Origin of the sequence: Haloarcula pelagica, assembly GCF_030127105.1 — an archaeon.
In the GTDB taxonomy this organism is placed as follows: Archaea; Halobacteriota; Halobacteria; order Halobacteriales; family Haloarculaceae; genus Haloarcula; species Haloarcula pelagica.
Genome location: NZ_CP126162.1, coordinates 399,490 through 454,063, shown reverse-complemented (window position 1 = coordinate 454,063; position 54,574 = coordinate 399,490). Strand labels below are relative to the sequence as shown.

The window sequence follows — 54,574 nt, the reverse complement described above, 5'->3', positions numbered from 1 at the left end:
ACCATCGTCGAGCGGCGGGTGGCCGGAGGAGCGCAGACGACTGCGACGGTCACAATCGATACGGAGTACACGGCGACCGAAGCCGGTCCGATGCCACTGTGCATCGACGGTCACGTGACGACCACACGGGAGCTCTCGGTTACCGGCGCGTCGACGCCGACCTGAGGGCGGCGACTTGAATCCCCCACACCGGTGGCGCAGGAAGCTGGTGAGGTGTGGCGTCGTACACTGGAGTATGGTAGTTCCGAACGCGACTCCGTACGAACCGAAGGCAGGAATGGGCGTCATCGGGATGGTGATGCTAGTCCCGATACTGCTGCTGTTGCTGCCGCTGGCGCCGCTGTATCCGGTTCTTGCCTACCGGTGGCGACAGTCGGACCGGCCGGCCTGACCGGCGCTCAACTCGCGAGAAACGCCACGGTCAACAACACCGCGTTGTAGCCGCCGTGGGCACCGATCGGAACGAGCAAGTTCCCCGTCCGCTCGTAGATCGTCCCGAAGATGGCACCGCCGACAGTAACGATGACGACGCCGCTGAGCGCACCGACGATCGACCCGGTGTAGTTGAGCAAGTGAATCGACCCGAAGATGACACTCGCACCCCCGACAGCACCGACCGGGCCGAACGATTTGCGGAGTCGGCCCTGGATGGCACCCCGAAAGAGCAGTTCCTCCGCAGGCGCGACGAGGACGATAGAGAGGCCCGCCAGTGCGAGCGCGACCCACGGCGCCGTGGTGATCGGGTCGTCGAAGACACTCCCGGACGGGCCGATCCCGAGGACGGTGACAACGACGCTCAGGCCCGTGGCGGCGATCAGCGCGGCAACGAGACCACCGACGAGATAACCGGTGTCGCGTCTGCTCGGGCGCCGAACGGTCACCCCACCGTACCGCCCGACATACGAGAGCCCGACGACGAGAAAGGCGAGTTGGCCCACCGCGGCGAGCAAGAGAAACACCGTGGGGCTCTGTACGTCGGCCCCGAACAGGAGCAACGGGACGGTGAACACGATACCGACCACGATGCTCGCGCCCAGCCCCACCACCAGCAGTCCGAGCGCGACCAGAACCGCCCTCAGCCGACCGCTCCCCGCATCGCTGTCGGCCCGCGGACCGGACAGCGTATCTGTCGTTTCGCACACAGACCGAGCTACGCGCACCGCCGTAAAAACAGTACTGTCCGGACGACTTCCACCGTGACTATCCAGTAAACGATCGGAACGTTATTGTTCTGAATATGGTAATTTTCACGAAGGTAACGAATGGCTCCCCAAGATCGTTCAGAGAGGTACAGAGCTCCTCTAAACGCTATTTTCTCAGTCTCGACCGGCTGAGAATACGTGTCAGTGAATATTTATATTGGTTGGTTGAGAACAGAGGGGCATGTCAACCGATCCGTCGTGGTCCCGTCGTATCGCTATCGTTCTCGTCGGTGCACTCCTCTTGCTCTCCGTCGGTTCGGGAGTCGTCGCCGGGCAGTCCTTCGAGGGCGCGTCCGACACGATCGTCGTCGGGGAGGGCGAGACCTACGACAGCGTCTCCGGCTTCGCGGGGACGATCATCGTCCGCGGAACCGTCACCGGCGATATCTCCGGTGCGGCGGGAACGATCCTCGTGACCGACGGCGGCACCGTCGGCGGCGACATCAGTGCCGCCGCTGGAACCGTCCGGATCGACGGGACGGTCGGCGGGAACGTCAACGTCGCCAGCGGGACGGTGGAGATCGGCGAGTCCGCACAGATCGGGGGCAACGTCGAGGCCGGTGCGAACTATCTCATCGTCGACGGGCAGATCGACGGCGACGTTCGCGCGGGCGCGGAGACGATAACAGTCGGCCCGTCGGCGGTAGTCGGTGGTGAGTTCCGCTACGACGCGGAGACGTTCAACCGCGACCCGGACGCGACGATCCAGGGGGCGGTCGTCAGGGACCGCTCGATCGGCCAGTCCGCCGGACCGGAGTTCGGGACGCTCGATATCCCGTCCTGGCTCGGCGTCGTCTACGGTCTCGTGGCGAACCTCCTGCTCGGTGTGGTGTTGCTCGCCGTCTTCCCGCAGTTCTCCGCCGGTGTGGCAGACCGAGTCTCGAACCGGCCGGTCTGGACCGGCGGGGTCGGGTTCCTCGTCCTCGTCGCCGTCCCCATCGCCTTGCTCGTCCTGGCGATAACGATCGTCGGGCTTCCGCTATCGGTCGTCGGCGCGATCGCCTTCGGGATCGCGGTCTGGGTCAGCGTCGTCTACGGCCAGTTCGCCGTCGGTTGGTGGGCGCTCGGGTTAGCAGACACCGAGAACCGGTGGCTCGCGCTGGTCGTCGGGCTGGTCGGGTTCGCCGTCCTCGGTGCCGTCCCCGTGATCGGCGGCCTCTTCGAGTTGCTTGCCTTCCTGCTCGGGATGGGGGCGCTGGTGCTGGGACTCCGGGACGCCTACGCCGCGCGCGGTCAGGAGGAGTCCCCTGGGGGCCGACAGACGACACTCGACGAATCGACCGGCGAGGGCTCACCCGCCTGAGTGTGTGAACGATCACTCGTCGGCCGGTGGCGTCGTGCCGAGTCGCCCCTCGACGAACGCCGCGACATCGGCCGCGAACTGCTCGACCTCGTCCCAGTCCGTGTACTCGTAATCCTGTGCGGTGTCGGTGTCGCCTGTCGCGTCCGCCGCGATGCGTTTCATCAGTAACCGCTTCAGGAAGCCGTACTCCGAATAGCGGAGGGCACCGCCGAACAGCCCCACTCGGTCGGGATGCCAGCCGGTCCCGTCGGTGAACTCCGTGACGTACCGTGCGGCCTCGGCCCGGTGCTGTTCGTCGTCGACCGCCGAGGTGAGCGACACCTGGAAGAACGCCGTGGGGAGCGACCGAAGCCTGTCGCGGTTGGCTTCGACGAACGACCTGATCGCCCCGGCGTGCTTGCCGACGTGGATCGAGGACCCGACCAGCGCCGCGTCGACGCCGTCGAGCACTGTGGCCGGGTCGGCGTCGGTGATGTCGGTGACCACCGCCTCGTGGCCCCGGTCCCTGAGCGCGGTCCCGATCCGCGTCGCGACTTTCGCTGTCTGTCCTTCGCCGGTCCCGTAGACGATCGCGAACGTTACCATGCCGTTTTCAGTTGTCGCGCCGACACGATAACGCTTGGCCGAACACATCGATAGGGGTGTGTGGTCCGCGCCGGCGCCGGTCAGGAGATACGAACAGGTTCCGGACCGAGAGCCGGGCGCTGACCGGCCCGCAACGGCGTCCCGTCACGCTAATCTTTATATCTGATAGGTGAGAAGTACAGTCAGGATGAACCGGACAAAACTCATCGCTATCGTCGCAATCGTCGCGATCGTCGTCATCGGTCTCCGCCGCCGTGGCGGGGACGACGAACAGCCGACTGACTGAGCCGCCGTCGCGGTCTCGCGGGGTTTTCTGGGGTCGCCGAACCGTGAGCGTCGCCGCTGACTCGCCTGGCATAGCAATAAGTATCCTCCGAGTGTCATTTCAGTCATGCAGCTTCCCGAACGCCAAACGCTCCGCAACGGCGCGGTCGGCGCAGTCGTCGGTGTCCTTCTGGGCTTCGTCCCCATCGTCTTGCTCGTCGCGCCGCTGATCGGCGGCGGCGTCGCCGGCTACCTGGAACGAGCGGGGCCGCGTCGGGGCGCCGTCACCGGCGCTATCGCGGGCGCGATCATGGCTGCCCTCAGCACCGTTATCACCGGAACGATCCTGTTTCTCCGGTTCGGGTCCCTCCCTTTCGACGGCCTCGGTGTCCCGCTGGGTGGGCTACTCGTCGGTGCTGTCCTCTCGCTGTTCGCCACGGTCGCACAGGTCGCGGTCGCCGCGATCGGCGGAGGGCTGGCCGGTCTCCTCGAAGCCGACCGGCACAAGGTAACCGACACCGGCGCCGCGGAGTCGATCGACGACCTCGGCGGCGGCCGTCGGCTCGCTCCGATCGGACTGAGTCTGCTCGCCGGCCTCGTCGTGTTTCTCGCCGTCGGGATCGCCCTGACCGTGGTGCTAGAGCCGGTGATCTGGCTCTCGATCCTCGTCGGCCTCCCGGCGGGATTCGTCGCCGGCACGGCGGTCGCGGTCCTGCTCCATCACATGCTCACCAGACCGCCGGGCGACCGTGTCGGCTGGCGCACCGTCGGCATCGGCGCAGTGGTCGTCGTCCTGGTGTTCGGACTCGTCCTGGCCGGGCTCTCGGTGCTCGGGGAGCAACGGATCGGCGAGAGCACGACCAGCACCTACGAGTACCGCGTCGGCATCTCCGCCGACGGGACGCTGGAAGACGCCACGTTCTACGTCCCGGTGCCGGTCGAGGGCAACAGCTCACGGCTGGGCGAAGAGTTCGTCCGGACCGTCGAGTACTCCCGATACACGCCGCCGGTCCGCGGGTACGACGGCGATCCGGCCCCGGTGAACTTCACCTACGCGGTCGTCAGCACGGCGGAGGGGCCGATGCTTTCGATCACGGCCGACCGGATCGCGGTCGAGACGGTCTACTACCGGAACGTCGAACAGGGCGACACCGGCTACTACGAGCGGATCAGTCCCGAGGAGTACGATCCCGGCAACCCCGAGATGGGTGTCCAGAACGACGGGAGCTTCGAGTTCACGGTGACGCTCGGGGCCAACGAGACGATCGATACGGCGACGCCGATCGGCGACGAACCGCTGTTCCCGACCCGGTACAACCGGACCGAAGTCGACTGTTTCGGCCGGTCCACCGAGACGAACCACTGTTACGAGTACGACGGGCGGGTGTACGCCGACTACGACACCGACGACGACACCGTGGTGTCCGTCTCCGCCGAGGTCAGCGGCCGCAACGAGTGGTTCGCCGGCGGCTGGCGTGGCAACGAGTACCGCGAGTGGTCGCGGGTCCAGTTCGCCGGCCCACAGTCGGGCTGGCAGGTCACCGACGGCGAGTTGGAGGTCGGCCGCGGGGTCTACCGGGACTGAGATCGACCGGGGAGATCGCTGCCGGGCTCAGTCGTCGTTGAGGACGCCGTCCGCGACGGCGACATCGTCGACGCTCGGGTCGTCGGCCGACTGCCTGAGGACGAACCGCTTGCGGACGAGGTCGGCGGCGTAGATGACCGTCCCCAGGATGATCAGCGTGTCACCTGGGAGCCGCGCCCAGAACAGCGTCTGGATGATCGGTTGGTTGTAGAACGCGAGGCTCCGCGCGGCGTCGTAGCTCTGGGTGAACACCACCTCCAGTTGGAGGAACCCGACCGGCAGCACCGAGACGAACACCATCAGCGCCAGGCCGACGTTCCAGCACCAGAACGCGGCCCGGAGCCAGGAGCCGTCCCACCGACTGGGCTGGATCGACAACTGGAGCATGTAGCTGACCATCCCCAGCGCGAGGAAGCCGAAGGCGCCGAACATCGCGGCGTGGGCGTGCCCGACCGTGAGGTAAGTGCCGTGCTCGTAGTAGTTGATCAGCGGGAGATTGATGAAAAAGCCCAGCACGCCGGCGCCGACGAAGTTCCAGACGCCGCTGGCGATGATGAACATGAACGGGAGCTTGTAGGGGAACCCGCCGCTCTCGGACATCGCCCGGTACTGACCCAGCGCCTCGTAGAGGATGAACACGAGCGGGATCAGTTCCAGCGTGGAGAAGGCGCTCCCGATGGGGATCCACATGTCGGGCATCCCGACCCACCAGTAGTGGTGCGAGACGCCGATGACGCCGGTACTCATCACGAGCAGGGCCTGGAGCATGACCGCCTTCTCGGCGCTGCGCCGCGAGAGGAGGTTCATCGACACCAGCGTCAGTCCGACGATGGCGACGATGAAGAACTCGAAGGCGCCCTCGACCCACATGTGGACGACCCACCAGCGCCAGAACTCCGTGACGGCGATGTTGGTGTCCGGCGTGAAGAGGAAGCCGGCGGTAAACAGCAGGGCGATGGAGCCGCCGGCGTAGAGGATCATGTGCCCGAGGCCGAAGACGGGCTCCTCGTCGAGCAGCGGCTTGAGCCCGCGGATCGACAGCAGCGCCCAGGTACCGAAGCCGGCCAGCAGGCCGACCTGCCAGAGCTTCCCGACTTCGAGATATTCGAGCCCTTCGTTGCCGACGAGCCACCACAGTTGGCCGTCGAGGTACCCTTTCGAACCGAGCCAGATGCCGGCCAGGCCGCCGACGGTCACGACGACGATGGCGCCCAGTAGGCCGTCGATGTACGTCGACTGCCGCTTGGGCTCGTGGCCGGTCAGCAGCGGTGGGAGGAAGAGGCCTGCCCCCAGCCACGTCGCGGCGATCCAGAGGATCCCCAGGTCGATGTGCCAGGTCTTCGCGATGGCGAAGGGGAGCAGTTGGAGGATGTGAACGCCGAAGAGCTCCTCGATCCCGAAGAAGCCGGCCCGCTCGATGTAGAAGTGCGCGAGCAGGCCGCCGAGCAACACCTGCGAGAGGAACAGGCCGGCCGCGACGGGGATGAACCGCAACGCTGCTCGCTGGCTCGGGAATATCTCCACGTCCGCGGGTTCGGGCACGGAAAGGCCGTCGGCCGAGGGCTCCGGGAGTTCGATCGACCGGTAGAGCCAGATGCCGAAGCCGGCCGCGCCGACGAGCAGGATCATCGCGATGACGCTCCAAGTCATCGCGGCGGCGGTGGCGTCGTTGCCGGCGCCCGGCGCGTAGGGCCACTCGTTCGTGTAGGAGTGGTCACCGTCGGGCCGGTCGGTGTGGGAGAACCAGGCCGTCCAGAGCGCGAAGTCGGCGAACTTCCGGGCGTCGGCCTCGGAGTCGATCATCTCCACGGGGACGCCCCGCTCGTGGCTCCCCTCGTGGTACCGCTCGACGTACTCCTCGCGGACCTGCTCGTGTGCGTACAGCTCCGCGGCGGTGTACTGGATGTCACCGCCGTCGTACTGGTCGTCCAAGTCCTGCTTAACGACCTCGTCGATCGCCGCACGCTCGCCGCTCCCGAGCGCGCCGTAGTCGGCGTCGTACCGCTCCCGCGCGTAGTATTGGCGCATGTGCTCGGTCTTCAGATCGAGCGTATCGGCCGTGTAGTCGGGGCCGTAGTAGGCGCCGTTGCCCAGGATCGACCCGTGGTTCATCAGGCCGTCCCGCTGGAAAGCCTTCTTCCCGTCCCTGATCTGTTCGTCCGTGACGACGGTCTGTCCCTCCGGTCCGGTGATCTCGTCGGGGATCGGCGGGGCCTCCTGGTAGGCGAACCAGGCGCCCGCACCCATGACGACGAGGTTGATCACGAAGGCCGCAGCGATGAACTTCGCGATCGTCTTGCGTTGTACTTCCATACAGTCGGGGCTTGACGGCCCGACCATCAAAAGGGGAAAGCGGGTTCCCAGTGGCCGGATGGGGGTGCGAACATGTTCGTCCCCGTGTGCACCGTGACGCCCGGAAATGTCGTCTCAAGAACTGTTATATGGTATCGTCCCAACAGTACAGCCACGTGCTCTATGGGTGATATTTCCGTGCTGTCGGGGGAGCGAAGCGTCTCGTCGTTGCTCGGCGTCGTACTGATGGTCGCAGTGGTCGTTATCGTCGGATCGACACTGACGGTGTTCGCGTTCTCCTTTGGCGACAGCGTCTCGTCGGTCGCCCCGACGGCCGACATCGAGTTCGAGTCCCGGTACTTCGGCGACGGCGTCGCGAAGAACGACTCGGTCGTCGTCACACACGACGGCGGGGACCGCTTGCGCCGAACGCAACTGGAGGTGGTCGTCGGTGGCACGACGGTGTTCAACGAGACCGACGACAGCGAGAGCAACAACGCCTCGCCGTCGACGGACGTGAAGGGGCTCGTCGTCGAGATAGACGGCGATCAGTTCAACGACCTCAACAAGCCACCGGCTCTCTCGCCTGCCGGGACCCGGGACGGACCACCGGGTGACAGCGACGGCTCTGACCCCGGTGTCGTCAACGAGTGGGAGGAGAACGTCACCGCCGGCCAGCGGCTCGTCGTCCAGGAGCGCAACGCCGGACAGTCCGTCGACGTGCTCCAGCCGTGTGACCGGATCAGAGTCATCTGGCGCGGCGACGAAGAGACGGCGATCATCGACGAGGGGGTCGTCGGGCCGAGCACCGGCTGTGCGGGCTGAGTGGGGTGTGTCGCGTTGTCTAGCCGGCGTCGACGGCCGCGTCGACCAGCGCCGCCTCCGCTTTCCGGAGGAGTTCGCCCGCGGTGCTGTGGGCACAGTCGAGTTCGGCCGCCACGTCGGCGACGCTGCCCGTCCGGGGCACGTCGTAGTAGCCGACCGCGGACGCCGCTTCGACGGCCGCCCGCTGGCGGTCGGTCAGCGCTCCGCTCTCCCCACCCCGCCGGAAGGGGCGGACCCGCTTGATGGTCGTGGGGACGCGCTCGCGCAGCGCCTCGTAGCACGCCCCCAAGGCCTCCCTGCTCCCGACGGCTTCGACCGTCGCGTTGCCCGACTCCTCGAAGACGACCGGTGGGAGGAAGACGACGTGTGCGTCGGCCACGACGCCCAGCACCGCGGCGTCAAGTTCGTACGTCTCCTGTTCGAGGAAGGCGTAGGTGCCGCCGTCCTCGCCGATCAACTCCGTCGTCCTGGCCTCGACCGCTCCGAGTAGCCTGCGGGCGGTGTCGACCGGACAGTCGAACCAGAGCAGCGACGTGACCCGGCCGGTCGGCCCCCAGATCAGCAACTCGGCGCGCGAGACGCCCGCTGTCGTCTGGACCGCTCCGTGGATCGGGTGGGCTCGGTCCTCGGGGTAGGTGACGGCGAACTCGACGCGTTGCACACCCGTGCGTACACCGAGAATAGTTAAAAAACCGGACCAATCCGGCATCGACCCTTCCCGTCCGGATACCGACTATTCGGTCGATGAACGCGACCACTGTGGCGCCGGACCCCGACGGCGAGGGTGGCGAGGGGACACGTAGATCCAGCGTTCCCGTCGGCGACGACCGGCACGTGACCTACGCCGAGTACGGCGACCCGGGAGGCACGCCGCTGCTCGTGTTCCACGGGACGCCGGGATCGCGGCGGGTCGGCGCGCTGTTCGACGAACTGGGGCGGAGCCACTCGGTTCGGGTCGTCGCCATCGACCGGCCCGGATACGGTCGGTCGAGCGCGTGGCCCGGTCGCCGCCTCCGGGACACCGCGGCGTTCGCCGTTCCGGTGCTCGACGAAGCCGGGATCGATTCGACATCCGTCCTGGGCTTCTCCGGCGGCGGCCCGCACGCGCTCGCGCTTGCAGCGACGCGCCCCGATCGGATCGAGGGCGTCGCAGTCGTCTCGGGCGCAGTGCCGCCGCAGTTCGAGGACCGGACACCGCCGGTGCAGCGCCTCTTCGGGAGCCTCGGGACCCACGCCGGCTGGCTCCTGGGCGGGCTGTTCGCCGCGACCGGTGCGCTGGCCCGCCGGCTCCCCCGTCGTTCGTCGTCTCGCAGTACACGACCGCGGACGGGCGGGCGGCGATGGACGACGCCGACGCACGGATCGTCCGCGAGGAGTTCCTCACGGCCGTCGAGCGGACCCGAAGCGGCGTCGTGACCGAAGCGCGACTGCTGGCCGACCCGTGGGGGTTCGACGTGGCGGCCGTCGATACGCCGGTCAGGCTCTGGCACGGAAGCCGGGACACGAACGTCCCGCTGGCCGGGGCCAGGGAACTGGCCGACCGACTGCCCGACGCCGAACTCCACGTCACGGACACCGACCACCTCACGACGCTGACTCGGTCGCGGGAGCGCGTGCTCGCCGCGTGGTGCCGATAACCGGGGGCGCAAAGACGGTCGGACGACCCCCGTCGGAGCTTGCATTTTTATACATCGATGGACGATACCAAGACAGATCGCAGTGTCAGGTATTCAAGTACTCCACGTCGACGACGACAGCTCCATGACCGAGCTCGCCGAGCTGATGCTCGGGCGTGCGGACGACCTCCAGGTGACGACGCGGACCGACCCCGAGGATATCCTGGCGGTGTTCGACCCCACGGAGTTCGACTGTGTCGTCAGTGACTACGATATGCCCCGGCTGGACGGACTAGAGCTGTACGAGGAACTCACAGAGCAGTTCCCTCATCCGGACTTCCCCTATATTCTGTTCACCGGTCGCGGCGGCGAGGAGGTCGCGAGCACGGCGCTCAACGCCGGCCTGACCGGCTACCTCCAGAAGGGCGGCACCGAACAGTGGGACCGACTACAAAACCGCATTCGGGAGGGCGTCCAGCGCTACCGTGCCACCCGCCGCGCCGACCGTTACGACACCGTGCTGAAAGCGCTCGGGTATCCGATCTACGTCGTCGACGAGACGGGACGGTTCAGGTGGGTCAACGACGAGCTCGCGGAGACGCTGGATCGCGACCGCGAGGACATCGTCGGGGAACCGACCGACTACATCAAGCCGCCGGAGGTCGTTGAGCGGGCCGAAGACGAGCTCGGTGACCTGCTCTCCTCGGCGGGACCGGACACGTCGCGGTTCCCGGCGACGCTGGTGACTGCCGACGGCGAGGAGATCGAGTTCCGCGACCACATGGCCGTCCTCCCGTACGAGGGCGAGGAGTTCAGGGGATCGGTCGGTATCCTGCGGCCGCTCGACGAGGATCGGTTACCCTGACCGAGTGGGACACACCGCGGGGTTGCACCGCCGACCGGTCAGACCCCTTCCGGCCGCCTGCGTTCGGTGAGGGCCGTGCGGGCGTGGACAGCGCCGGTGTACGTGACGTGGAGCAAGACGAGCAGGCCGACGGCGATCACCAGGAGACCGATCGGGGAGGTCGTGACGCCAAAGAGGAGGGCACCGACGGCGAGATCGACCGCAGCGAGGCCGACGGCACGGAGGGCGTGGAGGACGGTTGTCATCGTAGTTCGGCCTACTCACACCACACACCTAAAGGCGGCTGTCGCTCAAACCGTGACTGAGCGACCCTGTGAGCCACTCTCGGGAGAGGGCGTCACATACTCTTCGCTGCCCGCCGTAGCAGGCGTATGGAACACGTCTCCGCCGGCGACGCCACGGTTCCGGCGCTCGGGTTGGGAACGTTTCAGATGGACGAGCGGGAATGCCGTGAGGCCGTTCGGACGGCACTGGACCTGGGGTATCGCCACGTCGACACGGCCGAGTACTACGAGAACGAGGCAGCCGTCGGGGACGCCATCGCGGCGTCGCCGGTCGACAGGGACGACGTGTTCGTGACGACCAAGGTGTGGCGGTCGAACCTCCGCGCCGACGATGTCCGGCGCGCGGCCCGGGCGGGTCTGGACCGCCTGGGGTTCGACACCGTCGACCTGTTGCTGATCCACTGGCCCCACCCACGAGTCCCGGTCGAGGAGACGCTCGGTGCGATGGCCGACCTCCGTGCCGACGGCCTGGTCAGGCACCTCGGTGTCAGCAACTTCACCCGCAGACAGCTCGCCGACGCACGCACCGCCGTCGACGTACCGATCGTCACCGATCAGGTGGAGTACCACCCCTACAAGGACCAGCGCGAACTCCAGCAGTATTGTACGGAAAACGGGTTGGCGCTGACGGCGTACAGCCCGCTGGCACAGGGCGACGTGCTCGACGACGAGGTGCTCGCGTCGATCGGCGACCGGTACGACAAGCACCCGGCGCAGGTCGCACTCAGGTGGCTCGTCCAGCAGGAACAGGTCGTCGCGATTCCGAAAGCCCGGGGCCGCGACCACCTCGAAACGAACCTCGCCGTCTTCGACTTCGAACTGTCCCCCGCGGAGATGGATCGAATCCACGAACTGACCGGCAGCCTGGGCCGTCGCCTCCGGAACCGCCTCACGGGCATCGTTCGGTCGTTCCCGCTGTAGTGGCGGTCGCCGGACGGCGAGAGGTTTTATCACTGGTCACCCCTCCTTGTGTACGTATGGCAGATTCCGTCGATGTCGAGCGAGTCCCGTCGGGGACATCCGGCCTCGATACCGTGTTGCAGGGTGGCTTCCTCCGCGGACAGACAGCGATCGTCAACGGTGGCCCGGGGACCGGCAAGACGATTCTCGCGTTGCAGTTTCTGGCCGCCGGCGAGACGGGCCTGTACGTCGGATTCGAAGAGCGGGCGGACGACCTCCGCAGGAACGCCGCCGCGCTCGGGATCGATCTCTCGGGCGTCGTCATCCTGGATCTCAGCGAGCAGGGATCGCGGTTTTTCAGCGATCAGAGTTACTCCGTCCTGTCGCCCGGCCAGGCGGAGGGCGACGAACTCATCGGGCAGATCGCGGACGCGATCGACCAGGAGTCGCCCGACCGACTGGTGATCGACCCGCTGACCGAACTGCGCGCGCTGTTGCCCGACGACTATCAGTTCCGCCGGCACATCTCCTCGCTCGCCAACGCGCTCAAAGAGCGGTCGATCACCACGGTCTGTACCGCACAGGTGACCAGCGAGGCCGAAGAGCGGGACGTGCAGTTTCTCGGCGACGCGGCGATCGAGATTCGCCGGACCACGGACCACCGGAGCCTGGAAGTGACGAAGTTCCGTGGCTCGGGCTACGCCGGGGGCAGGCACACGTACCGGATCCGGTCGGAGACGGGCGGTCGGGTGTACCCGAAACTGGTCCCCGGCGATCACCAGCGGGAGGTCCCCCGCGAGCAGATCGGGTCGGGGATCGACGCGCTCGACAGCCTGCTCGGTGGCGGGGTACAGCGCGGTTCGGTGACGTTGATCTCCGGCCCGTCTGGGGTCGGGAAGACGACGCTGGCGACGGTGTTCCTGCGGGCGGCCGCCCAGCGGGGAGAGACACCACACGGGTTCCTGTTCGAGGAACTCGCGTCGGACTTTCGCTATCGGACCGAGCAACTGGGCATCGGGATCGATGAACTGGTCGAGTCGGGCGAGTTGCTGCTGACAGAGGTCGAGTCGCTGACCCGGAGCCCGGACGAGTTCGCCGACACGGTCAGGACAGCCGTCGAGGAGGACGGCGCGAGGATGGTAGTGATCGACGGCATCTCCGGCTACCGACTGGGGCTCCGCGGCGGCGATTCACAGGACCAACTCACCAGGGAACTCCACGCACTCTGTCGGTATCTCAAGCGGATGGGCGTGACGACGTTCCTGCTCGACGAGATCGGAACCGTCACGGGCGACCTGATGGCATCGGACGAGGCGATCAGTTACCTCGCGGACAACATCGTGTTTCTCCGGTACGTGGAACTGGACGGCGAGGTCCGGAAGGTCGTCGGGGTCCTGAAAAAGCGCTACGGGGCGTTCGAGCAGACGATCAGGGCGTTCGATCTCGGCCCCGACGGCATCGACGTTGGACCGCCGCTGGAGGGGTATCGCGGCGTGCTGACCGGCGTGCCCGAACGAGTCGACGAGGGAGACTGATGTCCGGTGACCGCTCGCCAAACTGGATCACGAGCGGTGATAGCGCGGGCGGCGCAGTCCCCCTTCCGGAGACGGCGGCGACAACGGTCACCCTCGCCGCTCCGGCGGGACGAGACCGGGACCTTTTGACCACGACGCTGTCGGCGTACGAGGTCCGACATCTGAGGGTGCCGTTCCGGACGCGACCGACATCTGCGTGGTCAGCGCCGAGGCGTTCCCGGAGTGTCGCGACCGCCTCCGCGAGTGGAAACGCGAGCAGCGGCCGACGATGGCGCCGGTCTTGCTGTTGGTCCCCGAGAGCGTCCCCGATCCCTGGTCCCGATACGGTGACTCGCTGGGGCGGGCGCTGGACGGGATCCTGACGATTCCGTCGTCGAAACGCGCCATCCGGGCCCGCGTCGACGGCCTCGTCGCGATCCGTCAGTACTCGCTCATCGCGTCACAGCGCTGGAAGCGCCTCGAACTGTACGGCCGGGCGATGGACAACGCCGACATCGGTATCAGCATCGCCGACGCACAGGCCGAGGACGAACACCTGATATACGTCAACCAGGGGTTCGTCGACATAACCGGCTACTCGCTGCCCGACGCCCTGGGTCGGAACTGTCGGTTCCTCCAGGGGGAGGGGACCGACGAATCGACGGTGGCCGAGATCCGGACGGCAATCGACGCCAGGGAATCGGTGTCGGTCGTCATCCGCAACTACCGGCGCGACGGCGAGGCGTTCTGGAACCAACTGGATATCGTGCCCGTCTACGACGACGCAGGGACGGTGACGCACTTCCTGGGGTTCCAGCAGGACGTGACCGAGCAGATCGAGCGGAAACGCCTGCTCGAACAGTACGAACACGTCTTCGAGTCGGTCAGCGACCCGGTCGTCGTGCTCCGTGCCGACACGACCGTGGTCCACGCGAACGCCGCGGCGACAGACGTGTTCGAGGTGGACTTTCGTGCGACGCCGACGACCGCGTTGACCGATATCCTCCCGTCGGAGCAGGCGTCGGTCGTCCGGCGTGCCTGCCGGGTCGTCGTCGAGACGGGGCGGACACAGGAACGGGAACTCACGCTCACGCTCCCGACCGGACAGTCCCGGACCTTCCAGGTGAAGTTCGAACACGAGTCGGTCTCGGACTCGGCGGGCGACCGGGTGATCGCGATCGCTCGCGACATCTCCGCGATCCGCGCACAGCAGGGACGCCTGACGGTGCTGGATCGAGTGCTCCGGCACAACTTCCGGAACAAGCTGACCGTGGTCTCCGGCCGTGCCGAACACGTCGCGGCCAACGCCGAGGAGATGGACCCGGCGTCGATCAGCGAGGCCGCGGAAGCGATCCAGACCGCCTCCGACGAACTGCTCGACACCGCCGACGCGGTGAGACAGTTCCATCTGGGCAGTGATCCGGACCAGTCGAGTGTCCCACTCGACGTGCCGACCCTCGTTCGGTCGGCAGTCGGGGACCTCCGGGCGGTGTACCCTGGCGTCGAGTTCACCGTGGCGGGCGCGCCCGCCGCGAGCGCGATCTGTCCCGCACAACTGGAACTGTGTCTCGAACAACTCGTCGAACACGCCGTCGGGAAGTGGGGTGCCCCGGCCGGGCAGGTCTCGTTGCAGGTCACCGACGAGCCGCCGAGCCCCTCCGTCGAACTGGCCGTGCGGTTCCCTGGGATGGCGTTCTCGGAGATCGAGCGCTCGGCACTGGACGCCGGCAGCGAGTCCCCCCTGGAACACACGCAGGGCATCCGGCTCTGGCTCGTCAAGTGGGCCGTCGAGAACGCCGGCGGCGGGCTCTCTGTCGAGAACACCGACGACGGTGGGGTCGTGACGTTGTACCTCCGGCGCAGTGTCGAAACGGATGGCTGACAGACACATTGACGGTGCTGCAGTGCTGGATTCCGAACGGACCATGGACGCGCGTCAGGCGGTCGTTCTGAGTCGTGACGAGCACTACGTCGACCGGACCCGTTCTCACCTCGGAGAAACCGAACTCGGGCGGGTCGAGACGGTCGACGCCGTCGGCGCCGCCGTGGATGTCGTCGCGCTGGACCTCGCGACGCTCGACCTCGAACCGTCGGTCGGCGTCGATGCGCTCGACGGTATCGGGGCGGTATTGCTGATCGCTGCTACCGAGACGGCACCCGAGACCGTCGTCGACGGCCTCGAAGCCGGTGCCACCGACTACGTGGAACGCGCGCCGCCACAGGGCGGACCGCCGCGTGTCGCGTCGGCGATCGAGCACACGGCCGGCGCGACCGAGACTCAACCGCCGTCGTTTGCCGACCGCTTCCGGGACGCACTGAGTGCCCGCCGACACGCGGACGCGCGGCTGTCTGCGGTCCTCGACTGTGTTCCGATCCCCGCGTTTCTCAAAGACGAGACGGGTCGGTACGTCGCCTGTAACGACGCGTTCGCGTCCTTCGTCGACCGGGACCGGGACGCGATCATCGGCAGTCGGACCGCGGAGTTCCAGCCGGAACTCGCCGAGGTCTGTGACGCGGCGGAGGCAGAACTGCTCGACGGCGGGGGCAGCGAACGACTGGAACTGACCGTCGAACTCGGCGGCGAACAGCGCGACGTTGTCGTGGAACGACACGGCTACAGCCGGGACGGCAACAGCGGGATCGTCGGCGCGATCCAGGACGTGACGGTCCAGCAGCGCCGCGAGGCCGAACTCCGCGAACAGACCCGGAACCTGGAGATCCTGAACCAGGTCACCCGCCACGACATCCGAAACGACATGCAGGTCATCCTCGGCATGGCCGACGTGTTGCACGGGTACGTCGACGACGAGGGGATGCAGTATCTGGACCGACTCGCAGAGAGCGGCCAGCACGTCGTCGACCTCACCCGGCAGGCACGGGACCTGACAGAGACGATGCTGTCGGGCCACGAGGAACTGACGACGGTCTCACTGCGGCCCGTGCTGGAAGCGCAGGTCGACGAGGTCGGGTCGGCCTACGACAGAGCGGTCGTCACCGTCGAGGAGACGCTCCCGGATACCGCGGTGGTCGCGGACGAACTCCTCTCCTCTGTCTTCCGGAACATCATCGCCAACGGGATCCAGCACAACGACTCCGAGGTCCCCAGAGTGACCGTCTCCGCGTCGACGGGCGAAGAGGTCGCCGAGGTGCGGATCGCCGACAACGGCCCTGGCGTCCCCGACGAGCGCAAGCAGGAAATCTTCGGTCGCGGCGAGAAGGGGCTGGAGAGTTCCGGCACTGGCCTGGGGCTGTATCTGGTCGACAACCTGGTCGAGAAGTACGGCGGCGAGGTCCGGGTCGTCGACGGCGACGAGGGTGCGGAGTTCGTCGTCGAACTCCCGCTGGCGACGGACATCACAGCCGACGAGCAGTGAGTCGCCGGCGCTACTCGCGGGCGGTGTGTCCAGGCGCCCCGCGAAGGGCGTCTGCACCCCACCGCAGGGCGCTTCCGAGGACGAACGGACCGACCCCGACGAGCAGTGCCATCGCAGCGTACCACCCGAGTGCGTCGGGACGGAAGAGGAAAGCCACGCGCTCGCCCAGTGAGTCCACGGAGACAGCACGGGAGACGTGATGACCGACGAGCGCCGCGGCGGTGACGGCCCAGCCGGCGAGGGCGCCGCCCCGACAGTAGCCGACGACGGCGGCCCCGAGCGCGCCGATCCACGCGGCGAACGCCGGGAGCCAGACGACGCCGCCCGAGACGGTCACGAGGCCGGAGGCGTAGCCGACAGCCGAGACAGCGAGCGCGGTGAGACCGACCAGCGGCCACAACAGCCTGGGCGTGACTGGCTGTGGAGTCCCGAGAAGGACCCGCCGGAGGGGAGTGGACATGTAGACGTGTCGCGACAGGAGAAACTTAGATGCTCTGGTGAGTCAAACGGCCGTTCCATCCACGGCAGAGACGACGGTACGGACGACCGTGGGGCCAGCGCCGCCGTGCGAACGACTCGGCACGGGGCGGGCTGGACGAGACACTCACCCAACTATTCAATACCTAGCTGATTCTACACGAACGTGGTGTTCCCAAATGACACTACTGGACGGCCGCGTCGCGGTCGTAACCGGCGGTAGCTCCGGTATCGGACGTGGAATCGCACGCGAATTCGCCGACTACGGGGCCGACGCCGTCGTGGTCGCCGACATCCGGGAGGGGCCAAAAGAAGACGGGACCCCGACCCACGAGTTGATCCGAGCGGAGACCGACGCCGACGCCACCTTCGTCGACTGTGACGTGACGGATCGGGCCGACCTGGCCGCGGCGATGGACGCGGCCGACGAGTTCGGCGGCGTCTCGGTGATGGTCAACAACGCCGGGATCTGGCAGCCCGAGGAGTTCCTCGACGTGAGCGACGACGACTACGAACGGACGATGGATATCAACCTCAAAGGGGCGTACGTCGGCGCCCAACTGGCCGCCGAACGGATGCTCGACGGCGACGGTGGCTCCATCATCAACATCTCCAGCATCGCGGGGCTGTTCGGCAACGGGAACTGGCCGACCTATTCGGCCTCGAAGGGCGGTCTGACGATGCTGACCTACTCGCTCGCCCACCGGTTCGGGAGCGAGGGCATCCGGGTCAACGCGATCCATCCCGGCGGGATCGAGACGATGATCGGCGGCGACAGCGGCGGCGATCCGGACCAGGCCGAGGCGTTCACCCAGCAGGTACCGCTGGGCCGGTACGGACAGCCCGAGGACATCGGGCGGGCGGCCGTGTTCCTGGCGAGCGATCTCGCCAGCTACGTCACCGGCGAGTCGCTGGTCGTCGACGGCGGCTGGACGAGCTGGCGGTAGCCGGCCTCATTCGGGGTCCGAGTCGGCGGCCGGGAGCGTCACTTCGACGGCGGCCCCGCCCCACGCCGACTCCCCGAGGCTGATCTCCCCACCGAAGTTGTCGACGAGCGTCGAGACGAGCGAGAGGCCACCGCCCTCGTCGGTCGTCTCGGGGTGTAACAGGTCCGCTCGCCGGTCCGGTGGGATACCTGATCCGTTGTCGGCGACCGCGATCCTGACGGTGTTCGGGCCGCTCACGACCGTCACGTCGACGCGTGGCTCGGCCGTGTCGTTGTGTTCGATCGCGTTCTCGACGAGGTTGTCGATCACCGACCGGACGCCGGCGTTGGCGGTGACGACCGCGCGCTCCGGGAGGTCGGACGTGACCGTCGCCCGGAAGGCCTCGTCGAACTGCTCGGTGATCTCGTGGACGATCGGGACGACATCGACGGCGTCGAGGTCGGGGTCGCTGAGGAGCGTGTCGGCGATCGCACGGCTCGTCTCGATGCGTGTCAGCGCCTCCATCGATTTCTCACGGACGACCGTCGGGTCGCCCGGGTCCGGCCCGGTTTCCCGCTGGGCCAGCAGGTCGGCGTGCCCGTGGATCACGTTCAGATCGTTCCGGAGATCGTGTCGGATGAGTTCGTTGACGAAGCCCAGCGCGTTTCTGGCGGTGGTGGCGCGCCGAGCGCTCGCCCGGGCACGGGCGTTGTAGTACCCGCCGACGAAGCCGGCGACGCCGCCGGCCTCGGCCGCGATCAGCAGCGAGAAGCCGGGTTCGGAGACGGGCCGTCCTCGGCGAGCCTGATGCCGAACGTCGCCGCGATGACGGCCACGAACAGCACGAGGCTGGCGAAACACCAGACACACACCGTCCAGCGCTCCTGGTGGTCGAGATCGGTCGTCGACAGCCAGTGGCCGGCGTACATCAACCCGACGGCCGCGGGAACGTCCAGCATCAGCGCGGCGATCGGAGCGAGAACCGAATCGACGACGAGCAGTTCCGTGATGTGGTGGACGATCGCGGCGACGAACAGCAGCGTTCCGACCCCAGTAATGAGGGTCGGGGAGTGCGATCGGACGCCGCTGGAAGACATGTTTCAGGCCATAAGTCAATCCTGCTTAGGTGTTCCGGTACCGCCTCACGTCCCACCCGACGACTCGGCAGTGATCCCGTCGTCGACGAAGCGATCACTGATGTCGGTGTCAGGGATCATACACTGGTCTTTTCGGCCGAACCACTGGTAGCGATGGGCCGCGACGAAGTCGTAGACGGTGTCGCTGATCGAGGCGGGGACGAGCCGACCGACGGCAGCGAGTCGGTACGGCCACCCGAGCAGTTCGGCGACTCTGATGACGGCGCGTGACTTGGTGTACACGTCGGGACCATCGACCAGCACCACCGACCCCAGGGACTCCGTCGGGAGACCGTGTGCCGCTCGCACCCGCTGTCCGTAGTCGGACTGCAGCGACGCGAACTTGAGCCGCCCTTCGGGGTCCCGCGGGACGATGGTCTGGACCAGCCCGTGACAGAGGTTACAGACCCCGTCGAACAGCAGGACCGGGCCGTGGTCCTCGTAGCCCGGCCCGAGCGTCGGTTGGTCGGTTGTCCGGGAGATACCGTCTAGTTGGTCGTTCGAACTCTTTACTCCGGCGGTCTCCACCCGAGCGACGACACCCGACGGCTACCTGCGGGCGGCGGCTGTCCCCTCGAGACGACGACGGTAGTGTCATGCTGTTCACACCGAGTCGTCGTTTTCGCCAGCGGGTCGTCGACTGGCCCCCCGTTTCTCGGGGGCATCACCTTGCCGACGGTATTCCGGGCTTTCCGGGGAGTAATCGACCCGTTTCTACCGGCCGGTTCGGTACGTCGAGCCTATCGTTGCGATGCCTGTGTATACTATTCAGTCGCCGTCGAGAACACGGAATTGGCCCGGCCGAGACGGCCAGTGCGGTGTTCAACGTCATGACAGATACCAATTCACCCAGTACAGACCTCGGAGACCGGGAATTACTGAAGCGGCTACTGGCCCGCGGATTCGACCGCCGGACCGTGTTGCGGGCACTCGGCTTCGGCGCGATGGCGGCCGCTGGGACCGGTGCTGCGACGGCCCGGCACGACGGCGGCCATCCGCCACAGATCGACCCGTACTACGGTTATTCCGAGCCGTCGCTGGAGAAGCTCCCGGGGAGTCTCCAACCGGATGCCACCGTCGGACTCCACATCCACCCCGAGGCGTTGGAAGACGGCGATCCGACGACGATCCCGTTTCACTTCTCGCCGACCGGGCTCCGTATCGAGGAAGGAGATATCGTCCAGTTCGACTTTCAGACACCGGAACACACGGTCACGGCGTATCACGAGAACCAGGGGCGCCAGCAGCGAGTCCCCGACGACGTTCCGCCGCTCTCCTCACCGGTGATCGGCGCCGGCGGCAGCTGGCTCTATCAGTTCGACAGTCCAGGGACGTACGACCTGTTCTGTGCGCCACACGAGTTCTTCGGGATGGTCATGCGGATCGTCGTCGGCGACCCGGACAGCTCCGAGTACGACGGGGATTTCGGACCGGCAGGCCCACAGGGACCCAGACCACCCGTCTCGGGGCCGGCTCTCGCGGGACTGGGAATCACCACGTTCCCGTTCCCCACGGCACAGGACGTGTTCGAGACCGGCGCACTCTCCGTCGAGAACATCGACGCGCAGGGGACGGTGAGTGTCGAAGCGGTCGAGGACGACCTCTGATCCTGCGCTCGGGACGCCGGGGGCGAAGCCCGGCGTCCGTTCTCCGGCCGCTCTCGTGTGCCAGCTAGCGGAGTGCTCTGGAACCACGACCCCGTTAGTCGAATTATACTGTATAGCTATTATCTTGTCGGCGGAGACTATCGAGGGAGCGGGAGCCAGCAGCGGTAACCACCCTCCGGTAACTGCGGGCATCAGAGACGGCGGTATCGGACCGACGCGGGCTGCGGCGACAGGAGCGGGTGTCCCGCCCCGGACGGGTCGGGCGAAGCGTGTCCCCACCGTGGACCGTCAGGGCAAAAGTGTGTGACACCACGCGTCCGCGACAGGCGGGGCGTACTCCGTGGCAACTGCGACTTACGGAATCGACCCAGGTGATGGCGCGTGGTTACTGTCCGGTACTCCCGGCCGAACCGTCCGCGCGGGACTGGCCGGCTACCCGTGGCACCGAGTAACGGCTGTATATCTATTACCGACCGCCGTCCAGCGAAACCGAGACCGATGAGCGATACACGTCGCCGGTGTCCACTCTGTACGTTCAGGAGCGACGAACAGACCGTCTACCGACACCTCCAGACCGCGCACCTGAAAAGCGAATTGAGCAGCAAACTGCTGGAGCTGTCCCACACCGAAGCCGACTGGTTGGGAGAGCAGTTCGTCCAGTCCGAGACGACGGATTGATCCGCTGGGCGGCAGGCAGGGGGGGACAGCCTCCCGACGCAGTACCCACGCGGACCGCCAGTGATCCGGTTCTCCGTCGGACTGCAGAGCGGGCAGTGCGCCCCGGGACGAGGAGCGGCGTCTGTCTCACCGAACGCTACTCGCCCCCGTCGCCGCCACCGCCGCCACCGTCGAACCCGCCGACCCCACCACCGTCGTCGTAGCCGCCACCGACGTGTCCACTTCCTCCAGAATCACCCGTCACCACGAAGACGACCGAGAGGACAGCCAGAAGCGCCGCGACCACGACTCTGTCGGGGCTAGCGAGAACGAACGAGATGGCTTCCGGGGGCGTGACACCGCCGGCCGTCAGTGCCTGCAACGCGGCCTGGTCGCGCCACTGGAGGTACAACACCATGCCGAAAAACTCCACCATCCCGCCGACGAAGACGAGCGAGAACAGAAAGCCCACGACGCGGAAGGGGAGTTTCACCAGTTTGAGACTCACCGTCGACGCCCCCGAGATCGGCGGACGGCTGTCGGCTGCCCCGGACGCCCCCGTCCGGTGATCGGTACGTGCTGCACCGGTTTCCCACTGTGTTCGGGTGCTACCATGCCACATTATCTCACACACTGACACGAAAAGGTATCGCCCGCACGAGGTATCAACCGAGCCGGTAACACTCGTGCCAGCAGGAACTCAAGTAGTTCGACGCCGTACTATCGCGTCATGCCCGACCCGACACCAGGGATTCACCACGTGACCTGTATCGCCGCCGACCCACAGCGGAACATGGACTTCTGGGCAGAGACCCTCGGTCTCCGCCTGGTCAAGCGGTCGATCAACCAGGACGACGACGGAACCTACCACTTCTTCTTCGCGGACGCCGAGGGGACGCCCGGGACGAGCATGACGTTTTTCCCCTGGGAAGACCTCTCGCAGGGGAAAGTCGGCTCCGGACAGGTCTCACGGACCGCGTTCCGCGTTCCCGAGGGGAGCCTGGACTACTGGGAGGATCGGTTCGACGACTACGGGGTCGACTACGACGACCGGATCGAGCGCTTCGGCGAGACCGTCCTGCCGTTTTCGGACCCGGACGGCCTGCCCGTCGAACTGGTGGCGGTCGAGATTCCCGAGGACGACCCCACGGTACCGTGGACCGAGTTCGTTCCCGAGGAACACGCGATCCGGGGCTTTCACTCCGTGACGCTCTGGCTCGCGGACCCGGACCCGACCGAGGACCTGCTCGACACGATGGGGTTCGAGCGGGTCGGGACGGAGGCGTCACAGGGCGACACACCGGGCGACGAGCGGACCCGCTTCGCCGCCGAAGGGCCGGTCGGCACGTACGTCGACGTGCTCCCGACCATCGAGAGCGGGCGGCAGGGCCACGGGACGGTCCACCACGTCGCGTTCCAGACGCCGACCGACGACCACCAGATGGAGATGCGGGCGGCGGTCCGATCGCTGGGCCTGCGGCCGACACAGCAGATCGATCGCCACTGGTTCCGGTCGGTGTACTTCCGGGAGTTCGGCGGCGTCCTCTTCGAACTCGCGACGAGCGGCCCCGGCTACACGAGCGACGAACCGCTCTCGGAACTGGGCGAACGGTTCGTCCTCCCCGGCAGTTTCGGGGACCGACGGGACGAGATCGAAGCGGGCTTACCGCCCGTCACCGTCCCGCGCGCCGAACAGCCCGACGCGGCGGAGTGAACTGGTCGACTGCCGCTTCGCTCCCGCTGTAACCGCTAGCTAACCGTACGACCGAACGGCGAGAACACTTCGATAACGGTGTGTCCGCGTCGTCCCGGTCGTTACTCCGAATACCCCTCTTGGAGGAACGTCCCTTCCGTCTCGTACATCGAGACCAGTTCCGTGATGAGCTCCTCGTAGGTCTCGTCCTCGTCGAGGTGGCGGTCCAGGCGGTCCCTGAGTTCGTCGCTGATCTCTATCGTGTGAGCCATTGTCACTCCCAGTTGTTACTGACGCGACACGACTACAAATATCGCTCGGTCACTCAGAGGGACAGCCGGTGGCCACGAGGGCGACCACACAGCGGCGATACATCTACGTCGGTCGGCCGCGACCACCCAATATGGCAGCGTCCGAGCGCATCGCGATCCTGGGCGGTACGTTCACGCCGATCCACAACGGCCACCGAGCGTTACTCCACAAGGCGTTTCAGACGGCGAGTCACGACGGCGCCGGCGACGGCCACGTCGTCGTCGGGCTGACGGGGACGGAACTGGCGGCGGAGACGCGGAGCGACCCGGGCCACGCCGAGCTGCTCGGCTCTTTCGAGGAGCGTTACGACGCCCTGGAGGCGGAACTCGATCGGATCGGTGCCGCCTACAGCAGTTCGTTCCGGATCCTCGAACTGGCGACGCCGCTGGGCCCGGCGGCGACGCGCGAGGACCTCGACGCGTTGATCGTCTCGCCGGAAGCGAAGGCCCAGCGCCGGGCCTACGAACTCAACCAACAGCGGACCGGGAACGGGCTCGCCCCGCTGGAGATCCACACGCCACCGTTTATCGTCGCCGAGGACGGGCGACGGATCAGCAGCACCCGGGTCCGGAACGGGGAGATCGACGTGCACGGGCGGCTGCTGTCCGAGTGAGGACCGCCCGGGCACGCGCTGTCGGCGGGGCGTCACACCCCGCTACTCGACGCCGATCCCGCCCTTCATGCCCAGCGCGAAGTGGGGTTCACAGTGATACAGCGCGATACCGGCCTGGTCCATCGTGCGCGTGTACTTGACTCCGGACCCTCCCTCGGCTTCGCCGGAACTGAACTCGTAGTCCGACTCCCCGAGTTGCTCCTCGGGGAGCGCTTCGACGTTGTGCGGGTTCCCCTCGCCGGTCCAGTTCCACCGGATTTCCGTGCCGGTCGAGACGACCAGCGCCGAGGGCGCGTACGCGAAGTTCCCCCCGTTGCCCTCGGTCCCAACGTCGACGGTCACCGTGTCCTGGCCGCGCCTGTCGGTAAAGGTCCCGTCGTAGGTCTCGTCGGCCCCGCCGATTTCGGTCTCGGTGAGCCACTGGTCGATCAGGGGGTAGTCGTCCGGGCCAGGCGCGCCGTCGCCGCCGTCACCGCCGTCGCCGCCACAGCCCGCAGCGAGACAGGCGAGAGCGGTCGCCGCGGTCAGATACCGCCGTCTGGTCGGATGCGTCGCCATACGGACAGTCGCGCGTCCAGTGCCGTAGTTAGCCGTCGCTTTCTCCCGCCGGACGCCCACAAAGCACTACGTTCGGCTCAGTGTGGTATATATCCCTCATAGCAACGAACTACCTCGTCGTCACTGAACGACGAACCGTACCGAGTGCGGACACCGCGATCACCACTACACGGCGGTTCGATCGACCACGCCCCCATGCCACGAACGACCCACCACCGACTCGACGATGCGATCGAGATACTGGACCGTGAAATCGAGTACGTGACCGACGAACGTCGCGCGTTTCGCCGGTTCACGAGCCACGTGCGGGACCGAGAACCGGAGCCGGCGGCCGTCCGAACCACGGGCGGCGGCGATACACTGGCCGTCTCGGCCGGCGGCCACCAGGTGCAGTCCAAGGGTCTCCAGTCGGTCACGGAGACCTACGCGGAGACAGTGATGGCGGTACCACACTACGACGAGGTGTACGGGGAGGGGCTGGCGGAGAATCTGCGCGCGGAGTTCGGCGCGGAGATCGCGACACAGATCGTCGACGGACAGCAGTTGACGCCGGTGCTTCGGGAGACGATCGTCGCGGCCGGAGCGCGCGCGACGACCGAGCGCGAGGAGTTCGGCGCGACGCTGGAGACGGAACGGGACTCGCTCGTGCGAATCCGGGACCGGCTCTCGGAGATCGAGTCCCGGACCGCCGAACTCGGCGAGGCGATCGGGGCGGGGGCCACGAGCAGCGAACTCGGGGAGTACGACGCCGAGCTCACACGACTCGAATCGGCGTGTGAACGACTCGCCACCCGACGCCAGCGGCTCCTCCACCGGCGCTCCGGGAGCCCGCTGGCCGGCGTCGACGCCGACAGCCTGATCGGCTTTCTCTACGGCGACCGCGCGGTGACCTGTCCGGCACTGACCGAGATCACCGACTGTCTCGGCACGATCCGGGGACAGCGCGAACGGTGTCTGCGGTGAGTCCGGGGCTGTGGTGAGGCGGGTCGGTCCGCGGCTTCTGCTGGCGGTGACACTGGCAGTCCTCGCCGGCTGTCCCGGGCTCGCGTCGCCGGGACCGTCCCCGCCGCCGGCGACGCCGGCCCCCGTCCCGGACCAGCCAGCGCCGCTCGCTCCGGGCGTCCCGGCATCCGCAGCAACCGGACCTGCCCCTCAGACCATCGATAGGGCAGCGGTGCGCCGTGCCGACGCGAGGCGTCTCGACGATCGGAGTTACACCGTCACGCAGACGGCCATCCTCGCCGGCCCCAACCGCTCGCTTCACATCCGGTGGCAGCGCCACGTGACACCCGAAGGGCGCGTCAAGCAGTCGTTCCGCGCCGACGGCGCCGGACCGCTCACGCCGACGGTCACCCGCAGCGACCTCTGGGGGAAGGAGTCCCGGTACTGGGTCCGTTCGACGCTGGCAAACGGACACGTAAGTACCGTTCCACAGCCCGAACGACCGGCGATCCACACCCTCGCTGCCGCACGGCCCAGCGGTTATCTCGCCGCGGCGACGTACGATATCAACCGCCGATCCGGGGGCGGTGCGGTTCTAGTGTCGACCGGTCGGGTTCGGTTCCCACGCCGGCCGCTACCGGTCGCGACTGCCACTCCCCGCAACGCCTCCGTGCGGCTACTGGTGACGGCCGACGGCGTCGTCGAGTCGCTGCTGGTGCGGTACGACACGAGCGTCGGCGACCGACAGGTGCAGGTCAGTATCAGTCAACAGGTCACGGCCATCGGGAACACTACCGTCTCGCGCCCGGCGTGGGCCGGCGACGGCTCGCCACAGGAGCCGTGACCGGGCTCAGCCGTTCGAGAGCTGGACCGAGCCGAGCCGGATGGAGTACGTCTCCGTCTCGGCCCCGTCAGCGGTCCGGTCGACCGCCGTGACGGCGACCGTCTCGGGCTGGTGGCCCGTCGGGAGGACCCACGCGCCGGTGACGGTCCCGTTCCCGCCGGCGGCGACGGTCCCGGTCGTCGCGCCGCCGGCGACCGTCTCGCCGTCCCTCGTGTGGACCTCGCCCAGTCGAAGCTCGTAGGGGTGATCGGTTGGGTTCGAGACGGCCACCGTCAGGACGAACCGCCAGCCGTCCTCACCGGTGACGACAGCGGCGCGATCGATCCGCTCGACTGCCGGCGTCGCGGGCAGGACTTCGTCGCCGACGCTGGCCCCCTCGATCTCGGCCGTCGGCGTCGCCGTCGCTGTCGCGGCGCCACCGGCGTCGCCGCCGACCCCCAGCAGCGAATGACTGAGCAGACTCCCGAAGGTCGCCACCTCGATGAGAATCGGGAGCGCGATCGCCAGGACGATCAGTGTCCGGACCAGCGTCGTCTGTTCGGGGCCGTCGATGTCGTCGAACATGGGTAGGTAGCGGTGATAGAGAGTGGGTCCTCAGACCGGGATCGGCGGGCTCCCGGGCGCGGTGATGCCGTCGGCGATCATGCTCGCCAGGGGCGGCCCGTATGCGATGACGATGAGCACCAGCGCGATGGCCGTCCAGAGCTTGTAGTTGTCGAGGATGCGCGGGCTGTGCTCGGGACCGGACAGGGGCTCCGGGATCGTGCTGTTGACCGAGAGGGTCCCGCCACGGCGAGCCAGGAACGTCTCGGCCATCACGATCAGGAAGAGGGCGGCGCCGACGAACAGCAGGAAGCCCCCGATCGCGATCTGGAGGCGCATCTCGCCGACGGTGCCGGCGACCCCCTCGAAGGCGAACTCGTCGTAGGTCGGTTCGGCGGTCCGGCGCGGGATGCCGGCCAGCCCCGCGCGGTGCATGGCGTTGGACATCAGGGTCATGCCGATGAACCAGACGTAGGGCTGGGCCAGCGCCAGCGAGCGCCGCTGGAGCTGTTTTCCGGTGAGCTGTGGGACCAGCCAGTAACTGATCGCCATGGCCGTCAGTGCGAAGGCCGTCCCGACGGTGAGGTGGAAGTGACCGGGGACCCACAGCGTGTTGTGGATGAGGTAGTTGATGTTCATCCCGGCGTTGATCATCCCGCTGAACCCGCCGGCGGCGAACATCAGCCCCGCGAGCGCACAGCCGGCGAAAGCGGGGTTGCCCCACGGCAGGTCACGGAGCCAGGAGAGGTACCCCTTTCCGCCGCGCTGACGCGCCCCGTGTTCCATCGAGGCGACCACGGTGAAGGCGGTCAGAAGCGACGGGAGCAGGAGGAACATCGTGTTCGTCATCGCGATGAACTTGAACCCTTCCGGGATGCCGGGGTCGACGTACTGGTGGTGGAAGCCGACCGGCGTCGACAGCAAGAGGAAGAGGACGAACACGACGCGTGCGAGCGGGTCGCTGAACAGCCGCCCGCCGGCCAGTTTCGGCAGGATCGTGTACCAGACCAGATACGCCGGCATGAGCCAGAAGTACACGACCGGGTGGCCGAAGTACCAGAACAGCGTCCGGGTCAGCAGTGGGTCGACGTTCTGGATCAGTCCCAGCGACCACGGGATGAGGAAGGCGACCACCTCGACGGCGACGCCGATAGTCGAGATGTACCACATCAGCATCGTGGTCACGACCATGAACGTCCGCAGCGGGATGCGCTCGCCGGGGTTCTCAGAGCGCCACTCCCACAGCGACTTGAAGTACGAGGCCCCAGCGACCCAGGAACCGACGATGATCAGCGCCGCCCCGACGTAGAACGCGGGGTGGGCCTTCATCGGCGCGTAGAACGTAAAGAGCACGTCGGCCTTCAGCGAGTGCCCGAGGATGCTGGGCGCCCCGATGAGCCCGCCGATGATGGCGACTGCGGCGAGGACCGTCCCGACGAGCATCGTCCAGAACCCGCCCCAGGCGAGTCGCTGTGACAGCTCCCGGTCGAGGCTGTTCGAGACCGCCCAGCCGAACAGCCCGGCGATGAAGAAGGTCGTAAACACCAGCGCCAGCAGGACGCCGTGGCCGGTCAGCAGCGTGTAGTAGTCCGCCGAACTGACGAAGCCACGGAAGACGCCGGTCCGGTGGAGCGCCTGGATCACGCCGAAGAGCGCCCCGATAGCCAGGGCGCCGAAGGCGACGAGGAACTGGCCCCGCACGAGTTTCGCCGTCTTCGGGAACTCGTCGACGTAGACCATCAGGCGCTCACCTCCCCGTCGACCGCCTGCTGCTGGGCGGTGTAGTTCGAGGGCGCGACCACCTCGATGGAGCCGCCCATCGTGTGGTGGCCCGCGCCACAGTACTCGTGACAGACCAGCCCGTACGTGCCAGGCTCGTCGAACCGTGCCGAGACCTCCGCGACCTGTCCTGGGATAACCATTGTGTTGATGTTCGTTTCAGTGATCGAGAAGCCGTGGACCACGTCCGGGCTGGTCACCATGAAGGTGATCCGGGCGTCGGCCGGGACTCTGATCGGGTTGTCACCGCTGCCCGGGCGGAACTGGAACTGCTGGGCGACGACGTAGACGACGTAGTGGTCGTCGCTCTGTTTGACCACGCCGGGGTCGTCGAATCCCGTACCGGTCTCGCCGCTCTGGACCGCCTGGGCGCTGATCGTTCCGCCGCTGTCGTCGACCATCGAGATGCCAGCGCCGACCGACCCGTAGGCGATGGTGGCGATGAAGCCGACGATCAACAGGAGCGCGACACCGAGCCAGATTTTCTCGAAGTTGTGGACCTGCATGATATCACCCGATCACCGAGACGCGGCCGAGGAACTCCACGAAGTACATGAACACCCACAGCAGGGCGATCAACACGAAGTAGAACGCCACCAGGGCGGCCGTCCCCCAGGGGTCGTACTCGTCGTGACCGATCTCGTTGGCCGGTGCCGTCTCCGCCGCTTCCTCGACGAGTGCCTGCCCGTCCTCGTCGGTGACCGAGGGCGGGGCCTGTCCCTTCCGGCGGCGCACCGCGGCCGCGTACAGCAGCGGCGTGAAAAACGCCAGCATGATCGAACTCGTAAAGAGCCAGCGCGGCCCCGAGACCTCGACGCTCGGTCCGCCACCGCCGCCACCGCTGCTTCCCGGGGGTGCGCCCACGACGACGGCGCCTTTCATTCCCAGCGCCTCGTGGGGCGTACAGACGTACCGGTAGATGCCGGTGTCCTCGAAGGTGTGGCTGTAGGTCGTCCCCGACTCCGACACCGGATCACCGGAGTTCAGCGGCCCGTCGCCGGCCGAGACGACGTTGTGACCGCCGCCCGCGCCCGTCCAGGTCCAGACGACTTCTGTCCCTGGCGAGACGCGGACCGCCGGCGGGTCGAAGGCGAACGCGCCGTTGTTGCCCTGTGCACCGACGCTGATCTCGACGGAATCCTGGCCGGTCCGGTCGACGGTCTCCCCGTCGAAGTTCGAGACACCGTCGAAGAAGCCGCCGTAGTCGGGGTTGGCCGGCGGCCCCGTCGGCTGGTCGCCCCCGCCACCGGACCCGCCCGGTCGGACCACGACGGCGCCTTTCATCCCCAGCGCCTCGTGGGGCGTACAGACGTACTTGAAGATCCCCTCGCTCTCGAAGGTGTGGCTGTAGGTCGTCCCCGACTCCGACACCGGATCGCCCGAGTTCAGCGGCCCGTCGCCGTCCGAGACGACGTTGTGGCCCCCACCCGCGCCCGTCCAGGTCCAGACGACCTCCGTCCCCGGACTGACCATCACCGCGGGTGGATCGAACGCGAACGCGCCGTTGTTGCCCTCCGCACCGACGGTGATCTCGACGGTGTCCTGGCCCCGCCTGTCGACGGTGCCCTCGAAGTTCGATACGTCGTCGAACCAGCCGCCGTAGTCGGGTTCTTCCTGTGCAGTCGCCGTGCCAGCTCCGGCCAGCGCTCCGGCAGCAGCCGCTGTCTGGACGAACTGACGCCGGTTCAGCGCCATCGCGACCCCTCCCGGTGTCGCGAGCCGTGCGATGCTCCAGCAGTTGATCGGCCCATAGTCGGGCCGTCAACAACCAGTTTAAAAAATCTGATCCCGCCTTCCCGCCGGTCAGGAACGGGCCTATCGTTTTTATGTCCCCTCCATCTTAGGGGCGAGTATGTCCGGATCCAGTCCGCGACTCGTGACGGTGCTGGCCCTGCTCGGGCTGGCGCCCGTCGCGTACTATCTCCAGGGAACGGGGCGGACCATCGTCGCGCTGTCGCTCGTCAGCGTCGTCATCATCGCCGCGAGCCTCTATCTGATGACCGCGCCCCACGAGGGCCAGCCCGCCTGAGATGGGACCGCTGAGCGGAGGCCTGACCGCCGGCGAGACCGTCGGGATCGCCGCCTTCGCCGGCCTCGGCCTCGTCGGGAGCGTCCACTGTCTCGGGATGTGTGGCCCGCTGGTGACGACCTACGCCGAGCGGCTGGACGACGGTGGTCCGGTGTCGCTCCACGAACTCCGCCAGCAGGCCGCGTTCAACGTCGGCCGGGCGGTCAGCTACACAGTCGTCGGCGCGGCGCTGGGGCCGCCGGCGGTGCCCTGTTCGACGTGGCCGGCCTGGCCCGGCTCGGGACGGCCGTCCGCGGTGTCGTCGGCGTCGCCGTCGGACTCGCCATCCTCGCGGTCGGTCTGGGTTATCTCACACGTGGGAACGCCGTCGACATCGCGGCGTCGGTCCCGGTCGTCGGCGGGCTCTTCCGCCGAGTGTCGGCGGCACTGGTCGCCCGCGTCGACGCCTGGGTCGACGGCCCCGGGATGGTCGCGCTCGGTGCGATGCACGGGCTGCTCCCGTGTCCGTTGCTGTACCCCGCGTTTCTGTACGCCTTCGCCACCGGATCGGCAGTGACCGGTGGGCTCTCGCTCGCGGCGCTCGGGCTCGGGACCATCCCGCTGGTGTTCGCCTACGGGACGGCGTTCGGGTCGCTGTCCCCCGCTCGCCGGGTCGCGATCCATCGGGTCCTCGGAGCCGTCTTCTTGGTGCTCGCGCTCGTCCCGCTGTCGAACGGGCTGGGCGTCTTCGGAGTCTCGCTACCGAAACCACCGCTGCCGATGCCGTGGATGTGAGCCGATGACGGACTGTACACTCTGTGGGCTGTCGGCCGATCCGCCCGTCACCGACAGCGGTGTCGGCGGCGAGTTCTGCTGTCGGGGCTGTCTGGAAGTCGCCCGGACGCTGGACGAGCCCACAGACCGGTCCGTCGAGGATGTCGAAAGCGGCGCCGACCCCGACGCCGTCGACGGCGAGACGGCGTATCTCTCCGTCGACGGGATGCACTGTGCGACCTGCGAGACGTTTCTGGAAGCCCGAGCGACCGACCGCGAGGGAGTCGCCGGCGCTGCCGCGAGCTACTCGACCGGGACGATGAAACTCAGCTACGACCCCGAACGGCTCTCGGCCGCGGAGCTGCCCGCGGTCGTCGCGGGGACCGGCTACGAGGCCGGCCCGGCCGACACGGACGCCGGCGACGACCACGAACTCGAAGGCCGGCTGCTGGTCGGGGGCTTTTTCGGGATGATGACGATGCTGTGGTACGTCCTCTTTCTCTACCCGGCCTATCTCGGACTCGGGAGCGAGTTCCTGTTCGTTGACCCCACTGGCCCGGCCGGGGCGTACCTGCTGTGGAACACCGCCGTGATGGCCGCCGTGGTCGTCGGCTACACTGGCTTTCCGATCCTGCGGGGCGCCTACGTCAGTCTGCAGGCCGGCCGGCCGAACATGGACCTGCTCGTGGCGATGGCCGCGACGACGGCCTTCGGCTACAGCGTCCTCGCCCTGCTGGTGGGCCACACGGAGGTGTACTTCGACGTGGCGACGGTCATCGTCCTGGCCGTCTCGATCGGCGACTACTACCAGGACCGGGTCCGCGAGGCCGCGGCCGGGCGGCTGACCGACCTCACCGAGCAACGCGCCGACAGCGCTCGCCGGCGGACCACTGACGGGACCGAGACGGTCGGCCTCGACGACCTCGCGCCCGGCGACGAGGTGGTCGTCGGCGAGGGCGAGCGAGTCCCGGTCGACGGGACGGTGCACGAGGGGACCGCAGCCGTCGACGAGTCGCTGGTCACCGGGGAGTCCCTGCCCGTCCGGAAGACCCCCGGCGACGAGGTGGTCGGCGGCGGACTGGTCACCGACGGCGGCCTCGTCGTCTCGGTCGGCCCCGACGCACGGAGCACGGTCGACCGGCTGACGGACCTCCTCTGGGAGGTCCAGAGCGACCGAGGGGATGTCCAGCGGCTCGTCGACCGGATCGCCGCCGTCTTCGTCCCGCTCGTGGTCGTCCTCGCCGTCGTAGCGACCGGCGCACACCTGGCCGCCGGCGCGGCGCCGACCGACGCGCTGTTGACCGGGCTGGCGGTGCTGGTCGTCTCCTGTCCTTGCGCGCTCGGGCTGGCGACACCACTGGCGACGGCCGCGGGCGTGAAACAGGCGCTCGACGACGGTGTTGTCGTCACCGACGGCGCCGTGTTCGAGACGGCTACCGAGGCCGACGTGGTCGCCTTCGACAAGACCGGGACGCTGACGACGGGCGACGTGACCCTGTTCGAACGGGCCGACGACCCGGCCATGCGCCGGGCCGCCGCGGTCGAGCAGTTCGCCGACCACCCGCTCGCGGCGGCGATCACGGACGCCGCGTCGGCCCCGACCGCGACTGTCGACGGGTTCGAGCAACACCCCGGTCGGGGCGTCAGCGCGACTGTCGACGGGGAGCGCGTCGTCGTCGGCACGCCGTCGCTGCTCGTCGACGAGGGGTTGACCGTCTCCCCAGCCCTCCGGGAACGGTGTGAACAGGCACGGGCCGAGGCCAACGTCCCCGCGCTCGTCGGGTGGGACGGGCGCGCCCGGGACGCGATCGTCGGCGGCGACCGCCCGCGGGACGACTGGGAATCGGTCGTCGCCGCGCTGGCCGCCGACCACGAGGTCGTCGTCATCACCGGCGACAGCCCCGAGGCCGCCGAACAGTTCCGGACGCACGACGCCGTCGACGAGGTGTTCGCCGGCGTCCCTCCCGAGGCGAAGGCCGAGGTCGTCGGGCGCCTCCAGTCCCGCGGGACAGTCGCCATGGTGGGGGACGGGACCAACGACGCGCCGGCGCTCGGGACCGCGGACCTGGGTATCGCGTTGGAGTCGGGCACGAAACTCGCGGCCGAGGCCGCCGACGCAGTCGTGACCACGGACGACCTCCGGCAGGTCCCGGCGGTATTCTCCCTCACCGCCGCGACTCGCTCGCGCATCCGCCAGAACCTCGCGTGGGCGTTCTGTTACAACGCCGTCGCGCTCCCGCTCGCGCTGCTGGGAGTCCTCAATCCACTGTTCGCCGCGCTGGCGATGGCCGCGAGCAGCCTGCTGGTCGTCGGGAACTCCGCCCGGTCGCTGTCGTCGGGGTCGGACACGCCCGGGTCCCGGCCTCGGGAGCCGACGGCCGCGGTCGCCGCCGACGCCGATTGAACGGGGCGATCACGCGTGGTCCGGGGTCGGCGTTCCGACGTACAGCGAGCGAACGAGGAAGGCAAGCCCGACCAGAACGAACCCGCCCTGGACAAGAAGCACCTCACCGGTCGTCCAGGTCGTGACCAGCGAGACCAGCCCGCTAACTGCGACACCGACGGCGATGATGCCGAAGCCGTAGCTGAACAGCCTGAGCGGTTCCGAATCGGTTCGCCGTGCCGCGCGATGCGCCAGGTGAGCGATGCTGCCGCCGACGACCAGCGTCGCCGCGGTCACGACGACGAGCAACACCGTCGAAGTAGTCGTTGGGATCATTGAGTTGGGTGAGTCGGTGGTGGTTCATCGGGTGTCGACCACCCCTGCTCCGCGCCGGGAGAGTGGGGTCGACGGTGACGAGCGTGACATCTAGTTGGGTCTTTCGTGAGAGACGGCTTCAAACGGACCCGGTGTTCTCACGGCCTGGGAACGCCACAGCGACCTGCTCTCGGTCGTTCCCAGCCGATGAGAACAGTGTACCGCTTATTACCCACTTCAGGCACGAGTCGTACATGTGAGGGAACCACCGATGTCCTACCAAGCAACCAACCCCCTGGGCGAGGCGTTCGAGCTAGAGCTCGACGGACCGTGGACGGCCTACTGGCTGGCGATGCTGCGTGTGCTGACTGGCTGGTGGTTCTTCCACGCGGGCGTGACCAAGCTCATCGAGGACGGCCTGAACTTCGCGTACGGGCCGGCCTACATGCAACAGATGACCGGTACGGCACTCGGGCCGATCCCGGTCTGGATGGGCAACAACCTGGCGTGGCTGATCGCGCCCGGTGTGCCGCTGTTCGAGACGCTGATCGGGCTGGCGCTGATCGCCGGCGCGCTGACGCGGCTGGCGGCCTTCGGCGGGGTCGTCTTCATGACCCTGTTCTGGGTCGGCAACGCCGGCTTCGGCCACGGCCTGGTCAACAGCGACTTCATGGGACTCCTGCTGTTCGTCACCATGATCGTCCTGGGCACCGGGCGCTACTACGGCCTCGACGCCATCATCGAGAAGATGGAGTTCGTCCGACAGCGCCCCCGGCTCAAATACCTGCTGGGCTGAACAGCACCGACTGACGACCACACAAACACCAACACCACCCCCCGACCAACCAACGGAGACCACCAATGACTGACATCATCGACAAGGCGGCAATGGCACTGAGCGGCGGACTGCTCGTCCTGGGCGTCGTCGTCATGGGACTGATCGAGACGCTGGCGGGCAAACCCTTCGGCGCGGCACCGATCACCAACGACGCGGGCGAGATCGTCGCCACCCCCATGATCGACCCCACGATCCGGACCGGACTCGTCCTGGCCGGCATCGCCGTCCTGGGCATCTACGCGGCGTACAAACTCGCCACGCCCGTCCCCGAAGAGACCGCGGCCAGCCGCGAGGTCACGGCCGACTGAACCGTGTCGGACACAGACGCGTCCTGATTCTCCCCGTTCTGCCCACGCCGACCAGCGATGGTGTTGTCGACACGGCCGAACCGACCGATCAAGGTCAGACTGCCAGGGACCGGTTCCGAGCCCCACGGGACTACGACCCCGATCGTTCCATCTCAGGGGTCAGTATTCTCGGATATAAAGAATTGCCCTAACAAATATATGTTCATTTGACCAACGTGAGTACATGAGCACCAAACAGACTCTACAGTCGGAGATGCTCGGGCGCAGCGTCACGTTCGATTACTCGGAGACCTGGGTCGGATACTCCCTGTTCTTCATGCGGATCGTGATGGGCTGGACGCTGTTCCAAGGCGGGATCACGAAGCTTGTCACGTATCTCGACGGGAACCCGGCGAACAACTGGACCGCCGCGGGCTTCCTGCAGAACGCGATCCCGGCGGGGAACCCGCTGACCGGCTTCTTCGCCTCGATGGCGGGGATGCCGTTGATCGACTGGCTCAACATGCTCGGGCTGACCTTGACCGGGCTTGGCCTCCTGCTGGGCGCGTTCGTCCGGTTCAACGCGTTCTGGGGCGCCGTGATGATGCTGTTCTACTGGCTCGCGGCGCTGGAGGGCGGGCTGATGGCCGGACTCCCGGTGGCGCACGGCTGGGTCGTCGACGACCACATGGTCTATGCGGTGTTGCTGTTCGGCCTGGGCGCGTTCGGCTCCGGTCGCATCCTCGGGCTGGACAGCTACATCGAGAAACTCTCGATCGTCAAGAACAACTCGTGGCTCAAGCTCCTGCTGGGTTGAACCAGCAGATACCACCGCGTTCGGGAACGGGCAGATATAATTCATTTCCCGGTTGTTTCATTTTTCCAAACCATTTCGCAGATCGGGAGTCGTCGTCCGTGCCGGGTCACCGAGAGGAGAGGTCTACGGTCAGGTCGTCGAGGTAATGGGTGGCGTCGGCCTCCCAGACGACGCTCGTGCCGGCAGCGACGTACAGCGTGTCGGTCGACAGCGGCGGCGTGGTCCACTCGAAGCGATACTCCCGCCATCCCTCGGAGAGGTGCAACGGTTCACGGAGTCCACCGTAGGGGACCGTCCCCAGCGCCGTCGTGTTCACCCCCGGGTCTGGAAAGTCTGCCTCGCTCTCGGGTCGGTCGGGACCGAGCCGCATCACGGCGTTCCGGAGCGTGTTGAACGACTCCGACTCACTCCAGAACGACGCTGTCACGGTAGCCTGGTACCGTCCCGGCGACGGCACACGAACCGGGTGGACGACCCAGGCAGTGCCGTCGTCGTGGTCGCCCTCGGTGAACAGTTCCAGGCTCCGCTGGCCGCTGGCGGCCCGGTCGTCGGTCACCGCCGCCGACCAGTCGAAGTCGTCGAGAGCGACCTCCGGACCGATCGCGGCCGCCGACGCCCACTGTCCGATGCCGTCCTCGAACCCCTCCTCGAAGGACGCCGTGCCCGAGCCCTCCCCGCACCCGGCGAGTCCGAGGAGTGTGGGTGCCAGGCCGGATCGAAGGAGGGTTCGGCGGTTCATTCGGGCGTCGCCGAGGTCCCCGTGGACTGCGCCGCGTCGTCCGGAGCACGGACCGACAGCACGGGAGCGGGGGCCGTCCGGACGAGTTTCTCCGTGACACTCCCCAGCAGATACCGGTCGACGCCGCGGCGGCCGTGGGTCCCCATCACGACCAGATCGATGTCGAACTCGTCGACGTAGGCCAGGAGCGCCCGGTACGGGAGTCCCTCCTGGACGGCGGTCCGGACGGAGTCGACCCCACCGTGTGAGGCCTCGCGAGCGACCGCGTCGACGGCCGACCGGGCCTGCGATTTCAGTTGATCGAGGAGGACATCCGGCCGCGTCACCGTCCCCATCGCCCTGGTATCGACGACGGAGACGGCGTGCAGGTGTGCCTCGCAGGTAGCGGCGATGTCGGTCGCCGGGTCGACCGCGGCCGCCGCCTGTTCGGAACCGTCGGTCGGCACCAGAACGTTCTGGTAGGGGAACCGGACGCGGGCGTCGTCGCCGGCCCGGACAGTGAGGACGGGCACGTCCGAGAGCCGGACGACTTTCTCGGTGACGCTCCCCAGCAGGTACCGGCGCACGCCAGTGCGGCCGTGGGTGCCAAGCACCAACAGGTCCGCGCCGACCGCCTCGGCGTAGTCCAGGATCTCCTCGTGGGCGACCCCGGTTCGATCCGCCTGGGTTACGTCGGCAGTGGTGTCGGCGGCCTCGACCGTCGACGCGAGCCGCGCCGTCGTGTCGACGCCGCCGTCAGCGGAATCGACCGCGAGCGTGTGGACATCGGCCCTGTACCGCTCGGCCAGTGCGACGGCGTGAGCGAACGCCCGTCGGGCGCCGGCGCTGCCGTCCGTCGGGACCAGGATCGTCCGGAACATGGTACGTGAGTGGTTTAGCGCCGATGACAATAAACGTCGCCCGGACGGACAGCGGCCGCCCGTATCGGTCCCGCACCGCCCTCACCGGGGGACTCAGGAGCGCCGCGGCGAGCGACTGGCCGACGGGTGCGAGGCCGAGAACAGCGACGGCCAGGAGCAACCCGAGCACGCCGGCCATGAGGGCACCGGCGGTCGCGGTCCGCGACGTGAGTGACACGAAAGGTGATACCGGAACGGGCGGCAGAAGCTCCGGTGTCGGACACGAACTACTACGACACGAGCGGACGAACTGTCGGGTATGTCCGTCCGGGAGGCGCCGTCCGCGGATGCGTAAGCTCGGCCCACCGCCACAGAACCCGCTGACGCACGTCTACGACGCCGCGTACACGGGCGTGCCCAACTGGGACATCGGCCGCCCCCAGCGGCCGTTCGTCGCGCTCGTCGAGGCCGGCTACGTGCGGAGTCCGGTCCTGGATCTGGGCTGTGGCACCGGCGAACTCGCACTGTTTCTCGCCCGGCAGGGGTACGACGTGCTGGGGATCGACCTCTCCCAGTTGGCGATCACGCAGGCCCGCGAGAAGGCGCGGTGGCGACGGATTCCCGCACAGTTCCTCGTCCTCGACGCGCTCGGCCTCTGGCGGCTCCGGGACGCGGGACTCAGCTTCCGGACCGCCGTCGACTCCGCGATGTTGCACGTCCTGGGCGACCGCGAGCGGGACCGCCTCGTGGACGAACTGAGCGGCGTCGTCCGGCGCGGCGGCTACTACTGCGTCCTCGGCGACGCGCGACAGGTCGGTCGCAGCAGCTACGGGATCACGCCCGCGGAACTCCGTGACCGGTTCGAGTCGACCGGCGAGTGGGAACTGGCCTTCGCGTTCGAGACGGCGTTCGAGCGGCGGTGGGGAGCGACGCCCGCGTACTTCGCCGGTCTGCGCCGGCTGTGACTGTTCGACCCTACCGGAACGATAAGCGGCTCGTATGCCCGATAAGTGGCGTATAGCAAAGTCCGTCCGTGGCTCGTATCGAACGACTGATGGGAATTGCACAGCGGTACGGCATCTTCGAGCGGGGCGAAGTCGGCTTCGACACGGGGAGGATGAGCTGGGCGCACTGGCTCGCGGGCGGCCTCGCGGCGATCACGGGCGGGATTCACCTGTACCTGTACCTCGAACAGGGGTTCCCGGCGTTCCTGTTCGCCGCCCTCGTCTTCTTCGGAGCGATCGTCGCGCTCCTGTTGAACCTCTATCGTCGGCTCCTGTACCTCCTCGGCATCCCGTTCACTGCGGGCCAGATCGTTCTCTGGGCCGCACAGGGAATGCCGGACATGAGCATCGCGCTCGTCGACAAGCCGGTCCAGGTGTTGCTGATCCTGCTGTTGGTGTACCTGTTCCTGAACGAGGATGCGCTGGTGAGACAGTAATCCGCCGTGGCGCCGACGACCAACGCTGGCGGCGGGCGGCGGTCGTTCCTCCGCGCGCTGGGTGTGAGCCTGGCGGTCGGGAGCACCGCGGTCGCCGGCTGTCGAGGGGATCCCGACGACGACGGCGACGAGACGTACGTTCCGACGGAACCCAACTACCAGGGCTGGTTCGAGAACGTCAGCAACTACCGGGGGACCGTCGACGCGCGCGGCCAGGAGACGACCGGCGTCTCCGTGGGGGTCCAGGGCGCCAACGGCTACTACTACTACGGGCCAGCAGCGGTGGCAGTCTCGCCCGGGACGACGGTCGTCTGGACCTGGACCGGACGGGGCGGGACCCACAACTGCGTCTCGACCAGCGGGGTGTTCACGAGTGGCCGCCCCATCGACCAGGCCGGCTACACGTTCGAGTGGACCGTCGAGAGGCCAGGGGTCTATCGCTACTACTGTAGCCCACACCAGTCACTCGGGATGAAAGGGGCCGTCTTCGTCGCCCTGGGCGGTCCCGGTGAACCGACGTGACCGACGGCCGGCCGGAGCGGTGCACCCTCCCGAACAGGCCGACGGCGGGTACGCCGCCATTACCCTTCAGTTTAGCAACCATTATTATGGCCCGCGCCTTGTAAATCGGCAGTAAGTGATCCCCAGATGGCATCGAAACCGACCCGCCGGACAGCCACAATCGCGGTCGCCGTCCTCCTCGCAGTCGCACCGAGTACGATCGCCGTTTCTGGGAGCGCCGCCATCGTCGGAGAGAGCGGAACGGCCCTGCAGGTAGCCGACGACACCGTACCGTACACCGATCTGGACGAGGGCCTGTTCTGGCAGGGCCAACGCCTGGCGGTGACCGGCCTGGACCCCGGCGAGCGGTACGAACTTCGCCGGATCACCGGCAGTGACTCAAGCGCCTTCGCGGTCGCTCGCGGGAGCGACGCGAACGGTACACTGACGCTGTCGACGGAGACACTCGACGGGCGGTACTTCCTCCGTGGCCCGGGGATCACCGCCGAGCGCGAGCAGGTGTTCGAAGTCGTCGAACAGGACTTCCGGGCCCGGTGGTCGACCCGATCGGTCGGCGCCGGCCGGAGCGCCGACCTGGAACTGCTCTCCAACCGCGGGAGCTACACCGTGGCGGTCTCGGCGGGCGGACTGCAGTTCGAGGACCTCGAACGGATCTTCGACGAGGACGACTTCGCCGACAGCTACGACGACCGCGAGCGCGACGACGAGATACTGCTCGACGTGGCGAACGACGAACCGCTCCGGGCCAGATTCACCGACATCGACCCGGACACCTACACTTTCCAGGCCGAAGTCGTCGACACGAACGTCACGGCGACCGCGACCGTCTCGGTCGGGTTGAGCCGTGCCGACGTGGAGTTCGAACGCACGGTCGTCACCGAACAACAGGGTGACGTGGCCCTGGTGAACGTCAGTATCGACAACGCCGAGACGGCGTATCTCGTCGTCGGCGACCACGACAGCAACTTCCTCGACGTGGTAGAGGTGACCGACGGGAGCGGCGACGGGCGCGTGAGCGTCAGGCTGAACACCCGGTACATGGGACTGGACCCGTCCGATCCGGGCGTCCCGTCGGACATCAGGCCGTATCGGGCGGTCGCGAACCGAGACAGCGCCGACGCTCTCCGGCGATCCGACGACCTCGCGAGTGGAGAGACACTCGGGGAACTGCGGAGCGGGATCGGCGTCAGCGGCGGCCTCGACGCCCCGCTTGACGCGACCGACTACCCGATCGTCGCGGCCTCGACCACCGACATCCGGCGGTCCGGCAACAGACTGAACATCCGTGACGACCGTGACGAGGCCGCACTGACCCTGGGATCGCCACGGCTCCGGCGCATCGAGTCCCGGGCCGCGTCGGCGGGAGCGGCCGGGAGCGGCGGTGTCGCGACCTTCCGGGCGTTGCCCCGAGACGGAACGATCGCGCTCGGCGACCGCGTCGTCGTCGCGGTCGAGGTCTCGGGCGTCTACGGCCACCTGCTGACCGAACACGACGGTGGGATCGAGGGCGTCGTCGAAAACGACGCCGAGGGGATCAATCTGACCGTCGAACAGGCGGACGGCTCGGCCAACCGCGAGCCGATCGAGTTCGATCTCGACGGCCCGGGGACGGCGCTCGCACTCGACGAGCGGGAGAACATCCTCTTCGCCGCGATCGATACCGAACGGGTCCGGACGACCCGCGAACTGGAGGCGGGCCAGGTGTACGAGGCGACGTTCACGCTGACCGGTGTCGACGAGGATGTCGAGCGGTACAGCGTCAAGCGCACGCAGCCGTCCCACACCGGCTATCCGTATCTCGCCCCCGGGGGCGAGGAGACGCTGACGACCAGTTTCGAGTTCGTCGACCGCGAGGCGTCGTTCCGAGACAGCGACGAGGGACTCACCGCCCAGCCGGTCGCGGGCGTCGAACTGACCGGAACGACCAACCTCGCACCCGGGTCGACGCTGCTGGTCCGGACCCGAACGACCACCGGCCGGACGATCACACAGACGACGACCGCCACGGTCACCGACGAGGGCACCTGGGCGACCAGACACGACTTCTCCGGGGCAGAAGTCGGCCAGCGCTTCGAGGCGAGCGTCCGCGACACGGGCGGGACCCTGGCGACTGTCGAGGGCGAGATCGTCCCGGCAACGACGCCGACGCCCACGCCGGCCGAGCCGACACCGACCGCCACCGCAACGCCGACGGCCACGCCGACTGCGACCGCGACACCGACGCCGACACAGTCGGCTACCGAGACCCCGATACCGACGGCGATGCCGGCGACCACGACGAACGCCGACGGGCCTGGCCCTGGGCCGCTCGTCGCGGTGGTTACCATCCTGGCCGCGGCGCTGTGGGCGAGCCGCCGCGCAGCGCGTGCCGACGACCGCGAGTGAGCGGGTCACGACACCGGTCCGCTCCGCGGGCGGCCCGCGTGATCGAGTCGGACGACTCGGTGGCCTGCCACAGTGGCGACAGCCCGACCCGGCGTCTCACCGGGTGAGCGCCCCGAACACCCGTTCCTCGATCTTCCGGAGATGGGTGCCCACGGTCGACGGTGCGAGTCCGACCGCCTCGGCGACCTCGCTCTGGGTCGCCTCCCGTGGCGCACGGTAGTAGCCCACCTCGACGGCGGCCGCCAGCACCGTCTCCTGCTGGGCGGTCAGCGAGCGAGTGAACCGCTCGGCCTCGGGGTCGTACTCGCCGGTCGCGACGACCTCGACGGCGACGGAATCGAGCCCCGTCACCGACTCGAACAGCGCTTTGAACGCCGCGTCGTCGCCGAGTAGTGTGAGTCGCTGGCCGCCGTCGTCGCGAAACCGGATCGGCGTCTCGACGACGACATCGGACTGCCGGCGCCAGGTCAGAATCTCGCGGACCGCCGCCGACGGCTCGAACCGACTGACCGCCATCCAGCGCTGCTCGCCCGAGACCAGAAACTCGTCGACGGCGGGCGAGTCCGCCATGATCGCCTCGTAGCGCTCGCGGTCGCCGCTGCCCTCGGCGAGGGTCAGGACAGTCCCGTCGTCCAGCAGTTCGACGTGGTGGATCGCGTCCCGCTGGATCGAGGGTTCGGCGGTCAGTCGCTCCCCGAGCGGGTGGAACCCGCCGCCGTCGGCCGGCGACAGCTCGACCGTGAGATACCGCATACGACGACCCAGCGCGGCGGCCGACTTAAAGCGTCGTGAATAACCCACGGAACACCGGTGGGGCGTGGGGGCCTATCTGACGGTATGACGGGAGCGCGACCACACGACGGCACGACTGGAACGGACGGGACCGCTGGCGATCGGGACCCGCCGCGGGATATCGCCATCGTCGGCGGCGGCATCTGCGGCCTCACGACCGCCGTCGCCCTGGAACAGCGGGGGCTCTCACCGACGGTGTACGAGGCCGCGTCGGCGTACCGGCCGGTCGGCGCGGGCATCCTCCTCCAGACGAACGCCATGCTCGTCTTCGATCGCCTGGGACTCGCCGACCGCATCCGGGAAGCCGGGGTCCCGCTGGTCGGGGGCGGCCTGCGGTCGACGAGCGGGTCGTTCATGACCCGGTTCGATCTGGACGCGGTCGAACGCGAGCGGTTCGGGTACGGGTTCGTCGCCGTCCACCGGGCCGACCTCCAGCAGATCCTCCTGGACGCGCTGTCGGTCGAAGTCCGGACCGACATGGACTGTGTCGCTGTGTCGAGTACCGACCCGCCGCGGGCGCGGTTCGACGACGGGACGACAATCACGCCGGACCTCTTGATCGGTGCCGACGGCATTCACTCGACGGTCCGTGAGGCGGTGGCACCCGGCGTCACGCCCAGAGCAATCGACGCCGTGGCCTACCGGGCGCTGGTGTCGGTCGACCTGCCGTCGGCCTACCGGGCCTCCGGGTTCGAGGTCTGGGGCGACGGCGTCTACGCCGGCGGGGCACCGATCGACGGGGACCGCTTCTACCTGTTCGCGACCGTCCCCGAGCGGCTCACCGGTCCGGAGGCACCGCCGAGTGCGGCCGCGGCGGCACTCCGGGAGCGGCTGGCGGGCTACCCGCGACCGATCCCGGCGGCGCTGGACGCCCTGAACCCCGAGGACATCGTCGTCTCGGCCCTCGAAGACCTCCCGTCGCTGCCGACCTGGTCGCGGGGACGGGTCGTCCTCGCCGGCGACGCCGCCCACGCGATGCTCCCGTTTGCCGCCCAGGGGGCCGCACAGTCGATCGAGGACGGCCCCGCGCTCGCGGACGCCGTGGCGACCTGCGGGACTCCCGCGGCGGCCGCCGACCAGTACCAGCGCGCCCGGCGGTCCCGTGCCGACCGGGTGCGCCGGGAGTCGAACCGCCTCGGCCGACTGGGGACGATGCAGTCGACTGTCAAGTGCCGCCTGCGCAACGCCGCGATCAGGGCCGTCCCGGACGCGGTAGTCCGACGGCTCCGCCGCCGGCAGGTCGCCGGTACGACCCTGCCGGGGTGACCGGCGCTCAGTCGGGCGTGTCCGCGTGAACGGTGTAGGTTCTGGCCTTCTCGTAACGCTTGTACAGGTACACGAGCGGGAACGGTACCAGCAACAACGTCGCCACGTAGGCACCGCGAGCGGCGGTGTAGCCGGCAAGCGCTGTCGCGAGCAGGATGGCGACGTGCCCGTAGAGCCACAGCGGCCGGGTGACCGACTCGTACTCGCCGTACATGTGCGTGTAGAAGAACGACTCGATCCGGTCGCGCATAGCGGACCGAGGGCGTGATCGCCTGATAAATCCGGGTGCTTCGCGCTTCGCTCAACCGTATACCTGCCCCAGAACCGAGAGCCCCCAGACGAGGACGTGGGCGCCGATCACGGGGACGAGCGTCCGCCGCCGGAGGTACACCACGGTGAACAGCGCCGCCACGGCGGCGATCTGGACGAGATTGCCGAGTGGCCAGACCGCCACGTGGGCGACCGTGAACACGCCCCAGGTGAGTCCCCCGGCGACGAAGGGGCGTTCCGAGTAGTCCAGCAGTCGCTCCAGCGGGTAGCCCCGGAAGAGGACTTCCTCGACGACACCGGTCGTCAGCGCGCCGAGGAGTGCGACCCCGATGCCGGCCGAGACCGCCATCGTTCCGGCGTCGTCCGCGACAGGTAGCCCCGTCGCCGAGACGAGCGGATCCGTGCCGGCGAACACGAGCAGCGCCGCCACCGCAGTCAGGAGCAGGTAGCCCAGGTCCCGCCAGGCCGGTCGCCGGAAGCCGATCTCGGCGAGCGACCGGTCTTCGATACCGACCGCGATACCGACGACGGCAGCGGCGATCACCCACTGGACAGCGATCTGATCGAGCCGCCCCAGACCGAGCAGCGAGAAGCGGTTCAGCGCCGACAGCACCGGGAGCGCGAGGAGCGCGAGCGCCGTGTTCGCGACGGCTACTCGTGGGAGGCGTCCGAGACGCGAGACGGACGACTGTCGTCTGTTTCGCATCGTGGCTCGCTGTACTCGGGAGTCGGCGATAAGGGCGCCCCCACTGTTTCTGGGGTTGAAACCCGGAGTCACTGACCGAGCACGAACCGCCGGGATCGGTCCACTCGCGTTGTCGATACGGAGAGCTGGGTCAGCGAGACACCACCGTCACGAGTTCTTCACGCGGCTCTCGACCGGTGGGTCGTCGGTAGCGCGGGTCTCGTCGGCGTCGCTGGCCGTGTCACTGCCCGAATCGTAGGTCCGACTGGCAGTGACGCCCTGTTCGAGGAACTGTCGGCAGGCGCTCAGGAACAGTTTCGGATCGTCCCGGCGGATGTAGTCAAAGCGCGGGTGGCGGACGGAGCTCCAGACGACGGCCAGGAGGGTCCCGAGGAACGACGGGCGCTCGACGAACGGCGAGTCGTCCGTGAGGATACTCCGGAGGTGCGCGAGCTCGCCGTAGGCGATGTGGCAGGCGACCCCCAGGTCGTAGTCGTCCTCGATCAGCTCCTGTTGGTCGGTCGCCCGAAGCCAGTAGTGATACGGGAAGTCCACACCGGCGCGGACGGCCTCCGGGAGCGACTGCCAGACGCGGGGGTTGATCTCGATGAACTTCCACTCGCCGGTCTCGGCGTCTTCGAGGTACTCGATGCAGGCGTAGCCGTGCCAGTCGAGCGAGCTGAGCAGGTCGTAGGCGTTGTCCTCGACGGCCTGTGAGTAGGCCGACTCCCGGTAGACGCCGCCGCCGCCGACCCAGGCGTTCTGGCGGATCTGGCGGTGCTGATAGGTCGCCAGGGGCTCACCGTGGTCCCACAGCGCACAGTAGAGGTGTTTGTCCGTCTGCGGGACGAACGCCTGGACGATCGGCTCGTGGCCCATCGCCTCGCGCAACGCCTCGGCGTCGGGCCGCTGTCCGGGGCCGAGCAGCGAGACCCGCTTGACTTCTTCGAGCGTGTCCGGCGGATACGTCGGCTCGTAGTCGTTCGTGAGGACGTTGTACCGGGACTTGACGACCACCGAGGAGTCCCAGGTCTCGACTTCGGAGAGGAGGCGGGTCTCCGGGGCGGGGACGCCGATCGACTCGGCGTGTCGAGCGAGCGCCAGGCGGTCGTGTGCGCGCCGGAGCGTGTGGAGGTCGGGCGTCACGAGCGAGAGGTGCTTCTCGAAGGCCTCCCGGTACTTGGCGAAGACGAACACGTCACACTCCCTGACGGGGTAAGCCGTCACCACGCTCGGTCGGCGAGCGATATCGAGGAGCGCGTCCCGGTAGGCGGGCAGGTCGGCCGGCGTCGCGTCCAGGTGGACCCGCTCGGAGCAGTACCGCGAGGCGAAATGTGGCAGGTCCGGATACGGCGATGCCACCACCGTCTCGATGCCGTGGCGGTGGAGCGAGCGCATGATCCCGTAACTCTTCAGTTCGGTCCCGGTCGGGATCAGGGCCGCGTCACCTGCGCGACCTGGGGTCATAGTCACCCGTTCCACGGTAGGGCGTTTCAGTATAGAGCCCCTACCGCTGCGAGCGAGAGCGGGGCAGAACCTCGAACGACGTGGTAGACTGGGCGACCCGCCCGGCCCAGCGGACGGCTGACAGCGACTGCCGGGGAGTAGCGTGTCCATACCTATACGCCCGAGTGGCGCACCAATCACCGAACGATGCGTGTCGACTCGCTCCTGTCGCTCGGTGACCTTCGCCAGCGCGTCGGAACCGGCGGCGGGACCGACACCCCCGACGACCACGGCATCCAGTCGTGGTTGGCCGCGACGCTACGGTACGCTCGCGACCGTGAGTACACCGGCTGGGACTACGGCGACGGCATGGACAACCGGGTCCGGGAGGCGTTGCCCGTCGACTCGAAGTGGGTCAACATCGGGTTCCAGGAACTCGTGAAACGGTGTCCGGTCAACGTCAGGCCCCTCCTGGGGGTTCGACAGCGTCGGAACTACCAGGGGGCGGCGCTGTTCGCGATGGCGAACCGGACGATGGCCGACCTGACGGGAGACGAGATGTACGCACGAGAGGCGAGGGCGCTCGCGGACTGGCTCGTCGAGAACCAAATCGAGGGCTACAGCGGCTACTGTGCCGGCTACCCCCACCCGATCCAGCACCTCGACGGGCGGGGCGACCCGGGCGAGCCGGACATCATCAACACCTCCTTCGGCGCGAAAGCGCTGCTCAGAGCGGCGGCGGACGACGAGCGGTACGCGGCAGTCGTCGCGGACGCCGACCGGTTCGTCGTCGAGGACCTGCAGTTTCAGCCCCCGGACAGCGGCCGGGGCGCGGTGATCGACTACCACACGAAACACCCGCAGGACTACTACACGATCAACGCCGGCGCGATGGGTGCACGGCTGTTGCTGGACCTCTACGCCTACTTCGGGAACCGGGAGTACCGCCAGCGGGCCGAGGCGTTGCTCGACCACATCGCGGCGCTACAGACCGACTGCGGCGGGTGGATGTACCGGGACCCGCCGGAGGCCTCACACCTCTCGATGGACACCCACCACAACGGGTTCGTCGTCGAGGGGTTCCAGCGCCACCGGGAGGTCACCGACACCGACCGGTACGCGGAGACGGTCGACGACGCGCTGGCTTTCGTCCGCCGCGACCTGATCGAACCGGACGGGGCGCCGAACTTCGACGAGGCAGCGAGCTATCCGCGCGACATCCACGCCAGCACGCAGTTGGCGCTCGTGTTCACCTACGCCGGCGATCTGGAGCGGGCCCGCCGGGCACTCCAGTGGGTGTTCGAGAACCTCGCGGCCGGCGACGGCCGCTTCTACTACCGGAAAGAGCGGTACTTCACCCGGCGCGTGACGCTGATGCGGTGGTGTCAGGCCTGGATGAGCTTCGCCATGAGCGAATATCTCGCCGCGGAGGCACGCTGAGTCGCGCGGACGATCGACCAGTCGGGGCGGGTGTCGGACCCCCCTGCTCCGGTATCGTACTCGCCGTGGTCACGCCCCGACCGGGCGCGGTTTTACTACGAGGCTGTGTGTATCGTCGACACGTGACAATGTACGAACGAATCCTGCTTCCGACCGACGGCAGCGACGTGGCCGAGACCGCGGCCACGGCGGCGATCACCTTCGCCGAGCGGTTCGACGCCACGCTACACGTGGTCCACGTGCTCGAACTGGGGGAACTCCCCCCAGGTGTCGACGACAGCGACGCCGACGGCCTGGCCCACAGCGGCGAGGCGGCGGCCGCTTCGGTGGCTCAACAGGCACAGGCAGCGGGGGTTTCGGTCACGTCGAGCGTCGTCGACCGGGCCGACACTATCCACGGGACCATCGTCACGGCAGCCGTCGAGGAATCGGCGGACCTGATCGTCATGGGGACCTACGGCCGGACGGGACTGGATCGGTTCGTCCTCGGGAGCGTCACCGAGCAGACGCTCCGCGAGTCGCCGGTACCGGTGTTGACAGTCCACGAGGAGACGGTCGTCACGGCGGCGCCCGAGGGAATCCTGGTGCCGACCGACGGGAGCGAGGCCGCCCGGTCGGCGGCCACACACGCGATCGAGTTGGCCAGCGAGACCGACGCGACGCTGCACGCGCTCAACGTCGTCGACACCGGCGTGGTCTGGGGCGACGTGGACGTGGGGATGGTACTGGAAGCCCTGGAGGAGGCGGGCCGGGAAGCGATCGACGAGGTGGTCGACCAGGCGACCGCGGCCGATATCGGGACGGTCGAGGCGTCGGTGGCAAGCGGGGCGGTCCACCGAGCGATCGTCGACTACACCGCCGAGAACGACATCGACTGCGTCGTCATGGGAACGCACGGCCGGACGGGGCTCGATCGGTACATCCTCGGGAGTGTCACCGAGCGTGTCGTCCGGCTGAGCGACGTGCCGGTGATCGCCACGAAACACACGGAGGGGGACTGAACCCGGTCGATCCCGTGAGACATAAACGACAGTCGCCCGTTCGAACCGGTATGGACCCGGACGAAGTCCGCGCGGACTGGGCCGACAGGTCGGGGAAGTACTCGCCGGAGTACTACGCCGATATCGGCCCCAACAAGGTCAGCGAGACACTCGTCGATGTCCTCGGTCACTACGTCGGGACGGACGCGAGAATCCTGGAGATCGGCTGTGGCTCCGGCCGCCACCTCGCAAACCTGCTTGCGGAGGGCTACGAGAACCTGGTCGGCGTCGACATCAACGACGAGGCCCTCGACGTGATGGCGACTCGCTACCCGAAGCTGCGCGAACGAGCGACCGTCCACGTCGGTGCCGTCGAGGACCTGATCTCGGAGTTCGAGACCGACGCGTTCGATGTCGTCTACACCGTCGAGACGCTCCAGCACATCCATCCCGACGACGAGTGGGTGTTCGAAGAGATCGTCAGAGTCGCCGGCGACCTCCTCGTCACGGCCGAGAACGAGGGCAACAGCCCACAGCGGGGTCGCGGCGAGACGGCCGTGAGTTACGTCGACGACGAGTTCCCCCTCTATCACCGCAACTGGAAGGCGATCTTCTCCGACCTGGGGCTCGCACAGCTGATCCGGGAGCCGACAGAGCGGGATACGATACGTGTGTTTCGCAGTCCGTGATCGGTCGCTGCAACCGAAATGTCGAATCCGATTTCGGATTGGGGCGAGTGCGTTCTACAAAGAGGTGCCCCTACCCTCTCACGCGCAAAGTGAAAATATTTTCGTATATTTGATTCCGTAAAGTCGAAAATCTGTATGTATATTCGAATATAGATATGTAAGTGTGTTTTCGATGGATGGATTCGCTATCGATAGCAGTCCTCGAACGGTCGTCCTCGAATCGGGACTATCATCCGTACGCTTGTTATTCGATACCGGTTTGGCGGCGGTCGCGCCGCCGGGACGAACGTCGGTCCTCGGACCCTTTCGTTTGCATAGTTGTGACATACTTTTCACACTGTTGCGCTGAATCCGCTCGTTCGTGCGTCGCTGTGGGTCTCGCTGCGGAGAGCGGACGGTTCGTGAGCGAAACTGCGAACGATGGCGAGACCCGAGAGATCGACGCGTAAAATCGAGTCGGAAGCCGGCAGAAATGAACAGCGGTGGATGCCGGTCGTCTGCCTCGTCGGGGTCCGCACGGCAGACCCGATACCCGTCAGGGCGTCAGGCCGGCCACCGCGTCCGCGCTCCGGCCCTCGTGGACGATCTGGCGCATCGCCTCGACCATCGCCGCCGGGTCGGCGGTCTGCCAGATCGACCGACCGATCATGACACCGCGCGCGCCGGCCGCCATCGCCGCCTCCACGTCACCGAGGGTCGCCTCGGGGGTGGTCGCCGGCCCCCCGAGGATCATCGTCGGGACCGGCGTGCGGTCGACGATGTCGGCGAAGGCCGCTTGCTCGCCGGGATACGGGAGTTTGAGGATGTCCGCCCCGAGTTCCCAGCCGATCCGTGCGGCGTCGGCGATACTGTCTGGGTCCGAGGCCAGGCCCTCCGGGACGCGACTGCCCCACAGCACCGGTTCGACGATCAGCGGGATCTCCGTCTCCCGCAGTTCCTCGTAGAGGTGGACGATGTACTCGATGTTCGCACGGTGGCGCTCGCGGTTCTCCCGGCCGAAGTTCAGGACGACCTTGACCCCCGATGGCTCGGCAGCGCGGAGGAACTCCGCGCTGTAGGCCCCGGTCCACATGTCGTCGCCGTCGTCCTGTGCGGGGAGCGTCGAGAAGGTGAGGACATCGGGCGCGAGCACGACGGTCGTAGACGAGTCCTCGATCAGGTCCGCGAACCGCTGGACGAAGGGCGCGCGGGCGATGATAGCGTCGGGACCCCCCGCCAGTACCGCCGCGAGCGTCCGGCGCGGGTCCTCGAACCCGTCGAGAGCGCCCTTGGCGATGCCGTGATCGAGCGCGACGACGACCGCGTTCTCCGAGTCGGTATCGAGCAGGTCGGCCCCGCTCATCGGGACGGTCCCCGCCTGGCTGGACTGGACGACTGGATGAGATACACTCTGTTCATCTGCTTCGACAGGAGATTGTCACCGCAGAAGTATGTTGTTTGCGGTCGATCCGCACACGGCGGTCACTCGAAGTAGCTGTCGAACCGCGAGAGAAAGCCAAGTAGTTCGCCGTACGTCGGCGGTTCGCCGCGCCGGAGGAACCAGTTCGCGACGGCGTTCCCCAGCAGGAGCGACGACGGGCCGCCGAGGCCGAGGAGCTGCCCGAGCACGTACCCGACGTTGAAGTGGTCGCCCGCGCTCGCGGTGAGTGTCGGCTTGGCGACGTGAGGAGTCCGGACGGTCGCGGTCCCGTCCTCGTCGACGCGGACGGCGCGGTCGGCGGCGTGGGCGACGAACTCCGAGACGCCCAGTAGCTCGCGGGCAGCGATCGCCTGCTCGCGCATCTCCGTGGCCGTCGACTCGCCGAGGTCCGCGAACACTGCCGTCTCGGCGCGGTTCGCGCTGACGACGACCGGAACGGTGTCGTCGAGCGCCGCGAGGGAGTCGAGGCCCGCTGTGAGCCGCTCCGTCGAGAGCCGCCGGATGTCGGCCGGGTCGACGAACACCGTCCGCGGCGGGTCGGTCAGGACCGGCCAGACCTCCCGGCGGAGGCCGCGCCAGATCGTCGGGAGGAACGGGATCGTCGCCCAGTACCCCATCGAGAGGACCGGCGCGCCGTCGATCGCCGTCGCGAGTTGCTGGACCGAGAGCCGCTCACGGAGGCGCTCCCAGTCCAGTGACGCCATCGACCCGATCTCGTTGAGCATCAGTTTTCCGTCGTCGAACTCCACGGCGTCGGTGTAGGAGGGCGACCCCACCGACCGCAGCTCACAGCCGTCGAGTTCCTCCTCGAAGATCGACCGAGGCGGATCGCCGTAGGTTCCGACGAGAGTCGGCTCGAACCCCAACCGGGCGAACGCGCGGCCGAAGTGGGAGGTGTGCCCGCCGGCGCGTGAGTCCTCGGTGAACCACTCGATGCTACAGGAAGTCCCGAGGTCGACGGACCCGCCGATGCGGGCCGAAAGCGCCGACAGGTCGTCCATCCGGTCGTACTCTTCGGGTCCGGTTCGTGCGTCGACCATGGTCCGCACGCGGTCACAGTAGCCGTCGAAGCCGTGGACGACGTGGGTCTCGGGGAGTCGCTCGGGGAGGTCGCGCCGGCAGGACGCCAGTGCCGCCTCTGTCGCTGAGTCCAGCATACCTGTGTCACCTCCTCAGGCCAGTGCGTCGACGACCTCGATGGATCGGTCCCGGAGCGCCCGGCGCCGTTCGTCGGCGAGTCGGGCCTCCGTGACGAGCGTATCGATCGCCGTGAGCGGTGCAAACTGGACGTAACTGCGCCGCCCGAACTTCGAGCCGTCCGCCAAGAGGACGACCCGCTCGGACTGATCGACCATGAGCTGTTTCATCCGACCCTCCGGTTCGTTGGGCGTCGACAGCCCGGCGTCGAGGTCGATCGAGTTCGTCCCGAGGAACAGTAGATCGAAGTGGTGGCTCCGCAGGAACCGTTCGCCGACGGGCCCGACGAGCGAGCGGGACTTGTTGCGCTGGTTCCCGCCGGTCACCTTCAGTCGACCGTCGCCGGTCCCGAGTTCGAACCCCAGTTCGATGGAGTTCGTCACCGCGGTGAACGAGCCGTCTTTCGGTGCCGCCTTCGCCACTTCCAGCACCGTCGTCCCGGAGTCGAAGAACACCACGTCCCCGTCGGTGATCTCCTTGACCGCACGCTCGGCGATCAGCCGCTTCGCGTCCAGGTTCTGGACGCTGCGCTGTGCGAACGAGGGCTCGCTGGCGACGTGTGCCGCCGGGAGCGCGCCGCCGTGGGACCGTCGTACGAGCCCGTCCTGATTGAGTTCCGTGAGGTCACGCCGGATCGTCGACTCCGAGACGCGCAGTTCGTCGGCGAGTTCGCTGACCGACGCGCCGTCCTGGCGTTCGACGTAGCCGACGATCTCCTGTTTCCGTTCTTCGGGAAGCATCCTACCTAGAGTTTTAGCTTCAGTGTCATAACTGTTGGCGACGGCCACACCGGGGGGCGACTGGGCGGGTCAGAGCACGTGATCCGGTCGCGCGGCGGTCCGTTCGTCGGTGACGACCCGGTAATCGTCGTGATCGGTGAGATACGTCACCGGATAGTCGGGGCCGGGGTCGCCAAGGACCGCCAGCCGGAGGACGGTGTTGGCCCAGTCGAGGCCGGGCACGTCGTTCCGGCAGTAAAGCCGGACACGGTCGGCACCGAGCACCTGGTTCATCCCGACGGTGACCGCCTTCCGGGGGAACCCTTCGAGGTTGCCGCCGACGCCCGCGCGGATGGCGTTGATAGTCCGGGTGTAGTCGTTGAGATAGACCAGACGGGGATCGGTGTCGGCGACGCCCGGTTCCGGTTCGTTGAACGCGACGTGGCCGTGGACGCCGATGCCGCCGTAGCAGGTGTCGATGCCGCCGGCGTCGGCGATCATCCCGGGGAGGTCGGTGACGTTCTCGTGGGTGGGAAAGACCACCTGGTCGTCCGGGACGGCGAGCGCGGGGTCGAGGTGGTCGAAAAACACCGCGTCCATCTCCCGGCGGAAGCTCAGCGGGTGGTCGGGCGGGACGACGCGGCCGCTGTGGTCGCAGTACTCGTCCATGAAAAAGAGGTGACAGTCGGCCATGTCGATTTCGCGCTCGTTGATCAGCTCCGCCAGCCGCGGGTAGTGGTCGACCGGGCCGACCGGGAGGATCAGTGTCGTTCGTTCGCCAGCGTCGTTGCTGGCCGCGATCTCGTCGGCGACCGCCTGTGCGAACTGTTCGAACAGTTCATCGAGGTCGCCAAGAACCGACACCCTGTCGCCCGCCTCACGGTCGAGAGCCTCGGGGCCGAGTTCGAGGAGTCGCCGCACCTCGTCGCCGCGCTCTGTGGTCGGGAGCATACGGCTAGTGTGTCGCGAGACTGGCACAAAAAGGTTTGTCGAGCGGACTGTTTCGCGAGCCAACTATTATCTGCGGCGCCGCCGACGTGCTAGTGAGGCACACAGAGATGGAGCCATACGAGGCAACCGCCGAGGACCTCCTCGCACACGACGACATCCCGTTTACGCTCGTCGCCGACACGGAGGCACTCGACAGACGAATCGCACGCGAGATCGCCGACCTGATCGCCCGCAACAACGAGGCGGAGGACGACACCACGCTGATCCTCCCGGTCGGCCCGCTGGACTACGAGTATCTCGCCAACATCTGTAACAGGGAACGGCTGTCGCTGGCGGACGTGACGATCTACATGATGGACGAGTACCTCGACGACGACGGCGCGTTACTCCCCGAGTCCCACCCGCTGAGTTTCCGCGCGTTCATGCGGGAGAGTCTCGTCGAGAACCTCGCTGGCGACCTCGGGTTGACGATGGCCGACGTGGTGTTTCCCGACCCCGACGACCCGGCGGCAGTGACCGAGGAGTTGGACGCGATCGACGGCGTGAACGCCTGTTACGGCGGGTTCGGGATCACCGGCCATTTCGCGTTCAACGACCCGCCGGAACCGGACGAAGAGATGACTGCACAGGACCTCGCGGAGACGCGCACGCGAACGCTCACCATCTCACGGGAGA

59 protein-coding genes and 2 pseudogenes (1 of these 61 cut by a window edge) are annotated in these 54,574 nt (G+C 67.7%); 34 read left to right on the top strand and 27 right to left on the bottom strand.

The features are described from left to right. Nucleotides 1–18: 18 nt before the first annotated feature. Complete coding sequence (locus P1L40_RS20950) at nt 19–165, top strand: hypothetical protein (protein WP_284011327.1); 147 nt, start codon at nt 19–21, stop codon at nt 163–165. A 70-nt stretch (nt 166–235) separates the two neighbouring features. Further along, the gene (locus tag P1L40_RS20945) at nt 236–391 is read left to right on the top strand and encodes a hypothetical protein (RefSeq protein WP_284011326.1); all 156 of its coding nucleotides are present in this window, start codon (nt 236–238) and stop codon (nt 389–391) included. A gap of 7 nt (nt 392–398) precedes the next feature. Here P1L40_RS20945 and P1L40_RS20940 read toward each other — a convergent pair whose 3' ends face one another. Then, complete coding sequence (locus P1L40_RS20940; protein WP_284011325.1) at nt 399–1,142, bottom strand: CPBP family intramembrane glutamic endopeptidase; 744 nt, start codon at nt 1,140–1,142, stop codon at nt 399–401. Between the two features lie 241 nt (nt 1,143–1,383). Here P1L40_RS20940 and P1L40_RS20935 point away from each other — a divergent pair, with 241 nt between their 5' ends. Continuing rightward, on the top strand, nt 1,384–2,505 hold the full coding sequence (locus P1L40_RS20935) for a bactofilin family protein (protein WP_284011324.1): 1,122 nt from the start codon (nt 1,384–1,386) through the stop codon (nt 2,503–2,505). A gap of 12 nt (nt 2,506–2,517) precedes the next feature. Here the strand turns inward: P1L40_RS20935 and P1L40_RS20930 are convergent, their stop codons facing one another. Continuing rightward, nucleotides 2,518–3,090 (bottom strand): flavodoxin domain-containing protein, encoded by a 573-nt coding sequence (locus P1L40_RS20930; RefSeq protein ID WP_284011323.1) that lies wholly within the window; start codon nt 3,088–3,090, stop codon nt 2,518–2,520. A gap of 391 nt (nt 3,091–3,481) precedes the next feature. On the opposite strand from P1L40_RS20930, the gene P1L40_RS20925 reads away from it, so the two are divergent. Beyond that, on the top strand, nt 3,482–4,939 hold the full coding sequence (locus P1L40_RS20925; RefSeq protein ID WP_284011322.1) for a DUF8147 domain-containing protein: 1,458 nt from the start codon (nt 3,482–3,484) through the stop codon (nt 4,937–4,939). 27 nt (nt 4,940–4,966) lie between these two features. Here the strand turns inward: P1L40_RS20925 and P1L40_RS20920 are convergent, their stop codons facing one another. Beyond that, entirely contained in the window at nt 4,967–7,252 is a 2,286-nt protein-coding gene (locus P1L40_RS20920; RefSeq protein ID WP_284011321.1) for a nitric-oxide reductase large subunit, read from the bottom strand. A 162-nt stretch (nt 7,253–7,414) separates the two neighbouring features. On the opposite strand from P1L40_RS20920, the gene P1L40_RS20915 reads away from it, so the two are divergent. After that, nucleotides 7,415–8,056: a type IV pilin domain-containing protein gene (locus P1L40_RS20915; protein ID WP_284011320.1), complete on the top strand. Its 642-nt coding sequence runs from the start codon at nt 7,415–7,417 to the stop codon at nt 8,054–8,056. 19 nt (nt 8,057–8,075) lie between these two features. Here the strand turns inward: P1L40_RS20915 and P1L40_RS20910 are convergent, their stop codons facing one another. Beyond that, a complete protein-coding gene (locus tag P1L40_RS20910; RefSeq protein WP_284011319.1) occupies nt 8,076–8,717 on the bottom strand; it encodes a helix-turn-helix domain-containing protein in 642 nt (213 codons plus the stop codon). Nucleotides 8,718–8,800: 83 nt separating this feature from the next. Here P1L40_RS20910 and P1L40_RS20905 point away from each other — a divergent pair, with 83 nt between their 5' ends. From P1L40_RS20905 to P1L40_RS20895, 3 genes are all read left to right on the top strand, one after another. Next, entirely contained in the window at nt 8,801–9,472 is a 672-nt protein-coding gene (locus tag P1L40_RS20905) for an alpha/beta fold hydrolase (RefSeq protein ID WP_284011318.1), read from the top strand. Beyond that, nucleotides 9,397–9,693 carry an alpha/beta fold hydrolase gene (locus tag P1L40_RS20900; RefSeq protein ID WP_284011317.1) on the top strand — a complete coding sequence of 99 codons (297 nt, stop codon included), beginning with the start codon at nt 9,397–9,399 and terminating at the stop codon, nt 9,691–9,693. The genes P1L40_RS20905 and P1L40_RS20900 overlap by 76 nt, the downstream gene beginning before the upstream one ends. A gap of 82 nt (nt 9,694–9,775) precedes the next feature. Beyond that, nucleotides 9,776–10,537 carry an ATP-binding response regulator gene (locus P1L40_RS20895; protein WP_284011316.1) on the top strand — a complete coding sequence of 254 codons (762 nt, stop codon included), beginning with the start codon at nt 9,776–9,778 and terminating at the stop codon, nt 10,535–10,537. A 38-nt stretch (nt 10,538–10,575) separates the two neighbouring features. Here P1L40_RS20895 and P1L40_RS20890 read toward each other — a convergent pair whose 3' ends face one another. Beyond that, a complete protein-coding gene (locus P1L40_RS20890; RefSeq protein ID WP_284011315.1) occupies nt 10,576–10,782 on the bottom strand; it encodes a hypothetical protein in 207 nt (68 codons plus the stop codon). 126 nt (nt 10,783–10,908) lie between these two features. Here P1L40_RS20890 and P1L40_RS20885 point away from each other — a divergent pair, with 126 nt between their 5' ends. From P1L40_RS20885 to P1L40_RS20870, 4 genes are all read left to right on the top strand, one after another. Then, on the top strand, nt 10,909–11,742 hold the full coding sequence (locus P1L40_RS20885; protein ID WP_284011314.1) for an aldo/keto reductase: 834 nt from the start codon (nt 10,909–10,911) through the stop codon (nt 11,740–11,742). Between the two features lie 56 nt (nt 11,743–11,798). Continuing rightward, the gene (locus P1L40_RS20880) at nt 11,799–13,256 is read left to right on the top strand and encodes an ATPase domain-containing protein (protein ID WP_284011313.1); all 1,458 of its coding nucleotides are present in this window, start codon (nt 11,799–11,801) and stop codon (nt 13,254–13,256) included. 196 nt (nt 13,257–13,452) lie between these two features. Continuing rightward, nucleotides 13,453–15,117 carry a PAS domain-containing protein gene (locus tag P1L40_RS20875; protein WP_284011312.1) on the top strand — a complete coding sequence of 555 codons (1,665 nt, stop codon included), beginning with the start codon at nt 13,453–13,455 and terminating at the stop codon, nt 15,115–15,117. Beyond that, complete coding sequence (locus tag P1L40_RS20870) at nt 15,110–16,609, top strand: ATP-binding protein (RefSeq protein WP_284011311.1); 1,500 nt, start codon at nt 15,110–15,112, stop codon at nt 16,607–16,609. The genes P1L40_RS20875 and P1L40_RS20870 overlap by 8 nt, the downstream gene beginning before the upstream one ends. Nucleotides 16,610–16,619: 10 nt before the next feature. On the opposite strand, the gene P1L40_RS20865 is transcribed toward P1L40_RS20870, so the two are convergent. Further along, on the bottom strand, nt 16,620–17,069 hold the full coding sequence (locus P1L40_RS20865) for a hypothetical protein (protein ID WP_284011310.1): 450 nt from the start codon (nt 17,067–17,069) through the stop codon (nt 16,620–16,622). A 196-nt stretch (nt 17,070–17,265) separates the two neighbouring features. Between P1L40_RS20865 and P1L40_RS20860 the strand changes: the two genes are divergently transcribed. Beyond that, on the top strand, nt 17,266–18,033 hold the full coding sequence (locus tag P1L40_RS20860) for an SDR family NAD(P)-dependent oxidoreductase (protein ID WP_284011309.1): 768 nt from the start codon (nt 17,266–17,268) through the stop codon (nt 18,031–18,033). A 6-nt stretch (nt 18,034–18,039) separates the two neighbouring features. Here the strand turns inward: P1L40_RS20860 and P1L40_RS23615 are convergent, their stop codons facing one another. From P1L40_RS23615 to P1L40_RS20845, 3 genes and pseudogenes are all read right to left on the bottom strand, one after another. Continuing rightward, nucleotides 18,040–18,537 carry a sensor histidine kinase gene (locus P1L40_RS23615; protein WP_379776727.1) on the bottom strand — a complete coding sequence of 166 codons (498 nt, stop codon included), beginning with the start codon at nt 18,535–18,537 and terminating at the stop codon, nt 18,040–18,042. A gap of 213 nt (nt 18,538–18,750) precedes the next feature. Further along, nucleotides 18,751–19,109, bottom strand: a pseudogene (locus tag P1L40_RS20850) (hypothetical protein); the annotation flags it as partial. Nucleotides 19,110–19,154: 45 nt separating this feature from the next. Continuing rightward, nucleotides 19,155–19,631: a thiol-disulfide oxidoreductase DCC family protein gene (locus P1L40_RS20845; protein ID WP_284011556.1), complete on the bottom strand. Its 477-nt coding sequence runs from the start codon at nt 19,629–19,631 to the stop codon at nt 19,155–19,157. A gap of 347 nt (nt 19,632–19,978) precedes the next feature. Between P1L40_RS20845 and P1L40_RS20840 the strand changes: the two genes are divergently transcribed. Together P1L40_RS20840 and P1L40_RS20835 are read left to right on the top strand one after the other, a co-directional pair. Continuing rightward, nucleotides 19,979–20,755, top strand: a complete 777-nt coding sequence (locus P1L40_RS20840) for a cupredoxin domain-containing protein (protein ID WP_284011306.1) — start codon at nt 19,979–19,981, stop codon at nt 20,753–20,755. Nucleotides 20,756–21,253: 498 nt separating this feature from the next. After that, nucleotides 21,254–21,433 carry a hypothetical protein gene (locus P1L40_RS20835; RefSeq protein WP_284011305.1) on the top strand — a complete coding sequence of 60 codons (180 nt, stop codon included), beginning with the start codon at nt 21,254–21,256 and terminating at the stop codon, nt 21,431–21,433. A 136-nt stretch (nt 21,434–21,569) separates the two neighbouring features. Here the strand turns inward: P1L40_RS20835 and P1L40_RS20830 are convergent, their stop codons facing one another. After that, nucleotides 21,570–21,920: a hypothetical protein gene (locus P1L40_RS20830; RefSeq protein ID WP_284011304.1), complete on the bottom strand. Its 351-nt coding sequence runs from the start codon at nt 21,918–21,920 to the stop codon at nt 21,570–21,572. Between the two features lie 222 nt (nt 21,921–22,142). On the opposite strand from P1L40_RS20830, the gene P1L40_RS20825 reads away from it, so the two are divergent. Then, nucleotides 22,143–23,126 (top strand): ring-cleaving dioxygenase, encoded by a 984-nt coding sequence (locus tag P1L40_RS20825; protein WP_284011303.1) that lies wholly within the window; start codon nt 22,143–22,145, stop codon nt 23,124–23,126. Between the two features lie 101 nt (nt 23,127–23,227). On the opposite strand, the gene P1L40_RS20820 is transcribed toward P1L40_RS20825, so the two are convergent. Further along, entirely contained in the window at nt 23,228–23,377 is a 150-nt protein-coding gene (locus P1L40_RS20820; RefSeq protein WP_284011302.1) for a DUF7557 family protein, read from the bottom strand. A gap of 131 nt (nt 23,378–23,508) precedes the next feature. Between P1L40_RS20820 and P1L40_RS20815 the strand changes: the two genes are divergently transcribed. After that, the gene (locus P1L40_RS20815; RefSeq protein WP_284011301.1) at nt 23,509–24,030 is read left to right on the top strand and encodes a phosphopantetheine adenylyltransferase; all 522 of its coding nucleotides are present in this window, start codon (nt 23,509–23,511) and stop codon (nt 24,028–24,030) included. Between the two features lie 42 nt (nt 24,031–24,072). Here the strand turns inward: P1L40_RS20815 and P1L40_RS20810 are convergent, their stop codons facing one another. Further along, nucleotides 24,073–24,588: a halocyanin domain-containing protein gene (locus P1L40_RS20810; protein WP_284011300.1), complete on the bottom strand. Its 516-nt coding sequence runs from the start codon at nt 24,586–24,588 to the stop codon at nt 24,073–24,075. Nucleotides 24,589–24,783: 195 nt separating this feature from the next. Here P1L40_RS20810 and P1L40_RS20805 point away from each other — a divergent pair, with 195 nt between their 5' ends. Next, nucleotides 24,784–25,551 carry a DUF7260 family protein gene (locus tag P1L40_RS20805; protein ID WP_284011299.1) on the top strand — a complete coding sequence of 256 codons (768 nt, stop codon included), beginning with the start codon at nt 24,784–24,786 and terminating at the stop codon, nt 25,549–25,551. A 10-nt stretch (nt 25,552–25,561) separates the two neighbouring features. Further along, nucleotides 25,562–26,374, top strand: a complete 813-nt coding sequence (locus tag P1L40_RS20800; protein WP_284011298.1) for a hypothetical protein — start codon at nt 25,562–25,564, stop codon at nt 26,372–26,374. A 6-nt stretch (nt 26,375–26,380) separates the two neighbouring features. Here P1L40_RS20800 and P1L40_RS20795 read toward each other — a convergent pair whose 3' ends face one another. Genes P1L40_RS20795 through P1L40_RS20780 form a run of 4 tightly spaced genes read right to left on the bottom strand, consistent with a single transcriptional unit; the run spans nt 26,381 to nt 30,391 of the window. Beyond that, a complete protein-coding gene (locus tag P1L40_RS20795) occupies nt 26,381–26,938 on the bottom strand; it encodes a hypothetical protein (RefSeq protein ID WP_284011297.1) in 558 nt (185 codons plus the stop codon). Nucleotides 26,939–26,968: 30 nt separating this feature from the next. Next, nucleotides 26,969–28,657 carry a b(o/a)3-type cytochrome-c oxidase subunit 1 gene (locus P1L40_RS20790; protein WP_284011296.1) on the bottom strand — a complete coding sequence of 563 codons (1,689 nt, stop codon included), beginning with the start codon at nt 28,655–28,657 and terminating at the stop codon, nt 26,969–26,971. Further along, nucleotides 28,657–29,202 (bottom strand): cytochrome c oxidase subunit II, encoded by a 546-nt coding sequence (locus P1L40_RS20785; RefSeq protein WP_284011295.1) that lies wholly within the window; start codon nt 29,200–29,202, stop codon nt 28,657–28,659. The genes P1L40_RS20790 and P1L40_RS20785 overlap by 1 nt, the downstream gene beginning before the upstream one ends. A 4-nt stretch (nt 29,203–29,206) precedes the next feature. Then, nucleotides 29,207–30,391: a halocyanin domain-containing protein gene (locus P1L40_RS20780; protein WP_284011294.1), complete on the bottom strand. Its 1,185-nt coding sequence runs from the start codon at nt 30,389–30,391 to the stop codon at nt 29,207–29,209. Between the two features lie 157 nt (nt 30,392–30,548). Between P1L40_RS20780 and P1L40_RS20775 the strand changes: the two genes are divergently transcribed. The 3 genes and pseudogenes from P1L40_RS20775 (at nt 30,549) to P1L40_RS20765 (ending at nt 33,882) form a co-directional block, all read left to right on the top strand. Further along, the gene (locus P1L40_RS20775) at nt 30,549–30,725 is read left to right on the top strand and encodes a DUF8131 family protein (protein WP_284011293.1); all 177 of its coding nucleotides are present in this window, start codon (nt 30,549–30,551) and stop codon (nt 30,723–30,725) included. 1 nt (nt 30,726) lies between these two features. Continuing rightward, nucleotides 30,727–31,499: pseudogene (locus tag P1L40_RS20770) on the top strand (sulfite exporter TauE/SafE family protein). Nucleotides 31,500–31,503: 4 nt separating this feature from the next. Beyond that, nucleotides 31,504–33,882 (top strand): heavy metal translocating P-type ATPase, encoded by a 2,379-nt coding sequence (locus P1L40_RS20765; protein ID WP_284011292.1) that lies wholly within the window; start codon nt 31,504–31,506, stop codon nt 33,880–33,882. 9 nt (nt 33,883–33,891) lie between these two features. Here P1L40_RS20765 and P1L40_RS20760 read toward each other — a convergent pair whose 3' ends face one another. Further along, on the bottom strand, nt 33,892–34,197 hold the full coding sequence (locus P1L40_RS20760) for a DUF7521 family protein (protein WP_284011291.1): 306 nt from the start codon (nt 34,195–34,197) through the stop codon (nt 33,892–33,894). 250 nt (nt 34,198–34,447) lie between these two features. Between P1L40_RS20760 and P1L40_RS20755 the strand changes: the two genes are divergently transcribed. From P1L40_RS20755 to P1L40_RS20745, 3 genes are all read left to right on the top strand, one after another. Next, on the top strand, nt 34,448–34,972 hold the full coding sequence (locus tag P1L40_RS20755; RefSeq protein ID WP_284009836.1) for a DoxX family protein: 525 nt from the start codon (nt 34,448–34,450) through the stop codon (nt 34,970–34,972). Between the two features lie 65 nt (nt 34,973–35,037). Further along, nucleotides 35,038–35,322 (top strand): hypothetical protein, encoded by a 285-nt coding sequence (locus tag P1L40_RS20750; RefSeq protein ID WP_284011290.1) that lies wholly within the window; start codon nt 35,038–35,040, stop codon nt 35,320–35,322. 223 nt (nt 35,323–35,545) lie between these two features. After that, a complete protein-coding gene (locus P1L40_RS20745) occupies nt 35,546–36,118 on the top strand; it encodes a DoxX family membrane protein (protein WP_284011289.1) in 573 nt (190 codons plus the stop codon). Between the two features lie 106 nt (nt 36,119–36,224). Here the strand turns inward: P1L40_RS20745 and P1L40_RS20740 are convergent, their stop codons facing one another. Together P1L40_RS20740 and P1L40_RS20735 are read right to left on the bottom strand one after the other, a co-directional pair. Next, nucleotides 36,225–36,857: a hypothetical protein gene (locus P1L40_RS20740; RefSeq protein ID WP_284011288.1), complete on the bottom strand. Its 633-nt coding sequence runs from the start codon at nt 36,855–36,857 to the stop codon at nt 36,225–36,227. Then, a complete protein-coding gene (locus P1L40_RS20735; protein ID WP_284011287.1) occupies nt 36,854–37,717 on the bottom strand; it encodes a universal stress protein in 864 nt (287 codons plus the stop codon). The genes P1L40_RS20740 and P1L40_RS20735 overlap by 4 nt, the downstream gene beginning before the upstream one ends. Nucleotides 37,718–38,043: 326 nt before the next feature. Here P1L40_RS20735 and P1L40_RS20730 point away from each other — a divergent pair, with 326 nt between their 5' ends. The 4 genes from P1L40_RS20730 (at nt 38,044) to P1L40_RS20715 (ending at nt 42,044) form a co-directional block, all read left to right on the top strand. Continuing rightward, a complete protein-coding gene (locus P1L40_RS20730) occupies nt 38,044–38,661 on the top strand; it encodes a class I SAM-dependent methyltransferase (RefSeq protein WP_284011286.1) in 618 nt (205 codons plus the stop codon). Nucleotides 38,662–38,750: 89 nt separating this feature from the next. Continuing rightward, on the top strand, nt 38,751–39,137 hold the full coding sequence (locus tag P1L40_RS20725; RefSeq protein ID WP_284011285.1) for a hypothetical protein: 387 nt from the start codon (nt 38,751–38,753) through the stop codon (nt 39,135–39,137). A gap of 6 nt (nt 39,138–39,143) precedes the next feature. Beyond that, entirely contained in the window at nt 39,144–39,659 is a 516-nt protein-coding gene (locus P1L40_RS20720) for a halocyanin domain-containing protein (RefSeq protein WP_284011284.1), read from the top strand. Nucleotides 39,660–39,785: 126 nt separating this feature from the next. Further along, a complete protein-coding gene (locus P1L40_RS20715; RefSeq protein ID WP_284011283.1) occupies nt 39,786–42,044 on the top strand; it encodes a DUF7827 domain-containing protein in 2,259 nt (752 codons plus the stop codon). Between the two features lie 96 nt (nt 42,045–42,140). Here P1L40_RS20715 and P1L40_RS20710 read toward each other — a convergent pair whose 3' ends face one another. Then, on the bottom strand, nt 42,141–42,797 hold the full coding sequence (locus tag P1L40_RS20710) for a helix-turn-helix domain-containing protein (RefSeq protein WP_284011282.1): 657 nt from the start codon (nt 42,795–42,797) through the stop codon (nt 42,141–42,143). A gap of 84 nt (nt 42,798–42,881) precedes the next feature. On the opposite strand from P1L40_RS20710, the gene P1L40_RS20705 reads away from it, so the two are divergent. After that, nucleotides 42,882–44,102 (top strand): FAD-dependent oxidoreductase, encoded by a 1,221-nt coding sequence (locus P1L40_RS20705; protein WP_284011281.1) that lies wholly within the window; start codon nt 42,882–42,884, stop codon nt 44,100–44,102. Between the two features lie 7 nt (nt 44,103–44,109). Here P1L40_RS20705 and P1L40_RS20700 read toward each other — a convergent pair whose 3' ends face one another. The 3 genes from P1L40_RS20700 to P1L40_RS20690 all read right to left on the bottom strand — a co-directional run bounded on the left by P1L40_RS20700 (nt 44,110) and on the right by P1L40_RS20690 (nt 46,524). Continuing rightward, nucleotides 44,110–44,352, bottom strand: coding sequence for a hypothetical protein (locus tag P1L40_RS20700; protein WP_284011280.1), 243 nt, complete (start codon nt 44,350–44,352; stop codon nt 44,110–44,112). Between the two features lie 51 nt (nt 44,353–44,403). Then, nucleotides 44,404–45,078 carry a CPBP family intramembrane glutamic endopeptidase gene (locus P1L40_RS20695; RefSeq protein ID WP_284011279.1) on the bottom strand — a complete coding sequence of 225 codons (675 nt, stop codon included), beginning with the start codon at nt 45,076–45,078 and terminating at the stop codon, nt 44,404–44,406. A gap of 147 nt (nt 45,079–45,225) precedes the next feature. Next, complete coding sequence (locus P1L40_RS20690) at nt 45,226–46,524, bottom strand: carboxylate--amine ligase (protein WP_284011278.1); 1,299 nt, start codon at nt 46,522–46,524, stop codon at nt 45,226–45,228. 186 nt (nt 46,525–46,710) lie between these two features. On the opposite strand from P1L40_RS20690, the gene P1L40_RS20685 reads away from it, so the two are divergent. The 3 genes from P1L40_RS20685 (at nt 46,711) to P1L40_RS20675 (ending at nt 49,612) form a co-directional block, all read left to right on the top strand. Further along, nucleotides 46,711–47,943, top strand: coding sequence for a YyaL domain-containing protein (locus P1L40_RS20685; protein WP_284011277.1), 1,233 nt, complete (start codon nt 46,711–46,713; stop codon nt 47,941–47,943). A gap of 128 nt (nt 47,944–48,071) precedes the next feature. After that, nucleotides 48,072–48,944: a universal stress protein gene (locus P1L40_RS20680; protein WP_284011276.1), complete on the top strand. Its 873-nt coding sequence runs from the start codon at nt 48,072–48,074 to the stop codon at nt 48,942–48,944. 50 nt (nt 48,945–48,994) lie between these two features. Beyond that, nucleotides 48,995–49,612, top strand: coding sequence for a class I SAM-dependent methyltransferase (locus P1L40_RS20675; protein ID WP_284011275.1), 618 nt, complete (start codon nt 48,995–48,997; stop codon nt 49,610–49,612). A gap of 535 nt (nt 49,613–50,147) precedes the next feature. Here P1L40_RS20675 and P1L40_RS20670 read toward each other — a convergent pair. The 4 genes from P1L40_RS20670 to P1L40_RS20655 all read right to left on the bottom strand — a co-directional run bounded on the left by P1L40_RS20670 (nt 50,148) and on the right by P1L40_RS20655 (nt 53,899). Next, complete coding sequence (locus P1L40_RS20670) at nt 50,148–50,954, bottom strand: class I fructose-bisphosphate aldolase (protein ID WP_284011274.1); 807 nt, start codon at nt 50,952–50,954, stop codon at nt 50,148–50,150. A gap of 119 nt (nt 50,955–51,073) precedes the next feature. Continuing rightward, a complete protein-coding gene (locus P1L40_RS20665) occupies nt 51,074–52,189 on the bottom strand; it encodes a hypothetical protein (RefSeq protein ID WP_284011273.1) in 1,116 nt (371 codons plus the stop codon). Between the two features lie 15 nt (nt 52,190–52,204). Further along, nucleotides 52,205–52,969 carry an HTH-type transcriptional regulator GlpR gene (glpR, locus tag P1L40_RS20660; RefSeq protein ID WP_284011272.1) on the bottom strand — a complete coding sequence of 255 codons (765 nt, stop codon included), beginning with the start codon at nt 52,967–52,969 and terminating at the stop codon, nt 52,205–52,207. Nucleotides 52,970–53,038: 69 nt separating this feature from the next. Continuing rightward, nucleotides 53,039–53,899 carry a 6-phosphogluconolactonase gene (locus P1L40_RS20655; RefSeq protein ID WP_284011271.1) on the bottom strand — a complete coding sequence of 287 codons (861 nt, stop codon included), beginning with the start codon at nt 53,897–53,899 and terminating at the stop codon, nt 53,039–53,041. Nucleotides 53,900–54,006: 107 nt separating this feature from the next. Between P1L40_RS20655 and P1L40_RS20650 the strand changes: the two genes are divergently transcribed. Then, nucleotides 54,007–54,574, top strand: partial view of a sugar phosphate isomerase family gene (locus P1L40_RS20650; protein WP_284011270.1) — the 5' portion only. The gene runs 290 nt beyond the window's last position; only the first 568 of its 858 coding nucleotides appear in the window; the start codon lies at nt 54,007–54,009; its stop codon lies off the right edge, out of view.

Bases quoted from the DNA above. Each gene is read 5' to 3' on its own strand.
- P1L40_RS20865 (WP_284011310.1), bottom strand. From the start codon at position 17,069: ATGTCCACTCCCCTCCGGCGGGTCCTTCTCGGGACTCCACAGCCAGTC.
- P1L40_RS20655 (WP_284011271.1), bottom strand. From the start codon at position 53,899: ATGCTCCCGACCACAGAGCGCGGCGACGAGGTGCGGCGACTCCTCGAA.
- P1L40_RS20775 (WP_284011293.1), top strand. From the start codon at position 30,549: ATGTCCGGATCCAGTCCGCGACTCGTGACGGTGCTGGCCCTGCTCGGG.
- P1L40_RS23615 (WP_379776727.1), bottom strand. From the start codon at position 18,537: ATGGAGGCGCTGACACGCATCGAGACGAGCCGTGCGATCGCCGACACG.
- P1L40_RS20835 (WP_284011305.1), top strand. From the start codon at position 21,254: ATGAGCGATACACGTCGCCGGTGTCCACTCTGTACGTTCAGGAGCGAC.
- P1L40_RS20685 (WP_284011277.1), top strand. From the start codon at position 46,711: ATGCGTGTCGACTCGCTCCTGTCGCTCGGTGACCTTCGCCAGCGCGTC.
- P1L40_RS20670 (WP_284011274.1), bottom strand. From the start codon at position 50,954: ATGAGCGGGGCCGACCTGCTCGATACCGACTCGGAGAACGCGGTCGTC.
- P1L40_RS20765 (WP_284011292.1), top strand. From the start codon at position 31,504: ATGACGGACTGTACACTCTGTGGGCTGTCGGCCGATCCGCCCGTCACC.
- P1L40_RS20785 (WP_284011295.1), bottom strand. From the start codon at position 29,202: ATGCAGGTCCACAACTTCGAGAAAATCTGGCTCGGTGTCGCGCTCCTG.
- P1L40_RS20780 (WP_284011294.1), bottom strand. From the start codon at position 30,391: ATGGCGCTGAACCGGCGTCAGTTCGTCCAGACAGCGGCTGCTGCCGGA.
- P1L40_RS20730 (WP_284011286.1), top strand. From the start codon at position 38,044: ATGCGTAAGCTCGGCCCACCGCCACAGAACCCGCTGACGCACGTCTAC.
- P1L40_RS20900 (WP_284011317.1), top strand. From the start codon at position 9,397: ATGGACGACGCCGACGCACGGATCGTCCGCGAGGAGTTCCTCACGGCC.
- P1L40_RS20810 (WP_284011300.1), bottom strand. From the start codon at position 24,588: ATGGCGACGCATCCGACCAGACGGCGGTATCTGACCGCGGCGACCGCT.
- P1L40_RS20665 (WP_284011273.1), bottom strand. From the start codon at position 52,189: ATGCTGGACTCAGCGACAGAGGCGGCACTGGCGTCCTGCCGGCGCGAC.
- P1L40_RS20700 (WP_284011280.1), bottom strand. From the start codon at position 44,352: ATGCGCGACCGGATCGAGTCGTTCTTCTACACGCACATGTACGGCGAG.
- P1L40_RS20715 (WP_284011283.1), top strand. From the start codon at position 39,786: ATGGCATCGAAACCGACCCGCCGGACAGCCACAATCGCGGTCGCCGTC.
- P1L40_RS20680 (WP_284011276.1), top strand. From the start codon at position 48,072: ATGTACGAACGAATCCTGCTTCCGACCGACGGCAGCGACGTGGCCGAG.
- P1L40_RS20930 (WP_284011323.1), bottom strand. From the start codon at position 3,090: ATGGTAACGTTCGCGATCGTCTACGGGACCGGCGAAGGACAGACAGCG.
- P1L40_RS20695 (WP_284011279.1), bottom strand. From the start codon at position 45,078: ATGCGAAACAGACGACAGTCGTCCGTCTCGCGTCTCGGACGCCTCCCA.
- P1L40_RS20725 (WP_284011285.1), top strand. From the start codon at position 38,751: ATGGGAATTGCACAGCGGTACGGCATCTTCGAGCGGGGCGAAGTCGGC.
- P1L40_RS20925 (WP_284011322.1), top strand. From the start codon at position 3,482: ATGCAGCTTCCCGAACGCCAAACGCTCCGCAACGGCGCGGTCGGCGCA.
- P1L40_RS20825 (WP_284011303.1), top strand. From the start codon at position 22,143: ATGCCCGACCCGACACCAGGGATTCACCACGTGACCTGTATCGCCGCC.
- P1L40_RS20885 (WP_284011314.1), top strand. From the start codon at position 10,909: ATGGAACACGTCTCCGCCGGCGACGCCACGGTTCCGGCGCTCGGGTTG.
- P1L40_RS20750 (WP_284011290.1), top strand. From the start codon at position 35,038: ATGACTGACATCATCGACAAGGCGGCAATGGCACTGAGCGGCGGACTG.
- P1L40_RS20745 (WP_284011289.1), top strand. From the start codon at position 35,546: ATGAGCACCAAACAGACTCTACAGTCGGAGATGCTCGGGCGCAGCGTC.
- P1L40_RS20760 (WP_284011291.1), bottom strand. From the start codon at position 34,197: ATGATCCCAACGACTACTTCGACGGTGTTGCTCGTCGTCGTGACCGCG.
- P1L40_RS20840 (WP_284011306.1), top strand. From the start codon at position 19,979: ATGACAGATACCAATTCACCCAGTACAGACCTCGGAGACCGGGAATTA.
- P1L40_RS20795 (WP_284011297.1), bottom strand. From the start codon at position 26,938: ATGTTCGACGACATCGACGGCCCCGAACAGACGACGCTGGTCCGGACA.
- P1L40_RS20740 (WP_284011288.1), bottom strand. From the start codon at position 36,857: ATGAACCGCCGAACCCTCCTTCGATCCGGCCTGGCACCCACACTCCTC.
- P1L40_RS20935 (WP_284011324.1), top strand. From the start codon at position 1,384: ATGTCAACCGATCCGTCGTGGTCCCGTCGTATCGCTATCGTTCTCGTC.
- P1L40_RS20790 (WP_284011296.1), bottom strand. From the start codon at position 28,657: ATGGTCTACGTCGACGAGTTCCCGAAGACGGCGAAACTCGTGCGGGGC.
- P1L40_RS20690 (WP_284011278.1), bottom strand. From the start codon at position 46,524: ATGACCCCAGGTCGCGCAGGTGACGCGGCCCTGATCCCGACCGGGACC.
- P1L40_RS20945 (WP_284011326.1), top strand. From the start codon at position 236: ATGGTAGTTCCGAACGCGACTCCGTACGAACCGAAGGCAGGAATGGGC.
- P1L40_RS20805 (WP_284011299.1), top strand. From the start codon at position 24,784: ATGCCACGAACGACCCACCACCGACTCGACGATGCGATCGAGATACTG.
- P1L40_RS20675 (WP_284011275.1), top strand. From the start codon at position 48,995: ATGGACCCGGACGAAGTCCGCGCGGACTGGGCCGACAGGTCGGGGAAG.
- P1L40_RS20870 (WP_284011311.1), top strand. From the start codon at position 15,110: ATGGCTGACAGACACATTGACGGTGCTGCAGTGCTGGATTCCGAACGG.
- P1L40_RS20710 (WP_284011282.1), bottom strand. From the start codon at position 42,797: ATGCGGTATCTCACGGTCGAGCTGTCGCCGGCCGACGGCGGCGGGTTC.
- P1L40_RS20735 (WP_284011287.1), bottom strand. From the start codon at position 37,717: ATGTTCCGGACGATCCTGGTCCCGACGGACGGCAGCGCCGGCGCCCGA.
- P1L40_RS20755 (WP_284009836.1), top strand. From the start codon at position 34,448: ATGTCCTACCAAGCAACCAACCCCCTGGGCGAGGCGTTCGAGCTAGAG.
- P1L40_RS20860 (WP_284011309.1), top strand. From the start codon at position 17,266: ATGACACTACTGGACGGCCGCGTCGCGGTCGTAACCGGCGGTAGCTCC.
- glpR (WP_284011272.1), bottom strand. From the start codon at position 52,969: ATGCTTCCCGAAGAACGGAAACAGGAGATCGTCGGCTACGTCGAACGC.
- P1L40_RS20880 (WP_284011313.1), top strand. From the start codon at position 11,799: ATGGCAGATTCCGTCGATGTCGAGCGAGTCCCGTCGGGGACATCCGGC.
- P1L40_RS20905 (WP_284011318.1), top strand. From the start codon at position 8,801: ATGAACGCGACCACTGTGGCGCCGGACCCCGACGGCGAGGGTGGCGAG.
- P1L40_RS20815 (WP_284011301.1), top strand. From the start codon at position 23,509: ATGGCAGCGTCCGAGCGCATCGCGATCCTGGGCGGTACGTTCACGCCG.
- P1L40_RS20920 (WP_284011321.1), bottom strand. From the start codon at position 7,252: ATGGAAGTACAACGCAAGACGATCGCGAAGTTCATCGCTGCGGCCTTC.
- P1L40_RS20820 (WP_284011302.1), bottom strand. From the start codon at position 23,377: ATGGCTCACACGATAGAGATCAGCGACGAACTCAGGGACCGCCTGGAC.
- P1L40_RS20890 (WP_284011315.1), bottom strand. From the start codon at position 10,782: ATGACAACCGTCCTCCACGCCCTCCGTGCCGTCGGCCTCGCTGCGGTC.
- P1L40_RS20915 (WP_284011320.1), top strand. From the start codon at position 7,415: ATGGGTGATATTTCCGTGCTGTCGGGGGAGCGAAGCGTCTCGTCGTTG.
- P1L40_RS20705 (WP_284011281.1), top strand. From the start codon at position 42,882: ATGACGGGAGCGCGACCACACGACGGCACGACTGGAACGGACGGGACC.